The following is a 57,455-nucleotide window of genomic DNA, read 5'->3' on the forward strand; positions in this document are numbered from 1 at the left end:
GCTCCTCGTCGACGGTTGCGGATCAGGATAGCCCCGCGGCGAGCGGCACGTGAGAGCGCTCTCGCGTCGGTGGACGTCCCTTGCGTGCGGCGCCCGGTTGCCGTGAAGAACGGTGGACCCGTCCGGACGGCGGCACGCTGGGTCGCTGGTCGGCGGTCGCTCGGGGGTTCCGTTCGCTCAGGAGATGTCGGGCAGGGTCCATTCCAGGCCGGGTTCCTTCTGCACATTGAGCCGAGGGTCGCGCGCGACACCGGGCGGCAGCGACCCAGCGTGCCGCCGTCCGGACGGGTCCACCGTTCTTCACGGCAACCGGGCGCCGCACGCAAGGGACGTCCACCGACGCGAGAGCGCTCTCACGTGCCGCTCGCCGCGGGGCTATCCTGATCCGCAACCGTCGACGAGGAGCCGCGCAGTGACCGAGACCGCCCCGCGCCCCACCCTTGAGGCCGTCGCCGCGCGGGCCGGGGTCTCGCGGGCCACCGTGTCACGGGTGGTCAACGGCGGGGACGGGGTCCGGGAACCGCTCGTCGAGCGGGTTCGCAAGGCCGTGGAGGAACTCGGATACGTACCGAACCAGGCCGCCCGCAGCCTGGTGACCCGACGGCACGACGCCGTGGCCGTCGTCGTCGCCGAACCCGAGACCCGCGTCTTCGCCGACCCCTTCTTCGCGCTGCAACTCCGCGGCATCAGCAAGGAGTTGACCGCCCACGACAACCAGCTCGTGCTGCTGCTCACGGAGGGCCGGGACGACCATGCGCGCGTCGGCCGCTACCTCGCCGGCGGGCATGTCGACGGGGCGCTCGTCTTCTCGCTGCACCTCGACGACCCGCTGCCCGAGCTGATCCAGCGCGCCGGAGTGCCGACCGTGTTCGGCGGACGCCCCGGCTGGAGCGGCGACCGCCGCGGTGTGGTCTACGTCGACGTGGACAACCGCGGCGGTGCCCGCGACGCCGTACGGCACCTCGCCGGACTCGGCCGCACCCGCATCGCGCACATCGCCGGCGCCCTCGACCAGACCTCGGCGGTGGACCGGCTCGACGGATACCGGGATGTCATGGTCGACGCCGATCCCCGGCTGATCGTCGAGGGCGACTTCACGCCGGCCGGCGGGGAGCGGGCGATGCGGGAGCTTCTCGACCGCTGCCCGGACCTGGATGCGGTGTTCGCCGCCAACGACCTCAGCGCGGCCGGGGCGCTGCGGGTGCTGCGCGAGGCCGGGCGGCGGGTGCCGGACGATGTCGCCGTGGTCGGCTTCGACGACATGCTGCCGGTGACGGAGCAGACCGAACCGCCACTCACGACGATCCGTCAGGACATCGAGGAGATGGGCCGGCTGATGGCCCGGCTGCTGCTGCGCGGACTCGAACGGAACGCCGCCGACCAGGGCATCGGCGCCGCGCCGTCCAGCGTGGTGCTGCCGACCACGCTGATACGGCGGGCGTCCGCCTAGGCCCGGTTCGCGTCCCGTCAGCTCTGTACGGGTGCGCTCTTGATCACGGCGAAGCGGGCGCCGTACGGGTCGGTGAGCTTGGCGATGCGGCCGACGTCCGGCAGGTCCGTGGCGGGCATGCGGACCGCGCCGCCCAGCTCCTCGGCCTTGGCGACCGTGGCGTCCGTGTCGGTGACCTCGAAGTACGGCAGCCAGTACGCGGAGCCCTGCGCCTCGGCCGGGTCGTCGGCCTTGTCGACGACACCGCCGAACATGGCGTCCTCCCCCTGACCTCCGGGGCTGAACGTCGTGTACGTGCCGCCGTAGAAGTCGAGGGCGAAGGTCTCCATGCCGAGCGTCGCGTTGTAGAACCCCGCCGCGGCCGGCACGTCCGTCGTGTACAGCTCCAACCAGCACAGCGAGCCGGACTCCTGGACCATGTCGAGGCCCTTGTTGGTGCCGGGCTGCCACAGGCCGAAGGACGCGCCCGCCTTGTCGGCGAGGATGGCCATGCGGCCCAGGTCCATCACGTCCATCGGTTGCACCAGCACCGAGCCGTGCGCCTGCTCGGCCGACTTCGCGGTGGCGTCCGCGTCCGGGGCCTGGAAGTACACCGTCCAGGAGGGCGGGCCCTGCTCCTCGGTGGTCTGCATACCGCCGGCCACCGTCTTCCCGTCGAGCTGGAAGAGGCCGTAACCGCCGGTCTCGGGTCCGCCCGGCTGGAACCGCCAGCCGAACAGGCCGCCGTAGAAGGAACCGGCGCCCTCGATGTCGGGTGTGCCGACGTCGATCCAGTTCGGCGCGCCGGTGACGAAACGGGTGGTGAGCATCATCGCCCTCCTCGGAAGGGTCCCGCTGTCTGCACTGCCGAGTCTTGCACCGCCCACTGACAATCGCTGCCGGAATGCCGCCGTCTGCTGGGGCGCTCTCATGGTCACCGTCAGTGACGGGCCGGCTTCTCCTTGATTTCGTCCGGTTCCGCGCGCCGCCGTGCGCCGCGGCGCGGCGAGGGGGACCATCGAGTCGGCCGGAGGCCCTGCGGCGCGCGTTGATCCCGCGTTGATCGAACGTTTTTCGCCGCCCGGCACGATCCTGCGCATGCACATCGACACGATCACGATGATCACCTCGCCCGACCTGGCCTGGCAGGAGGAGGCGTTGTGCGCACAGACAGGGGCGGACTTCTTCTTCCCCGAGCCGGGCAGTTCCGTGCGCGAGGCGAAGCGGATCTGCGGCATGTGCCCGATCCGCTCCGCCTGCCTGGACTACGCCCTGGACAACGACGAACGATTCGGCGTCTGGGGTGGCCTCTCGGAGAAGGAGCGCCTGGAACTCAGGCGTACGTCACGCTGAACCGGCGGGTCGCGTACCGCGCCGGGCCGTCGATGATGCCCGCCGCACGCACGCGATGCGCGAACTCGGCGTGCGAGCCGAACCCGGCGCCCACCGAGGGCGGGCAGTCCTGGCGCACGGAGAGCGCCCATCGAGGAGGCTCCGCGCAGGGCGCCCACGAGGCCGTGCCGGACGTAGCTGTCGGGCACCTCGGGCCCCTGCTCCCCGAGGGCCCGGTCCACGGGCACGGGGTCGGTACAGCCGTCCCCGTAGGGCAGCCCACGGGCCACCGCCCGGCGCGGTCCCGCGTGCGTTCAGGCCGTCGGAAAAAGCGACGGCCGGCCCGCGCACTGGCGGACCGGCCGTCGAAGACCTTGGGGGCCGGCGGTCAGGCGCCCGCTCGAGCCGCCATGCGGGCCTTGCGCGCGGCCAGCTTCTCGTCGAACTTCAGGGCCTCCGCGTCCAGGCCGTTCATGTACAGCCCCAGCTCCTCCTGCGCCTTCAGCCCCTCGGGGCCGAGGCCGTCCATCTCCAGGACCTTCAGGAAGCGCAGGACGGGCTGGATCACGTCGTCGTGGTGGATGCGCATGTTGTAGACCTCGCCGATCGCCATCTGCGCGGCGGCCCGCTCGAAGCCGGGCATGCCGTGGCCGGGCATGCGGAAGTTCACGATCACGTCGCGCACCGCCATCATCGTCAGGTCGGGCGCGAGCTCGAAGGCGGCCTTCAGCAGGTTGCGGTAGAAGACCATGTGCAGGTTCTCGTCGGTCGCGATGCGCGCCAGCATGCGGTCGCAGACCGGGTCGCCCGACTGGTGGCCGGTGTTGCGGTGCGAGACACGGGTCGCCAGCTCCTGGAAGGAGACGTAGGCCACCGAGTGCAGCATCGAGTGGCGGTTGTCCGACTCGAAGCCCTCGCTCATGTGGGCCATCCGGAACTGCTCCAGCTTGTCCGGGTCCACCGCGCGCGAGGCGAGCAGGTAGTCACGCATCACGATGCCGTGGCGGCCCTCCTCGGCGGTCCAGCGATGCACCCAGGTGCCCCAGGCGCCGTCCCGGCCGAAGAGCGAGGCGATCTCGTGGTGGTAGCTGGGGAGGTTGTCCTCGGTGAGCAGGTTCACGACCAGGGCGATCCGGCCGAGCTCGGTGACCTTGGACTGCCCCTTCTCCCAGGCCTCGCCGTCCTCGAAGAAGCCGGGGAAGTTGCGGCCGTCGCTCCACGGCACGTACTCGTGCGGCATCCAGTCCTTGGTGACCTTCAGATGCCGGTTGAGTTCCGTCTCGACGACTTCCTCCAACGCGTACAGCAGCTTGGCGTCGGTCCAGACGGAAGGGCTGCCGAGATGAGGGGAAGTGATCGTCACGGGAACTCCAGGGGGACGCACAAGACAGGAACGGTGACCGGCGAGCGGATGCCGGAACCTACGGGATCGTAGGCTACGAACCCGTAGGTTACGAAGCCGTAGGTTAAGAGGGGTGTAAAGACCGCTGATCAGCTGCCGTTCGGCCGGGAGTTCGCGGGTTTGCGAAATGCCTCAGGAGGCGCAGGTCCCGGGGCTGAAAAGGGGATCCGTTCAGCCGGTCAGGCGTACAGATCACGCATCCTCACCGAGAGACATGTCACACATCCTTCGAGCTTCTCGAACTCGCTGATGTCGACCAGTACGGGCTCGTGGCCGAGGTCGGCGAGCAGTTCCGCCGTCTTTGGTGCGCTCGCGGCCATGAGCAGCTTGTCGCCGCCCAGCAGCACCACATGCGCCCCGGACTCCTCCGGCACCGGCAGGAAGCGTGGGAACAGCGACGGGGCGTCCAGCTGGGGGATACGGCCCAGGATCGTTCCGTCGGGCAGCGCGGTGATCGCCGACTTCAGGTGCAGCACCTTGCTCACCGGAACGGCGACGACCCGCGCGCCCAGGGGCTCGAACGCGGCGCGCAGCTGCTGGACGCCGGCCGCGTTGGTCCGCCCGCCGCGGCCGACGTAGATCGTGTCGCCGACCTTCAGGACGTCGCCGCCGTCCAGCGTGCCCGGCTCCCAGATCCAGTTCACCGAGCAGCCGAGCGAGGCGACGGCCTCCTCGACGCCCTCGGTCTCGTCCCGCCGGGACTCGGCGCCGGGCCGGGTGATCAGCGCGACGTTGCGGTACATGACGACGGTGTCCTCGACGAACACCGAGTCGGGGCAGTCGTCGGCCGGGTCCACCTCGATGGTCTCCCAGCCGTGCGTGCGCAGGGCCTCCGTGTACGTCTCCCACTGCTCGACCGCGAGATCGAGGYCGACCTTCTCCCGCTCGATGTGCGTGAGCAGCCCTTCGGCGAGGCGCGGGCTCGGGCGGCGGATGAGGGCCTTCTTGCTGGGCACGACGGGATCTCCGGGTCGATGGCTGGATTCGGTGCCCATCATGCATGGGGCACCGATCCGCCATCATGCAGGGCCGGTCCGTCCGGACAACACCCCCGCGGTCAGGCTGTAGCACTCCTGAGATGCGCCGCGGTGAAGGAGCCGCGGACTTCGGGGAGCTTCCGTGGCGTTCCCTCGAAGACCCCGCGACCACCTCCCGGCCGCGGTCCGGCCCCAGGTCGACGTCCGGCTCTCCCCCGATCCCGAAACGCCGGTGTACACGGTCAGCCGGCCTTTCGGGAGGCGGAGGGGGACGTCCTTGAGGTTGTTCTCCCTGGCTCCGGTGCGAAGCTAGGCGGGATTTCCGACAGTTTCTGGCGTGATCTCCTTCAGTTCTCCGTCCTCCACCATCAGCCAGCGCGTGATGCCGATCGACTCCAGGAACGGCAGGTCGTGGCTGGCCACGATCAGCGCCCCCTCGTACGACTCCAGGGCCGAGGTGAGCTGCTGCACGCTCGCCATGTCCAGGTTGTTCGTCGGCTCGTCCAGCATCAGCAGCTGCGGCGCGGGCTCGGCCAGCATCAGTGCGGCCAGCGCCGCACGGAAGCGCTCGCCGCCGGACAGCGTCGCCGCCTTCTGGTCGGCGCGGGCGCCCCGGAACAGGAAGCGTGCCAGCCGCGCCCGGATCCGGTTGTTGGTGGCGCCCGGCGCGAACCGGGCCACGTTCTCGGCGACCGACAGCTCGTCGTCGAGGACGTCCAGCCGTTGTGGCAAGAAGCGCAGCGGGACATGCGCCGTCGCCTCGCCCGCCACCGGCTCCAGCTCACCGGCGATCGTGCGCAGCAGCGTCGTCTTGCCCGAGCCGTTGCGCCCGATCAGCGCGATCCGCTCCGGACCGTGCAGATCGAAGCCTGTGGCCACGCGTGCGCCGTACGCCAGCTCCAGCTCGCGCAGCGTGAGCACGCCGCGGCCCGGCGGTACGGCCGTGTACGGCAGGTCGACGCGGATCTCGTCGTCGTCCCGTACGGCCACCACCGCATCGTCGAGCCGCTCCTTGGCCTCGGCGAGCTTCTCCTCGTGCATGATCCGGTGCTTGCCCGCGGACTCCTGCGCCGCCCGCTTGCGCGCACCCATGACGATCTTCGGCTCGCGCTTTTGGTCCCACATCTTCTGCCCGTACCGCTTGCGGCGGGCCAACTTGACCTGGGCATCGACCAGTTCGCGCTTCTGCTTCTTGAGGTCGGCCTCGGCGACCCGCACCATGCGCTCGGCGGCCTCCTGTTCCGTGGCGAGCGCCTCCTCGTACGCCGAGTAGTTGCCGCCGTACCAGCTGATCTCGCCGGAGCGCAGATCGGCGATCTGGTCGACGAGGTCGAGGAGTTCGCGGTCGTGGCTGACCACTACCATCACCCCCGGCCAGGATTCGACGGCCGCGTACAGCCGCCTGCGTGCGTACAGGTCGAGGTTGTTGGTGGGCTCGTCCAGCAGCAGGACGTCCGGGCGGCGCAGCAGCAGCGCGGCCAGGCGCAGCAGCACCGACTCGCCGCCGGACACCTCGCCGATCGTGCGGTCCAACTCGACGTGACCGAGCCCGAGTTCGCCCAGTGTGGCGAGGGCGCGCTCCTCCACGTCCCAGTCGTCGCCGACGGTCTCGAAGTGCTCCTCGGCCACGTCGCCCTCCTCGATGGCGTGCAGCGCGGCCCGCTTGGCGGCGATACCCAGGGCCTCGTCGACCTTGAGACGGGTGTCGAGTGTGACGTTCTGCGGGAGGTAGCCGATCTCGCCCGCGACGCGCACGGCGCCGTCGGCCGGAGCGAGGTCACCGGCGATGAGCTTCAACAGGGTTGATTTTCCGGACCCGTTGATGCCGACGAGCCCGGTCCTGCCGGGACCGAACGCGACGTCCAGGCCCTCGAAGACGGCGCCGGCGCCGGGCCAGGTGAAGGACAGGGAAGTAATGCTGATGGATGTAGGCATGGGGGCGCCTCCGCGGTTGCTCGAAACGATCAGGGGCAAACGCGTATCGAGACACCGGCGACCATCGGGCGGCGGGAAGCCCGGGGCATGAGAAAAGCCCTGTTCCGTGAGGACGGCTCGAACGCCGAGGTCGCACGCTGCGCACACACCTCAGGTGTGACGCGGTGTCTCAGACCTCAGACGAGCAACGTCCTTCTCCAATCGACGGCAACAGGACCGCTATACACCGTAGGTTGGGGCTGCGACGGTGTCAACGCAATTAAGGGCCGATGCGGGAACCGCAGCGAGAGGGCCCTACGGCTCGCCCGGCCGAGGAGGCCCGGCGGCCCGCCCCGTCAAGGGCGCCCGGCGGGAGGCCTCAGCAGGCGTCCCGCATCAGTTCCGCCAGGTCGCGGTCCAGGTCGAGCTGCAGGTGCTCCAGGCCGAGGGGCACCAGGTCGCTCGTGGCCTGGAGGAAACGGCGCAGCTCGCCCGTGCGGATGTGCACGACCGCGGTGCCCTCGGGGGCGTGGAACTCCAGGACGGTCCGGTCGAAGCCGTACGGCCGCACCCGGACGTCGCCGTCGCCCTCGGGGCCCTCGAGCCCGGCCAGGAGCAGCTCCCGGCTGAAGGTCCAGCAGACCTCGACACCCTCCAGGGTGGCCGGGGCAGGGAAGGTCATACAGACGGCGAACGGGTCGCTCCGGTCGTAGTGAAGGGTCGCGGGAATGCTCTGCATCCGCGGCGCGGCGGCGACAAGACGGGCCTCGACGGGCTGCTCGATGACAGTGGACAACGCCTTGCTCCCTTGTGATGGCTGGACGAACATCCGGGTGGACGAGACCGGGCACTCGTAGAGACGATGGAATCGGCCAATCCGTGCACCCCGAGGGCGAGTGACCTCTGTCACCGCCTTCATGCACGGGAGTGGGGCGTTCGTCCTCCTGTGACCGGATGGTCTGCTGTGGCAGGTGCGGACATCTGGACGGAGCCGGTGCGGTGCACTAGCTTCGCCCGCCATGAGACGTTCGGGGAGCACGCGACGGGTGGGGCGTACGTTTCGGACAATGGCCGCCGGGATGGCGTGCGGGGCGGCGCTGGCCGCGCTGACGGCCGTACCCGCGCAGGCGCACGAGCCGCAGGGACACGCGCCGCACTGGGAACTCAAGAACAGCGGGACGCCCGAGGTGCGCTTCCGGGGCCTGTCCGCGGTCAGCCGCAGCACGGCATGGCTGGCCGGGACCGCGGGCACCGTACTGCGTACCACCGACGGCGGCGCCACCTGGCGCAACGTCTCGCCGCCGGGCGCGGCCGAGCTGCAGTTCCGGGACATCGAGGCGTTCGACGCGCGGCGTGCCGTGGTGCTGGCCATCGGGGAGGGCGAGGCGTCGCGGCTGTACCGCACGGACGACGGCGGCGCGACCTGGACCGAGTCCTTCCGCAACACCGACGCGCGGGCCTTCTACGACTGCCTCACCTTCCTCGACCGCCGGCACGGCCTGGCGATGAGCGACCCGGTCGACGGCAGGTTCCGCATCCTGTCGACGAGCGACGGCGGCCGCTCCTGGAAAGTGCTGCCCAGCGCCGGGATGCCCGCCGCGCTGGAGGGCGAGGCCGGGTTCGCGGCGAGCGGGCAGTGCCTGGTCGGCTCCGGACCGAAGGACGTCTGGCTGGCCACCGGCGGGGCGGCACACGCGCGTGTCCTGCACTCCGCCGACCGGGGGCTGACCTGGACGGCCACCGACACGCCGATCCCGGCCGGCGACCCGGCCCGGGGTGTCTTCGCGCTCGCCTTCCGCGACCGTACCCACGGGCTCGCGGTCGGCGGCGACTATCGCCCCGAGCAGGCCTCCCCGCAGGCGGCGGCACGCACGACCGACGCCGGGCGCGGCTGGACGTCCGCCGCCACGCCGCCGCCCGCCTACCGCTCCGGCGTCGCCTGGCTCCCGCACAGCCGCACCGCCGCCCTCGCGGTCGGCCCCACGGGCACGGACCTGACGACCGACGCCGGGCGCACCTGGCGGACGGTCGACAGCGGTTCCTACGACACGGTGGACTGCACGCCCGACCTGAGCTGCTGGGCCGCGGGGGAGAAGGGGCGGGTCGCGCGGCTGGAGAGGTGACCGGCGGCATGCGGGTACTCGGACGCCGACCGCGTGAGCAGTCCGCGAGAGGAGTGACGCACATGCCGGCCGGTTCGAGCCCGAAGCGGGAACGCCAGTACGAGCACATCAGGAAGAGCGCCCGGGACCGGGGCGAGAGCGCCTCGCGCGCCGAGGAGATCGCGGCGCGGACGGTGAACAAGGAACGCGCCCGGTCCGGCGAGTCGAAGACCGCCGGCCGCACGTCCACCGAGGACATGTCCTCCGGCAGGCGAGGCGGGCTGCGGTCGGGCAAGGGCTCCCAGGGGCCCACCTACGACCAGCTGTACGCGGAGGCCAAGCGGCGCAACATCCACGGGCGTTCGGACATGGACAAGGGCCGGCTCAAGCGAGCGCTGGGGAAGTGAGGCTCACCGGGGCGCCTCGCGGTACCGCTCCAGTTCCGGCGCTGTCTTCGTGGCGACGAACTCGGTGATGCGGTAGGCGCAGACCCCGGCGCCGACGAACGGATCGGTCGCGGCGATCCCCTCGATCCGCGCCCGGTCCTCGGCGACAGCCAGGATCACGCCGCCGTCGCGGGGGTTCTTGCGCCCGGACGCGAGGAAGATCCCCTTCTCGTACTGCTCGTCGAGCCACGCCACATGGGCCTCCAGCACGGTGTCGACGTCCTCGATCGGTGCGGTGTAGGTCAGCTCCAGTACGAACATGATCGCGACCCTACCCCCGGGCCCGTACGCTCGTGCCCACCATGACGACCGTACGCATTCCCGCGGGCTGGCCCGCGACCGAGGAGGAGGCCCGCGCCGTCCAGGACGAGCTGCGGGAGCGAGTGGTGCTCGACGAGCCGGGGCCACCGCCCGGGTCCGGGCACGTGACCGGCGTGGACGTGGCCTACGACGACGAGCGGGACGTGGTCGCGGCCGCGGCGGTCGTCCTCGACGCGGCGACCCTGGAGGTCGTGGCCGAGGCCACAGCCGTAGGCCGGATCTCCTTCCCGTACGTCCCCGGCCTCCTCGCCTTCCGCGAGATCCCCACGGTGCTGGCCGCCCTCGACGCCCTGCCCTGCGCACCCGGCCTGGTCGTGTGCGACGGCTACGGGCGCGCCCATCCCCGCCGCTTCGGCCTCGCCAGCCACCTCGGCGTCCTCACCGACCTGCCCACGATCGGCGTCGCCAAGAACCCGTTCACCTTCACCTACGATGCCCCCGCCGCACCACGCGGCTCCGCCACGCCCCTCCTGGCAGCCGACGAGGAAGTCGGCCGGGCCCTACGCACCCGCGACACGATCAAGCCGGTCTTCGTCTCGGCAGGCCACCGGGTGAGCCTGGCCAACGCATGCGCCCACACCCTCGCCCTGACCCCGCAGTACCGCTTGCCGGAGACCACGCGCAGGGCGGACTCCTTGTGCCGGAAGGCGTTGAAGGAGGCGACCCGACCCAGGCCGGAGCCGGCCACTCGAGCTGCGGCGGATCCCACCAGGACGTGGGGGCGGTCCCTGTTCGAGCGGCAATCGAATGCGGTGGCCTGGGCGGGCCGAGTGCTCGCTGCGGCGGTGGTGGGCACCGAGCGAGCGCCGGAGATCGACGCCGCGCTCGAGCTGGCGGCCCACCGCGAGCGATGGAGCCGGGGCCGCGAGGTGTTCGATCAGGTCCGCGCGCGTTCCGCCACGGACCAGGACCGGCTCACGGAGGAGCAGGACGCGGTGTTCCAGCTCGCCGAACTGGTCGGCAAACTGGCGCACAACGCGGCCGGTCCGCCACCGTTCTTCGACCACCACGTGGGCTGGCGAATCGGCCCCCTCGCCGTGCGCCTCGCCACTGCGGCGCACGATCCCGTCGTACGGACCCGGATCGCCGAGGCGCTCGGGGAGTGGCCGCCGGCCGAAGCCGACGGCACGTCCTGAAGGGGCGGCCTGAGTAGCTCGACTGAGTACCCGTACGGATGTGGGCACATCACCGGGCTCGGCAGGCTGAACCCCATGACGACGCACCGCTCCCCGAAGCCCCTCGCCGACCCCAACCGTCCCGTCGAGCGTGCCGTGACGGTTGCGCTGGTTCTGGCCACCTTGGCCGGGCTGGGGTGGATCGTCGGGATGATCTACACCATCGCGGGGTGGCCGCTGTAGGGCAGGCGGTTCAGCGGGTGGCGGCCACCCGGAAGGTGATGCCCGCCGTGCGCAGGCGCTCGATCAGGGCGTCTCCCATCGCGACCGCCGTGGTGACCTGGCCGGCTGTCGGCGGCAGTTCGTCGAAGGCCAGGGAGAGGGCCGACTCGGCGAACATCTTCGCCGTCTCGCCGTAGCCGGGGTCACCTCCGGCCACCTCCGTGAAGACCCGGCGGCCGCCGCCCTCGCCCACGAAGCGGACCGAGAACCAGCTCTTCGCGCGCTTCTCGGGGCCGGGACCCTCGCCCGGCTTGAGCCGGTCGGACAACCAGCGCCGGGCGGGCGGCAGTTGGGCGGCCGTGAAGAGCCCGCTCATCGCCGCGACGCCGCCGAGCGCGACGGGAAGGTGCCGTACGGCGGCGTAGTGGCGGTAGCGGAAGTCGGGGCCGTAGCGGTCGAGGGCCCTCGCGGACCGCTTCACGATCTGCGGGTCGATCGTCGGCAAGGGCAGCGCCCACGCTCCGACCTCCCCCGCGAACCGGGGCACCCCCGTGGGCGCCTGCGCCCGGCGCCCCATCAGCCGCGGCTCGTGGCGGGCCCGGTCGCGTGCGGCGGCGATCATCTGGGGTCCGCGCGCGAACTGGTTGAGCGCCGAGGCGAACGTACCGCCCGAGAAGGTGGCGTCGGCCGTCACGAAACCGTCGATCGACAACGGCACGTCCTCCGGCAGCTGCTGGACGGTGAAATACGCGCCCAGGTCGTGCGGGATCGAGTCGAAGCCGCAGGCGTGCACCAGCCGCGCGCCCGTCTCACGCGCGCGTGCGTCGTGCCGGACGTACGTCAGGTCCACGAACTCCGGCTCACCGGAGAGGTCGAGGTAGTCGGCGCCGGTGTCCGCGCAGGCCGCCACCAGGTCCTCGCCGTACTTCACGTAAGGACCCACCGTGGACGCCACCACGCGCGCGTGCTCGGCGAGCCGGCGCATCGAGGCCGGATCGGCGACGTCCGCCTCCAGCACCCCGATCCCCTCGCCGCCCGGCAGCGACTCGCGCAGCCGCTCCAGCTTCTCCCTGCTGCGGCCGGCGATCGCCCAGCGCAGCCCCTCGGGCGCGTTCTCGGCGAGATACTCCGCGGTGAGTACCCCGACGAACCCCGTCGCTCCGAAGAGCACGATGTCGTACGGACGCTCCGTCCTGCTCAACCTGCTCATGACACCCCTCGGTCCCGCACCACGCGCCGTTGTCGGTGGCCGAGGCTAGCGTGAGGTGTGCGGAGCCCGACGACGAGCCCGGAGGTATGCGGTGGCCGTACCCAGAACCGCCCTGAAGAAGTGGGAAAAAGTACGCGAGTTCGCCCTCGGGATGCCCGGCGCCGTCGAGGAGTTCCCCTGGGGCGAGACGGTCGCGAAGGTCAACAAGAAGGTGTTCGTCTTCCTCGGCGTCGACGACGGCAGCTATCCGATGGGCGTCACCGTGAAGCTCAAGGACGAGTCGGCTCATGCCCACGCCCTGACCTGTCCGGGCGCCGAGCCCGCCGGATACGGCCTCGGGAAGGCCGGCTGGGTCAGCATCCCGCTGGAGCAGAAGGACGCCCCGACGGCGGAGCTGCTGTGCGACTGGGTCGAGGAGAGCTACCGCACGATCGCGCCGAAGCGGCTGATAGCGGAGCTCGACGCGCGCTGATTGCGCCGGGGCGGCTTCGCGGTCGGGCTTCCGGCGGGTAACTTCCTAAGCGCTTGCTCTTGTGTCTGTCGGTGCATCTTCTTAGCATCACTGGTGTTACAGCAGTAGTGTCACACCCCTGGGGGCAGGATGGCGACGACGCCAGGACAGGGCCCGCTCACCGGCGTGCGCGTGGTCGAGCTGGCCGGAATCGGGCCCGGCCCGTTCGCCGCCATGCTCCTCGCCGACCTGGGCGCCGACGTGGTGCGCGTGGACCGGCCCGGCGGCACGGGGCTGGCCATCAACACCCGGTTCGACATCACCAACCGCAACAAGCGCTCGGTGGTCGTCGACCTGAAGTCCCCCGACGGCCCCGCGCGCGTACTCGACCTCGCAGCCCGCGCCGACATCCTCATCGAGGGCTACCGCCCCGGCGTCGCCGAGCGCCTCGGCGTCGGCCCCGAGGCCTGCCACGCCCGCAACCCGAAGCTGGTCTACGGCCGCATGACGGGCTGGGGCCAGGAGGGGCCGCTGGCCCACCGCGCCGGGCACGACATCGCCTACATCGCGGTCACCGGCACCCTCGGCATGATCGGCGGCCCCGACGAACCGCCCGCCGTCCCCGCCAACCTGGTCGGCGACTACGCGGGCGGCTCGCTCTACCTCGTCGTCGGCATCCTCGCCGCCCTCCATCACGCGCGCGCGACCGGCACCGGCCAGGTCGTCGACGCCGCCATCGTCGACGGCACCTCCCACCTCTCCGCGATGATCCACGGCATGCTCGCCGCGGGCGGCTGGCAGGACCGGCGCGGCGCGAACCTCCTGGACGGCGGCTGCCCGTACTACGGCACCTACGAGACGGCAGACGGCCGGTACATGGCGGTCGGCGCCCTGGAACCCCAGTTCTACGACGAGTTCCTGCGACTCCTCGGCATCGAGGACTTCGCCTCCGCCCGCAAGGACATTTCGCGCTGGGGCGAGCTGCGAGAGGTGGTCGCGGCCCGCTTCAAGTCCCGTACGAGGGACGAGTGGACGGCCGTTTTCGAGGGCTCCGACGCCTGTGTGGCCCCCGTCCTGTCCCTGCGCGAGGCACCGCAGCACCCGCACCTCGCCGCCCGCGGCACCTTCACCGACGTGTCGGCGCCCCGGTTCGCCGCGACCCCCACCGCCGTACGCACCGGCCCGGCACAGCCCGGCGCCGACACCGCGGGCGTGGCACGCGACTGGGACGTACCCGATCTCCTGAAGGGCCTCGACACGGACGGCCCCGCGACGAAGGGCCTCGTATGAAGCGGCAGATCTTCGCCCCCGAGCACGACGCGTTCCGCGCGACCGTGCGCAGCTTCCTGGACCGGGAGGTGCTGCCCCACTACGAGCAGTGGGAGAAGGACGGCATCGTCTCCCGCGACGCCTGGCGCGCGGCCGGCAAGCAGGGCCTGCTCGGCTTCGCCGTGCCCGAGGAGTACGGAGGCGGCGGCACCGACGACTTCCGCTACAGCGCGGTCCTCGCCGAGGAGTTCACGCGCGCGGGCGCCCCGGGACTCGCCCTCGGCCTGCACAACGACATCATCGGCCCGTACCTCACCTCGCTCGCCACCGACGAGCAGAAGCGCCGCTGGCTGCCCGGCTTCTGCGACGGCTCGCTGATCACGGCCATCGCCATGACCGAACCCGGCGCCGGCTCCGACCTCCAGGGCATCCGCACCCACGCCGAGGACCGCGGCGACCACTGGGTCCTGAACGGCTCCAAGACGTTCATCTCCAACGGCATCCTCGCCGACCTGGTGATCGTGGTCGCGAAGACGACCCCCGAGGGCGGCGCGCACGGGCTGTCGCTGCTCGTCGTCGAGCGCGGCATGGACGGCTTCGAGCGCGGCCGCAACCTCGACAAGATCGGCCAGAAGGCGCAGGACACGGCCGAACTGTTCTTCCACGACGTGCGCGTGCCCAAGGAGAACCTCCTCGGCGAGCTCAACGGCGCGTTCGTCCATCTGATGACGAACCTCGCGCAGGAGCGCCTGAGCATCGCCGTCTCCGCGATCGCCGCCGCCGAACACCTGCTGGAGATCACCACCGAGTACGTCAAGGAACGCGAGGCCTTCGGCCGGGCCCTCGCCACCAAGCAGCACATCCGGTTCGAGATAGCCGAGATGGCCACGGAGTGCGCCGTCACCCGGACCTTCCTCGACCGCTGCATCGAGGATCACTCGAACGGAGAGCTCGACGCCGTCCACGCCTCCATGGCCAAGTGGTGGGCGACCGAACTCCAGAAGCGGGTCGCCGACCGCTGCCTGCAACTGCACGGCGGCTACGGCTACATGAGCGAATACCCGGTCGCCCGTGCCTTCACCGACGGCCGTATCCAGACCATCTACGGCGGGACGACCGAGATCATGAAGGAGATCATCGGCCGTTCCCTGCTGGGCTGACCCTCACCCTCGAAAGGCTTACCAGTGAGCACCGAAGCGTACGTGTACGACGCGATCCGCACCCCGCGCGGCCGCGGCAAGGCGAACGGCGCCCTGCACGGCACCAAGCCCATCGACCTGGTCGTCGGCCTCATCCACGAGATCCGCGACCGCTTCCCGGACCTCGACCCGGCCGCCATCGACGACATCGTGCTCGGCGTGGTCGGCCCGGTCGGCGACCAGGGCTCCGACATCGCCCGCATCGCCGCGATCGCCGCCGGGCTGCCGGACACGGTCGCGGGCGTCCAGGAGAACCGCTTCTGTGCGTCGGGTCTGGAGGCCGTGAACATGGCCGCCGCCAAGGTCCGTTCGGGCTTCGAGGACCTCGTCCTCGCGGGCGGCGTCGAGTCCATGTCCCGGGTGCCGATGGCCTCGGACGGCGGTGCCTGGTTCAACGACCCGATGACCAACCTCTCCGTCAACTTCGTGCCGCAGGGCATCGGCGCCGACCTCATCGCCACGATCGAGGGCTTCTCGCGCCGGGACGTCGACGAGTACGCGGCGCTCTCGCAGGAGCGGGCGGCCACGGCATGGAAGGAGGGCCGCTTCGACCGCTCCGTCGTCCCGGTCAAGGACCGCAGCGGCCTCGTCGTCCTCGACCACGACGAGCACATGCGCCCGGGCACCACCGCCGACTCCCTCGCCAAGCTGAAGGCGTCCTTCGCCGACATCGGCGACCTGGGCGGCTTCGACGCCGTGGCGCTGCAGAAGTACCACTGGGTCGAGAAGATCGACCACGTCCACCACGCGGGCAACTCCTCCGGCATCGTCGACGGCGCCTCGCTCGTCGCGATCGGTAACAAGGAGGTCGGCGAGCGCTACGGCCTCACGCCGCGCGCCCGCATCATCTCCGCCGCCGTCTCCGGCTCCGAGCCCACCATCATGCTCACCGGCCCCGCGCCCGCCACCCGCAAGGCGCTCGCCAAGGCCGGCCTGACCATCGACGACATCGACCTCGTCGAGATCAACGAGGCCTTCGCGGCGGTCGTCCTGCGCTTCGTACGGGACATGGGCCTGTCCCTGGACAAGGTCAACGTCAACGGCGGCGCCATCGCCCTCGGCCACCCCCTCGGCGCGACCGGCGCGATGATCCTCGGCTCGCTCGTCGACGAACTGGAGCGCCAGGACAAGCGGTACGGCCTCGCCACGCTGTGCGTGGGCGGCGGTATGGGCATCGCCACCATCGTCGAGCGCATCTGACCCCCTCCCGACGGATCACACGGAGCACCTCCCCATGAGCACTGAATCCACCACCATCCGCTGGGAACAGGACCGCGAAGGCGTCGTCACCCTCGTCCTCGACGACCCCAACCAGTCCGCGAACACCATGAACCAGGCGTTCCGCGACTCGCTCGCCGTGGTCGTCGACCGCCTGGAGGCCGAGAAGGACACCATCCGCGGTGTCATCGTCATCTCCGCCAAGAAGACCTTCTTCGCGGGCGGCGACCTGCGCGACCTGATCCGGGTCACCCCCGAGACCGCGCAGGACCTCTTCGAGGGCGGCATGGCCATCAAGCGCCAGCTGCGCCGCATCGAGACCCTGGGCAAGCCGGTCGTCGCCGCGATGAACGGCGCCGCCCTGGGTGGCGGTTACGAGATCGCGCTCGCCTGCCACCACCGCATCGCCCTCGACGCGCCCGGCTCCAAGATCGGCTGCCCCGAGGTCACCCTCGGCCTGCTGCCCGGCGGAGGCGGCGTCGTCCGCACCGTCCGCCTCCTCGGCATCGCCGACGCCCTGCTGAAGGTCCTCCTCCAGGGCACCCAGTACAACCCGCAGCGCGCCCTGCAGCACGGCCTGATCGACGACGTGGCCGCCACCCAGGACGAACTGCTCGCCAAGGCACGCGCGTTCATCGAGGCCCACCCGGAGTCGCAGCAGCCCTGGGACAGGCCGGGCTACCGCATCCCCGGCGGTACGCCCGCCAACCCCAAGTTCGCGGCGAACCTGCCCGCCTTCCCGGCCAGCCTGCGCAAGCAGACGGGCGGCGCCCCCTACCCGGCCCCGCGCAACATCCTCGCGGCCGCCGTCGAGGGCTCCCAGGTCGACTTCGAGACCGCTCAGGTCATCGAGGCCCGCTACTTCGTGGAGCTGGCCGCGGGCCAGACCTCCAAGAACATGATCCAGGCGTTCTTCTTCGACCTCCAGGCCGTCAACTCCGGCGCCAACCGCCCGGCGGGCATCGAGCCCCGCAAGGTCCGCAAGGTCGCCGTCCTGGGCGCCGGGATGATGGGCGCGGGCATCGCCTACTCGTGCGCCCGCGCGGGCATCGACGTGGTCCTGAAGGACGTGTCGTCCGAAGCCGCCGCCAAGGGCAAGGCCTACTCGGAGAAGCTGTGCGCCAAGGCGGTCTCCCGGGGCCGTACGACGCAGGAGAAGGCCGACGCGCTGCTCGCCCGCATCACGCCCACCGGCGACCCGCAGGACGTGGCGGGCTGCGACGTGGTCATCGAGGCCGTCTTCGAGAACCCCGAGCTCAAGCACAAGGTCTTCCAGGAGATCCAGGGGATCGTGGAGCCGGACGCGCTGCTGTGCTCCAACACCTCGACGCTGCCGATCACCGTCCTCGCCGAAGGCGTGGAGCGCCAGGCCGACTTCATCGGACTGCACTTCTTCTCGCCCGTCGACAAGATGCCGCTCGTCGAGATCATCAAGGGCGAGCGGACCGGCGAGGAGGCGCTGGCCCGCGCCTTCGACCTGGTCCGGCAGATCAACAAGACGCCGATCGTCGTCAACGACTCCCGCGGCTTCTTCACCTCCCGCGTCATCGGCCACTTCATCAACGAGGGCGTGGCGATGGTCGGCGAGGGCATCGAGCCCGCGTCGGTCGAGCAGGCGGCGGCACAGGCGGGCTACCCGGCCAAGGTCCTGTCCCTGATGGACGAGTTGACGCTCACGCTGCCCCGCAAGATCCGGAGCGAGTCCAAGCGGGCCGTCGAGGAGGCGGGCGGCACCTGGACGCCGCACCCCGCCGAGGCCGTCATCGACCGCATGGTCGACGAGTTCGACCGCCCCGGGCGCAGCGGGGGAGCCGGCTTCTACGACTACGACGAGAACGGCAAGCGGGCGGCCCTGTGGCCGGGCCTGCGCGAGCACTTCACCCGTGAGGGCGCGGAGATTCCCTTCCGGGACATGCAGGAACGGATGCTCTTCTCCGAGGCCCTGGACACCGTCCGGCTCCTGGAGGAGGGGGTGCTGACGTCGGTCGCCGACGCCAACATCGGCTCCATCCTCGGCATCGGCTTCCCCGGCTGGACCGGCGGTGTCCTGCAGTACATCAACGGCTACGACGGCGGGGTCGCCGGGTTCGTGGCACGCGCGCGTGAGCTGGCCGAGACGTACGGGGAGCGGTTCGCGCCGCCCGCCCTGCTGGTGGAGAAGGCCCAGAAGGGGGAGACCTTCGGCGACTGACACAGGGGCCCGCCCCGCCCTCGCCGTGCTGGACATCCCGCGCGGCGAGGGCGCGGATCCCCGGCTGTGACCAGGGCGTTCAAGAATCGTCCGGGGCCGAGGAGCGGCGACGTGTCAGGCGGATCCGCCTTCCTCCGACACACCGCCCAGCCACTCCCGCKGCTCCTCGCGCAGGGATCGCTGAAAGGTCGTCAACAGGGCCTGCACGATCACGGGTTGCATATAGGCGGACAACGACTTCACGTCCTGGGCGGCGCGCTGCGACACCTCCCCGCGGAAGAGCTGCGACAGCTCGTGCGCGACGGCACGCGAGTGCTCGATGAGGACCTTGCGCGCCGCGAGGATCGCCTCCTGCGACAGCGGCACGTCCAGCAGCCCGACACCGAGCCGCAGCAGCCCGAGGTCGACGCGGTAGTCGCCGTCGCCTTCCGTGCCGTCGGCCGCGACGACGCCCATCGCGGTCAGTCGCTCCACGTCGTCGTCGCCGAGCGCCCGCCCCGCCCGCCGCTCCAGCTCGGCCCGCGACACGCTCTCCACGGTCTCCGGCGCCCAGGAGGCCACGACGGACCGGTGCAGGGCGAGATCGTGGGCGTCCAGATCCGGCGGCAGCTGCTGCAGATAGCGCTCGATGGCCGCCAGCGTCATGCCCTGCTGCTGAAGCTCCTCGATCAGCGCCAGCCGGGCCAGATGCTCGCGCCCGTAGTGCCCCACCCGGCGCGGACCGATCACCGGAGGCGGCAGCAGCCCCTTGGTGCCGTAGAACCGCACCGTGCGGACCGTCATACCCGCCCGCGCGGCCAGTTCGTCGATCGTGAGGGTGGGTTCCTCGGTGCCGGTCGTCATGTGCAGCAGTATCGCTGTCTCACCACTGCTGTGACACCACTTGCGACGGACGCTGCGACCGGCGGGACGACCGACGTGACGACGACGTGACGACCTTGTGAGAAGTAACGCTCTGTGACATACGCCACCGCATGAGTCGCGCTCCGTGGGGGAAGGTGGCCCCTTGGTCTGTGCCTTTTACGGAAGGCGCAGGCCATACGTTCGTCCGGACACCCGAGCGCGACCCGCTCGGGCGCACCAGAGAGTGGTACCACCCGTGAGCAAGGACGCCGTGAACACGGCAGTGGCCGCATCCCGCACCGACGCGGCCCAGGTGCCCGCGGACGCGGGCGACGCCGGCTACAGCAAGGACCTCAAGGCCCGCCACGTCAACATGATCGCCATCGGCGGGGCCATCGGCACCGGCCTCTTCCTCGGCGCCGGCGGTCGCCTCCACAACGCGGGCCCGGCGCTGGCGATCGCCTACCTGGTCTGCGGAATCTTCGCCTTCTTCGTCGTCCGTGCCCTCGGCGAGCTCGTCCTCTACCGCCCCTCGTCGGGCTCGTTCGTGTCGTACGCGCGCGAGTTCCTCGGCGAGAAGGGCGCCTACGTCGCCGGCTGGATGTACTTCCTGAACTGGTCGACGACCGGCATCGCCGACATCACCGCGATCGCGCTCTACACGCACTACTGGAGTCTGTTCACCGACATCCCGCAGTGGGTGCTGGCCCTGATCGCGCTGGCGGTCGTGCTGGCGGTGAACCTGATCTCCGTGAAGATCTTCGGCGAGATGGAGTTCTGGTTCGCGATCATCAAGGTCGCCACGCTGGTGGCCTTCATGTTCGTCGGCATCTTCCTGCTGGCCACTCAGCACGAGGTGGGCGGTACGACGCCCGGCCTGAGCGTGATCAGCGACAACGGCGGTGTCTTCCCGCACGGCCTGATGCCCGTCGTTCTGGTCATGCAGGGCGTGATCTTCGCGTATGCCGCCCTGGAGCTGGTCGGCGTCGCCGCGGGTGAGACCGCGGAGCCGGAGAAGGTCGTCCCGCGCGCGGTGAACTCGATCATGTGGCGCGTCGGCCTCTTCTACGTCGGCTCCGTCGTCCTCCTCGCCCTCCTCCTCCCCGGCTCGGTCTACTCGGCCGACCAGAGCCCCTTCGTCACGGTCCTGTCGAAGATCGGCGTCCCGGCGGCGGGCGACGTGATGAACCTGGTGGTCCTGACGGCGGCGATGTCCTCCCTCAACTCCGGCCTCTACTCCACGGGCCGCATCCTGCGCTCGATGGCCATGGCGGGCTCGGCCCCGAAGTTCACGGCCCGCATGAACCGCAGCCAGGTCCCCTACGGCGGCATCCTGCTCACGTGCGCGGTGTGCGTGCTCGGCGTCGGCCTGAACTACCTCATGCCCAGCCAGGCCTTCGAGATCGTGCTGAACGTGGCCTCGCTCGGCATCATCTCGACCTGGGTGATCATCATGGTCTGCCATCTGGTCTTCGTCCGCCGAGCCAAGGCGGGCCTGCTGGACCGCCCCTCCTTCCGCCTCCCCGGCAGCCCGGTCACGGAGATCGCCACGGTCGCCTTCCTGCTGGCCTGCCTCGCCATGATGTGGAACGACCCCGAGGTCGGCCGCAAGACCCTCCTCCTCATCCCGGTCATCGCCCTGATGCTGATCGCCGGCTGGTACGCGATCCGCCGCCGGGTCAACCGCACGGAGGACCAGGAGCTGGCCGAGCTCACGAAGTAGTTCCTATGCCGTTGTCAGTGGCGGCCTCTACGGTGGCGTCATGTCGGAGATCTCTTGCATCCGGGGTGACGCCACCGCTGCGTCGGTGAAGGGCGTCAAGGAAGGCACCGTTCGGGGCCTCTCGTCCACGGTCCACGACCATGGGGAGGGCCGGAGTTGAGCCGCGACATCGACGTGCTCGTGCTGGGCGGCGCGGGCGTCGACACCATCGTGTACGTGCCGGAGCTGCCGTTGCCGTACGCCGACAGCTACATGATCGATTCGGGGATCCGTACCCGCGCCGGGCAGACCGGTGACTTCGTCGCCCTGGGCCTGGGCGCTCTCGGCCTGCGGGTCCACCACCTCGACATGCTCGGCGACGACCCCGAGGGCGACCTGGTCCGCGCCCTGCACCGGGAGAAGGACATCGCGCTCACGGCGATCCCGCAGCCCGCCGGGACGAAGCGTGCCGTCAACCTCGTCGGTCCCGACGGCAGACGACTGTCGCTGTACGACACCAGCCGCGCCCACGCCGACGACCGCTTCTCGGAGCCCACGGTGCGTGCCCTGGCCGGCGCGAGCCGTCACGTCCACGTCACCATCACCCAGCCCTGCGTCCATTCCCTGCCAGTGCTGCGCGAGTCGGGTGCGACGCTCTCCACCGACCTGCACGACTGGGACGGCGAGAACCCGTACCACGAGCCGTTCGCGTACGCGGCGGACGTCGTCTTCCTGTCCGCCACCGCCCTGGCCGACCCCGAGCGGACGATGCGCCGGATCGCCGATCGGGGCCGGGCCGAGGTGGTCGTGGCCACGGCAGGCGCGAAGGGCGCGTACGTACTGTCCGACGACGAGCTGACCCGCCTGCCCGCCGTGACGCCGCCCGCGCCGGTGGTGGACTCCAACGGCGCGGGCGACGCCTTCGCCGCCGCGTTCCTCTACGCCTGGCTGAACCGGGAGACACCCCGACGCAGCGCCCTGTACGGCACGATCGCCGGTGCCCACGCGTGCACGGTGCCGTCGACGGAGACGGACGCGATAGGCCTGGACGAACTACTCACGCGCACCGCCACGCCCTAGGGGCGCGGGCCTGTGTCGGTATCCGGCTCCGCCGCGTGGGCGCGACAAACCACGAAGCACCCGCAGCCGCCCGACGACATGACGTGGCACATCCAGCGGCGCGATCAGTGCTCGTGTTCGTGCACACCATTCGTCGCCGCGATCTTCTTCCAGGACTTCGGCTGCACCGGAGCCAGGGAGGCCTTGGCGATCGACGCCGCCCGCGCCGTGGCCGCCGCCGGCTTCGACGCCTGGAACAGCCACGTGTCGAACACCGCCGCCAGCGGCTTCCCGGACACCTCCTCGGCGTACCGCACGAAGTCGGCCACCGAGGCGTTGCCGTAGGCGTGCTTCTGCGGCCACCCCTTCAGGATGGCGAAGAACGCCTCGTCCCCGATCTCGTTGCGCAGCGCCTGCAGGGTCAGCGCACCCCGGTCGTACACGGCGATGTGGAACTGGTTCTCCGGCCCGGGGTCACCGGGCTCGACCGTCCAGAACGGATCGTCGGCCGCACGCGAGGCGTACACGTAGTCGGCGATCTCCTGCGCCGTCCCCTCGCCCTCGTGCTCCGACCACAGCCACTGCGCGTACCGCGCGAAGCCCTCGTTGATCCAGATGTCCTTCCAGCCCTTGACGGACACCAGGTCGCCCCACCACTGATGGGCCAGCTCATGGACGACGACGGAGGTGTTGGACCCGTTGGCGAAGTTCGCCGGGCTGTAGAACGGCCGGGTCTGTGTCTCCAGCGCGTACCTGGTGTTGGTGTTCGGCACATACCCGCCGAGCGCGTCGTACGGATACGGCCCGAAGTACTCGCTCAGCCAGTCCGCGATCTCCCCGGTCCGCTCGATGCTCGCCCGCGCGGCCCCCGCCTTGTCGCCGAGGTCCTTGCTGTAAGCATTGATGACCGGAATTCCACTCTCGGACGTCCCCGTGGTGACGTCGAACTTCCCCGCCGCGAACGTGGCCAGATAGGTGGCCTGCGGCTTGTTCGAACGCCAGCTGTAGCGGGTCCAGCCGGCCCGCGAACTCGTCGACTGGAGCGTTCCGTTGGAGAGGAACTGCGTGCCGTCCGGCACCTGCACCGACACGTCGAACGTCGCCTTGTCGCGCGGGTGGTCATTGCTCGGATACCACCACCAGGACCCCTCGGGCTCACCCGCGGCGACCCCGCCGTCCGCCGTGCGCAGCCACGCGCTGAAGCCGTACGCCTTCTTCGTCGACGGCACCCCGCGATAGCGCACGACCACGGTGACGTCCGAGCCCTTGTCCAGCGGCTTCTTCGGCGTGATCTCCAACTCGTGCTCGCCCGAGGTCGCGAACGACGCCTTCACGCCGTTCACCCGCACCTCGCTGACGTCCAGCAGGAAGTCCAGGTTGAAGCGGGACAGGTCCTGCGTGGTCTTCGCCAGCAGGGTCGCCGTACCTTCCAGCACGTCCGTGGCCGGCTGGTACTTCAGCCGGAGGTCGTAGTGGGAGACGTCGTAGCCGCCGTTGCCGTAGGCCGGGTAGTAGGGGTCGCCGATGCCCGGAGCGCCGGGGGAGTGGCTCGCCGCCGACGCCGGGATCGCCAGCATCAGGGAGGCCACTGCCAGTGCGCCCGGCGCCATGATTCTGCGGTGCACGAAAGCTCCAAGTCCTAGGGGCCGAAGTCTTTTCGGAGCCTATTGAGTACCTGTGCCCCCTGCGTGTCCATGACCACCCGTGTCACACGATCGCCATTCGGCCGACATGAGCGGATCCGCCACAAGGGTGTTTATCGGCCATCTGTGGCCTCATACGGCGTCAGCCGCCCTCTTCTGCACAGGAGTTGACCGATGTACCGTCCGCGCATGCCCAAACGCATGCGCTTCATGATCTGGAGACCGCTCGCGACGGCGGCCGCGGCCGCCCTGATGGCCGCGTTCCTCGTGCCCACGACGGCACAAGCCGGCCCGCGGGAGAGCACACCCGTCTACTCCTACGACAACGCCGTCCGCGAGGCCGTTTGGGTGGACACCGGACTCGACCTCGACCGCGACGGGAAGCACGACCGCGTCGCCGTCGACATCGTCCGGCCCCGCGAGGCGGCCGCGCAGGGCCGCAAGGTGCCCGTCATCATGGACGCCAGCCCGTACTACTCCTGCTGCGGACGCGGCAACGAGAGCCAGAAGAAGACGTACGACGCCGACGGCGAAGTCGTCCAGATGCCGCTGTTCTACGACAACTACTTCGTACCCCGCGGCTACGCCTTCGTCGGCGTCGACCTCGCCGGAACCAACCGCTCCGACGGCTGCGTGGACGTCGGCGGACGCTCCGACATCCTCTCCGCGAAGGCCGTCGTCGACTGGCTGAACGGACGCGGCAAGGCCTACACGACCCGCACCGGCGCCACCAAGGCCAAGGCGACCTGGACCAACGGCCGCACCGGCATGATCGGCAAGAGCTGGGACGGCACCATCGCCAACGGTGTGGCCGCGACCGGCGTCGAGGGCCTGAAGACCATCGTCCCGATCAGCGCCATCTCCTCCTGGTACGACTACTACTTCCAGCAGGGCGCCCCCCTGTACGACTCCGGCCCGGACTGGCTCTCCGACTACGTCGACAGCCCCGACGCCCGCGCCAAGTGCGCCGCCGTCCAGCAGATGCTCGTCGACGACGCCCCGCGCACCGGGGACTGGACGCCGCTGTGGACCGAGCGCGACTACGTCAAGGACGCGCGCAAGGTGAAGGCGAGCGTGTTCCTGATCCACGGCATGCAGGACCTCAACGTCCGTATGAAGCACGTCGGTCAGTGGTGGGACGCCCTCGCCAAGAACGGCGTCGAGCGCAAGATCTGGCTCTCCCAGACCGGCCACGTCGACCCCTTCGACTTCCGTCGCGCCGACTGGGTGAAGACCCTGCACCGCTGGTTCGACCACGAACTCCTCGGCTACGACAACGGCATCGACCGCGAGCCGACGGCCGACATCGAGCGCCACCCCGACCAGTGGGTCACCTCGCAGGCATGGCCCCCGCGCGGCACCGACACCACCACCCTGCGCCCCGCCAAGGGCACCGAGGCGGGCGTCGGCACCCTCGGCCTGAACAAGGGCAAGGGCACCGAGACCTTCACCGACGACCCGCAGCACAGCGAGACCGACTGGGCCGCGCACATCGACCGCGCCACCCCCGACAAGGCGGGCTTCGTGACGAAGCCGCTCACCCGCGACCTGCGTCTGTCCGGCTCCTCCGAGGTCACCGTCACCGCCACCCCGAGCACCTCGACGGCCCACCTGTCCGCCGTCCTCGTCGACCTCGGACCCGACACCATCCGCGACTACGCGGCGAGCGGCGAGGGCATCAGCACGCTCACCGACCGCACCTGCTGGGGCGCGAGCACCTCCGGCGACAGCGCCTGCTTCAAGGAGACCAAGGCCAAGACCGCCGACGTCGACTACACGGTCGTCAGCAGAGGTTGGGCCGACCTGGGCAACTACGCCTCCGACCGGAAGGGCGTACCGCTCACCCCGGGCAAGGCGTACACGATCACCCTCGACCTCGCGGCCACCGACCATGTCGTCCCGGCCGGCCACCGCCTCGCCCTGATCGTCGCGGGCACGGACAAGGACCTGATCGACCCTCCGTCGACCAAGCCGACGCTCACCCTCGACCTCTCCCGCACGAAGGCCCGCGTTCCGCTGGTCGGCGGCGCCCCCGCCTTCGCCCGCGCCACCGCCGGCACACCGACCGCCACGCCCGAGGCGAAGCGCCTCGACGGTGTGACGAGCGCGCCGCGCCCCGCCCACCGCATCCCGGAGGGAGGCCAGTGACCCGTATCCGAACCCTCACCGTGACCGCGGCGGCCATCGCCGCGTCCCTCGTGGCCGTACCGGCCCAGGCAGCCGACTCCCCGCCCCGCACCGGCTTCGAGGAGTCGAACGGCGCCCGCTGGACCGGCCAGCCCGAGGAACAGACCTTCCTGGCCGCCGTCGACAAGGCGAGCGACCGGGTGTCGGRGGCCCGGATCGGGACGACGAAGCAGGGCCGGCCGSTCCAGCTGGTCCGGATCGGTGAACGCCCCGCGCCGAACAAGGTGTTGCTCGTGTGCAGCCAGCACGGCGACGAACCCTCCGGCCGCGAGGCCTGCCTGTCCACCGTCCGCGACCTGGCGTACGCCAAGGACCCGCAGACCCGGCGCTTCCTGGAGCGCACCACCCTGCTGGTCGTGCCCACGGCCAACCCCGACGGCCGGGCCGCCGACACGCGCGGCAACAGCGACGGGGTGGACATCAACCGCGACCACATCGCGCTCCAGACCGCCGAGGGGCGCGCCATGGCCGCGGTCATCCGCGACCAGCGCCCGGACGTCATCTACGACCTGCACGAGTACGGCGCCACACCCCCGTACTACGACAAGGACCTGTTCGACCTGTGGCCGCGCAACCTCAACACCGACGCGCACGTCCACGACGAGGCACAGACCCTGTCGCAGTCCTACGTGCGCCCGGCCGCCGGCGACGGCGGCTACTCGACCGGCACGTACGGCATCTGGACCGACCCCGAGACGGGCGATCCGATCAAGCAGGTCGCCGGTGACGGGCAGGAGCGCATCCTGCGGAACATGTCCGGCGTCAAGCACTCGGTCGGCCTGCTCATCGAGAGCCGTGTCGACCCCCTCACCGAGGCGGAGAAGGCGGACGCGGCCCTGAACAACCGACGCCGGGTGCACTCCCAACTCAAGGCGCTCGGGGGTCTGTTCGACTTCACCGACGACCGTCGAGGACGGATCGAGGCGGCGACCGGCCTGGCCCGCCTCACGGGCTACGCCGACACCGGCCCCGTGCACGTCGGCGGCGCCGACAACGACCCGCCCGAACCGGCCGAGGTGATCCAGGACCCGCCCTGCGGCTACCGGCTCACCCCCGAGCAGTACGCGCAGGTGAAGGACGAACTCGCCCTGCACGGAGTGCGGACGCACGGCACCTACGTCCCGCTCCGCCAGTCCCTGCGCGCCCTCGTGCCGCTGCTCCTCGACGAGCGCGCCCCGTACCACCTCACGGTCGCCGAGCCCGACACCGACTGCTGAAGCGGCTGTGATCTGCGAGATCTGTGGTAGGTCCTGGGAAACGATGTGGAAACCGGCGTGCCCACCGTTTTCAGGGGAAGGTGCCGCAGATGACTGACGATCTGAAGCAGAGGAGTGGCGGCCGGGAAGGTCCTGCCGACGTTTCCGGCCGCCAAACCGACCAAGTGGTGTTCGGGGTCACCGCCGCCATCACCGTGGCGTTCGTGATCTGGGGCTGGGCGGCCACGGACTCGCTGGAGAGCGTGTCCACGAAGATGCTCAACGGCCTGATTCACAACGGCGGCTGGGCCTTCATGCTGGCCGCCTCCGGCTTCGTGGTCTTCGCGCTCTGGCTCGCGATCAGCCGCTACGGCCGTATCCACCTGGGCGCCGAGGGCGAGGAGCCCGAGTTCCGCACCGTCTCCTGGGTCGCGATGATGTTCAGCGCAGGCATGGGCATCGGTCTGATGTTCTACGGCGTCAGCGAGCCGCTCGCGCACTACACGACCCCGCCGCCGGGCACGAACCCCGCGAACTCCGGGGAACGCATGGAGACGGCGATGGCGACCACCCTCTTCCACTGGACGCTGCACCCCTGGGCGATCTACGCGGTGGTCGGACTCGCCATCGCCTACAGCACCTTCCGCAAACGCCGGCGCCAGACCATCAGCGCGGTGTTCACCCCGCTGATCGGGGAGAAGCACGCCAACGGTGCCACGGGACGGGTGATCGACATCCTCGCGATCATCGCCACGGTCTTCGGCTCCGCGGCGTCCCTGGGCCTCGGCGCGCTGCAGATCGGCTCCGGCTTCCAGGAGCTGGACTGGATGGACGACGTGAGCGAGGGCCTGCTCGTCGCCATCATCGCCGTACTGACCCTGGCCTTCGTCGCCTCGGCGGTCTCCGGCATCGAGCGGGGCATCCAGTGGCTGTCCAACATCAACATGGTGCTCGCCCTGATCCTCGCGGTGTTCGTCTTCATCGCGGGCCCGACGATCATCGTGCTCGACCTGGTGCCGACCTCGGTCTTCTCCTACCTCGGCGACCTGCCCCAGCTCGCCGGCCGCACCGAGGCCAGCGGCGGCGAGGGCGTCGCCGACTGGCTCGGCAGCTGGACCGTCTTCTACTGGGCCTGGTGGATCTCCTGGACGCCCTTCGTCGGCATGTTCATCGCCCGCATCAGCCGCGGCCGCACCATCCGGCAGTTCGTCGGCGGCGTCATCCTCGTGCCCAGCACCGTCAGCCTCGTCTGGTTCGCGATCTTCGGTGGTACGGCCATGAAGCTGAAGGAGGGCGGCGCGCTCGGCGGCGAGGAGACTCCCGAGGGCCAACTCTTCGGCCTCCTGCAGGAGTTCCCCGTCGCGACCGCCAGCAGCCTGCTCGTGATGATCCTGGTCGGTATCTTCTTCGTCTCCGGAGCCGACGCCGCGTCGATCGTGATGGGCACGCTCTCCCAGAAGGGCGCGCTCGAACCCGGCCGCTTCGTCATCGTGTTCTGGGGTGTGGTGACCGGCGCCGTCGCCGCCATCATGCTGCTCGTCGGCAGCGGGCAGGGCGACGCGCTCACGGGTCTGCAGAACCTCACGATCCTGGCCGCCGCGCCCTTCGTCCTCGTGATGATCGTCATGTGCTTCGCCCTCATGCGCGATCTGCGCCGCGACCCGGTCATCGTGCGCGGCGAGATGGGCTCCGAGGCCGTCGAACTCGCGGTGATCGCGGGTCACAAGATCTACGACGGCGAATTCGAGATCAAGGTCGGTCCGGGCCCGGGGACCGAGGCGGAGGGAGACCCGCTGGGGCACGACCACGGCTGAGTGGCGTACGCACGCACGCGTCCCGGCCACTTGTTCGGTTCTCATGCCGGGACGTAGCGGAATATGTCATGCCGCGCTCATATCGGTCTCGCTCTGGGGATACTCACAGCATGTCTGCCGAGTACGCGACCTTCGGCCTGGCACCGGCGATGCGTGCCGGTGGCGTCCTCGCCAACGGTGGCTTCCAGGTGCACCGGGACTTCGTGGACTTCATCGTCGACGGACGCCCGCTGCTGTTCCAGCTCTCCGACCTCGACGCCGTCTCCCCGCTCGCCTCCGACGTCCCGCCCGCCATCTTCACCGCACAGGTACGCGGCCTGCTGCTGGAGGCGGAACCCCCGCTTCCAGGCGGCCGGTACGTCATCTACGGCTGCCCCGAATGCGCGGACCTCGCCTGCGGCGCCGTCACCGCGGTCATCGACAAGGAGGGTGACGACTACATCTGGCGGGACTTCGCCTGGCAGACCGACGACCACGCCGACCTGGAGCTCAACGGCTACCACGGCATCGGGCCCTTCCGCTTCCAGGCCGGCGAGTACCGCGCGGCGCTGGGCTCCCTGCTCGACCAGTCCGCCGAGGCACCCCGCCGCAGGGTGCTCCTCATCGGCGCCCGGGTCGCCGTCCTCGCCAAGCTCGCCGCCGCCCTGCGCACCATCGGCATCGGCGCCGAGATCACCCATGACCTGAGCGGCGTGCCCGCCGACGAACTGCGCACCTACGGCGCCGTCGCCTTCGGCCGCGCGGTCGGCCAGGAGCAGCGCGCCGCCGTACGCCGCGCCTTCACGGACGCCTCGGTGGAGGTGGCGTACGTCGACGGCCTCGCGCCGATCGTGCCGCTGCTGGTCGCGCAGATCGAACACGCCCTGGACCGCAGCCCGGTCGAACAGCGCCGCCTGACCCGCCTGGTGGCCGCCGACGGCGAGGCGGGCATCGAGGTCACCTCCCCGTGCCGGGTACGCCTCACTGCGTACCGCCTCGACCGTCTGTACCGCACCCACACCCACGAGGTCTTCGACGGCATCCTGGAAGCGGGCCGCCACCGCATCGCGCTGGAGGCGAAGGCGGTGAAGGGGGAGTCGTTCGTGGTGGCGCGGACGTCGGGCAGCGTGCTGGTGGAGGCGATGGCGCGGTAGCGCTCCGCCGCTTTGGCCGCGCGAGGAGGGTGCGGCGATATCCGTCGCGGGCCTGCGGGTCCGTTGTGGCTGGTCGCGCAGTTCCCCGCGCCCCTTGAGGGGCGCCGAGCGTCCGGCGATCTCGTGCCCCGACATCCCGACGCCGCCACAGCGGCGCGGCTATTAGGATCGCTCCCTGTGACTGCCACCCTCGTCGTCAAGAACCTCGCCGCCGGCCACGGTGACCGTTCCCTGTTCAGCGGGCTCGACCTCGTCGTCGCGCCCGGAGACGTGATCGGCCTGGTCGGAGCCAACGGCGCGGGCAAGTCCACGCTGCTCCGACTGCTCGCCGGGCTCACCGCGCCGGAGGAGGGCGAGCTGCGGCTGTCCCCGCCGACGGCGACCGTCGGTCACCTCCCGCAGGAGCCGGAGCGGCGCCCCGGCGAGACCGTACGGCAGTTCCTGGCCCGCCGCACCGGAGTCGCCGAGGCCCAGCGGACCATGGACGAGGCGACGCAGGCCCTCGTCGACGGGGCGCCGGGCGCGGACGACGCCTACGCGACGAGCCTGGAGCGCTGGCTGGACCTGGGCGGCGCCGACCTCGACGAGCGGGCGGAGGAGGTCGCCGACTCGCTGGGCCTCGCCGTGGACCTGGACCAGCCGATGACGTCCCTGTCCGGCGGCCAGGCGGCCCGCGCGGGACTGGCCTCGCTGCTGCTGTCGCGCTACGACGTCTTCCTGCTGGACGAGCCGACGAACGACCTCGACCTGGACGGCCTGGAACGCCTCGAAGGGTTCGTCTCGGGCCTGCGCGCCGGCACGGTCGTCGTCAGCCACGACCGCGAGTTCCTCACCCGCACGGTCACCAAGGTCCTCGAACTCGACCTCGCCCAACAGCAGATCAACCTCTACGGCGGCGGCTACGAGGCCTACCTGGAGGAGCGCGAGGTGGCCCGCCGGCACGCCCGCGACGACTTCGAGGAGTACGCCGACAAGAAGGCCGCCCTCCAGGACCGGGCGCAGATGCAGCGCTCCTGGATGGACAAGGGCGTCAAGAACGCCCGGCGCAAGGCGAACAACGACAACGACAAGATCGGCCGCAAGTTCCGCAGCGAAGCCAGCGAGAAGCAGGCCGCGAAGGCCCGCCAGACCCAGCGCATGATCGAGCGCCTGGACGTCGTCGACGAGCCGCGCAAGGAGTGGGAACTACGCATGGAGATCGCCTCGGCGCCCCGCTCGGGAGCCGTGGTCGCGACCCTGCGGGACGCCGAGCTGCGACGCGGCGACTTCACCCTCGGGCCGGTGTCCCTCCAGATCGACTGGGCCGACCGGGTGGCGGTCACCGGCGCCAACGGCGCGGGCAAGTCGACACTGCTGGCCGCCCTGCTGGGCCGCGTCCCGCTGACCGCGGGCCAGTCGACGCTCGGCTCCGGCGTGCTGATCGGTGAGGTCGACCAGGCCCGCAAGCTGTTCCACGGCGAGGAGTCACTGCTGGACGCCTTCTGCGCGGCCGTCCCGGACACCGAACCCGTCGAAGTGCGCACCCTCCTGGCCAAGTTCGGCCTGAAGCGCGATCACGTCCTGCGCTCCGCCGCCACCCTCTCCCCGGGCGAACGGACCCGCGCCGCCCTCGCCCTCCTCCAGGGCAGGGGCGTCAACCTCCTGGTCCTCGACGAGCCCACCAACCACCTCGACCTGCCGGCCATCGAGCAACTGGAGTCGGCCCTGGACGCCTACGAGGGCACCCTGCTCCTGGTCACCCACGACCGGCGCATGCTCGACGCGGTCCACGTCACCCGCCGCCTGGAGGTCGCCGACGGCAAGGTGACGGAACGCTAGGACGGATCCGTCGGCCCCGGACCCCGGCCAGCGCAGCAGGGCGCAGACGAAGTTCTCCTGCACGACCCGCAGGTGGGCCAGCAGTTCGGGCTTCATGATCCGGTTGATCTGGGTGGTGGTGGAGAAGGTCAGCGACCGGCGCCCGTCCGGCGTGGCCGCGATCAGCCGCGTGTAGCCCGGTGTGTTGCCGGTGTGCCCCAGCACCACCCCGCACCGGGTCGTGTACCGGAAGATGCCGAGCCCGGCGTCGTTGCGGCCCGGCCCGGCCGGCTCGGACGCGTCCCCGGGGATCCACCGCCGCTGCTCCCGTACGACACGGTGGTCGTACAGCCGACCCCCGGCGTAGCCGCGCACGAAACGGGTCATGTCGGCGGGCGTGGACACGATGCCGCCCGAGGCCCACACGCCGGACATGCTGAGCGCCTCACTGATGTCCTCCGGCGGTGCGGGCGGGGTCACGTCGTAGCCGTGCAGATAGGGCACCGGCAGCCGGTAGCCCTGCGGCAGGCTGGTCCGGCGCAGGTCCAGCGGCCGGTACACCAGCTCGTCCAGCAGCCGCTCGTACGGCACGCGGGTGGCGGCCTCCGCCATCAGGGCGACGGCGATGTTGTCGGAGTTGGAGTACTGGTACCGGGTGCCGGCCCGGAACCGCAGCGGCCGGTCGGCGACGTAGTCGAGCAGCCGACGGGAGTCGAAGTGGTGCCGGGGGTTCGCGCCGAGCGTCTGCAGGAACGTCGGGTCCTCGGTGTGGTCGGGCAGGCCGCTGGTGTGGTTCAGCAGCTGGCGCAGCGTCACGGAACCCCAGGCCCGCGGCAGCCCGGGCAGCCGCTCGCGCAGGGTGTCGTCGAGCCGCAGGCAGCGCCGGTCCACGAGGGACAGCGCCACCGCCCCGCTGAACGCCTTGGCCGTACTGGCGACGCGCATGTGGTCGTGCGGCTCGGGCCGGCGGGCGGTGCCCAGTTCCGCGACACCGGCCCGGACGACCCGGCTGCCGCGGCCGTCCCGCAGGACGGCGATGACACCGGGTGGGCCGCCCGGCGCGCGAACCAGTTCCTCCAGCTGCCGCTGGAGCGAGTCATGGGGGTGCGGCCGGGGCTGCGTGGCGGCGCCCGCGACGGCCGGGGCCAACAGGATCAGGCGCAGGGCGACGAGGCAGGCAGCCCCCGTACGGGGGACGGCGGCGGGGCGAGGGTGGTCTGGATGTTGGGGTCGAAGCGGCGGGAGGTGCGCCGGTGCGAGTGGGAAACGGTGTTGCCGAAACCGGGCTTGGCGCCGGTCAGCATGCAGTGGGCGGACATGGGTGACGAACCTCTCCTCGAGCGCTACTGTTAATGGAATTCATTTTCAGTAAGATAGCAGCATGCCACGCAACGAACTCCGCCCGGAGCCGATCAGCCCCGCGTGCTACTGCACATGGCGCAACGGCCTGTGCCCTGGCTCAGCCGAGCCGCGTGGCCAGCCCCGGATAGTCGACGACGAAGCCGTCGTCGTCGAACCGGATGTCCCTGCGGAAGTCGCCGGAGACGAAGCGGGTCAGGCCCGGCCCCAGGTGGGTGTACGTCTGCCGTGAGGCGACCGGGGTCAGATCCGGCACCGACACCCACGCCATCAGCAACTCCCGCTCCCCGGGTCTTCGATGGAGCCCGTGCCGCAGCACCGGCATCGTGTTGGTGAGCGGGCACAGGCCGAGGTCGCAGTCGAGTGCGCCGTCGACATCGGCCTGGTGCTCACCGTTCGCCGTCCACCGGCCCGCCCCGTCGTGCCGCAGGTCGAGCGTGCGCACGCCGTCCGCCGACTCGGCCGTGACATGCAGCCGACGCGTCACGAAGGCGTCGGCCGTGTCGAGTTCGTACGAGATCCAGTACGGCTCGGGAACCGTGCCGACCGCTCTGCCGTGCGCCCGCAGGGCGTCGGCGCCGAGCTCGATCCAGGCGGTCTCGACGCCCTTGCTCCCCGACACTTCCCAGGTGATGACGTGCGATGTCGGCATGGCGTCACCCTACGGGCGAACCGGCCCGGACCCTCCGTGTCGTACCGGAGAGTCCGGACCCGCGTGCCGGCTCAGCGCTTGCCCTTCTTCGGGTCGAGCAGACCCGCGCGGCGCAGTGCGTCGGCCATGGCGCTGTTGGCCGGGGGCGGCGCCTGGCGCGAACCGCCACCGCCACCGCCGCCACCGGTGCGGCCCTGGCGCTGCTGCGGCGGACGCCCGCCCCGCTGCCGGCGCTCGCCGCCGCTCCCGCCCTGCTGGCCCTGCGCAGCCGCCTCGTCGTCGAGCCTGAGCGTCAGGGAGATCCGCTTGCGCGGGATGTCGACGTCGAGGATCTTCACCTTGACGATGTCACCGGGCTTCACCACGTCCCGCGGATCCTTGACGAAGGTCTTCGACAGCGCGGAGACATGCGCGAGACCGTCCTGGTGGACGCCGATGTCGATGAACGCCCCGAACGCCGCGACGTTCGTCACGACGCCCTCCAGGACCATCCCGGACGCCAGGTCGGAGATCTTCTCCACGCCCTCCTTGAAGGTGGCCGTCTTGAAGGCGGGACGCGGGTCGCGTCCGGGCTTCTCCAGCTCCTTGAGGATGTCCGAAACGGTCGGCAGACCGAACGTCTCGTCCACGAAGTCGGTCGGCTTCAGCGAGCGCAGCACGCCCGTGTTGCCGATGAGCGACGCCACCTCCTGACCCGACGTCTTCACCATCCGCCGCACGACCGGATACGACTCGGGGTGCACGCTGGAGGAGTCCAGCGGGTCGTCGCCGCCGCGGATGCGCAGGAAGCCCGCGCACTGCTCGTACGCCTTCGGGCCGAGCCGCGCCACGTTCTTCAGCTGCGAGCGGGACGTGAACGGGCCGTTGGAGTCCCGGTGGGTCACGATGTTCTCGGCGAGCCCGGAGGTGATGCCGGAGACGCGGGAGAGCAGTGGCGCGGAGGCGGTGTTGACGTCGACCCCGACGCCGTTCACACAGTCCTCCACCACCGCGTCCAGCGAACGCGACAGCTTCACCTCGGACAGGTCGTGCTGGTACTGGCCGACGCCGATCGACTTCGGGTCGATCTTCACCAGCTCGGCGAGCGGGTCCTGGAGCCGGCGCGCGATGGAGACCGCGCCGCGCAGCGACACATCCATGTCGGGCAGTTCCTGGGACGCGAAGGCGGAGGCCGAATACACCGAGGCGCCGGCCTCGGACACCATCACCTTGGTGAGCTTCAACTCCGGGTGCTTGGTGATGAGTTCACCGGCGAGCTTGTCGGTCTCGCGGGACGCCGTGCCGTTGCCGATCGCGATCAGCTCGACCGCGTGCTCCTTCGTCAGGTGCGCCAGCTTGGCGATCGCCTCGTCCCACTTGTTCGCCGGGACGTGCGGATAGATGACGTCCGTCGCGACGACCTTGCCGGTCGCGTCGACCACGGCGACCTTCACGCCCGTACGGAAACCGGGGTCCAGGCCCAGCGTCGAGCGGGTGCCGGCCGGGGCGGCGAGCAACAGGTCGCGCAGGTTCTTCGCGAACACGTCGACCGCCTCGTCCTCGGCGGCGGTGCGCAGCCGCAGCCTGAGGTCGATGCCGAGGTGCACCAGGAGCCGGGTCCGCCAGGCCCAGCGGACGGTGTCCGTCAGCCACTTGTCGGCCGGACGCCCGCGGTCGGCGATCGCGAACTTGTGGGCGACGATCCCTTCGTACGACGAAGGGCCCTCGGTCGGCTCCTCGGGCTCCAGGACGAGATCGAGGACCTCCTCCTTCTCGCCGCGCAGCATCGCCAGGATCCGGTGCGAGGGCAGCTCGGTGAACGGCTCGGCGAAGTCGAAGTAGTCGGCGAACTTCGCGCCCGCCTCCTCCTTGCCGTCCCGCACCTTGGCGGCCAGCCGTCCACGCACCCACATGCGCTCACGCAGCTCACCGATCAGGTCGGCGTCCTCCGAGAACCGCTCCGTGAGGATCGCCCGGGCGCCATCCAGGGCGGCCTGCGGATCGGCCACGCCCTTGTCGGCGTCCACGAACGCCGCGGCGGCGGCCAGCGGGTCGACCGCCGGATCACCGAGCAGCCCATCGGCCAGCGGCTCCAGCCCGGCCTCCCGGGCGATCTGCGCCTTCGTCCTGCGCTTGGGCTTGTACGGGAGATAGATGTCCTCCAGCCGCGCCTTCGTCTCGGCGCCGCGGATCTGGGCCTCCAGCTCCTCGGTCAGCTTGCCCTGCTCGCGCACCGAGTCGAGGATCGCCGTGCGCCGTTCCTCCAGCTCGCGCAGATAGCGCAGCCGCTCCTCGAGCGTGCGCAGCTGCGCGTCGTCGAGCATCTCGGTCGCTTCCTTGCGGTAGCGGGCGATGAAAGGCACCGTCGAACCGCCGTCGAGCAGCTCCACGGCAGCCTTCACCTGCCGCTCCCGTACGCCGAGCTCCGCGGCGATCCTGCCTTCGATGGACCCTACGAGGGGTGTCGTCACGATCCCGTCCCGCCTTCTCACTGAGGTTGCGCGGCAATTGTGGCAGGTGACACCGACAACCGGGGATCAGGGCGCCAACCCGGCCGGTCGCGCCACTCTTCAGCCCGACAGCGCCGGTCCGCATCCTTCAGGAAGGGGACGGGTAGGGGCGGCGGCGAAACCCGTCGGGCTCACCCCTTGCCGAGCAGATCCGCCGGGAACGCCCCCGCAGCCACCACCGCCCCGGCGAACCCCGCACCGAGCTCGGTCAGCCGCGCGACCCCCTCCGCCCCGAGGTGCTCGTACGGCGCCCGGTCCAGCCGGTCCGTCTCGGACTCGATCTCCGTGCGCAGGGCGACCCCCTCCGCCGTGAGCTCGCCCGCACCGTCCAACAGACCGCGCCCGCGCAGCCGCTCGCACGCCGCGTCCCAGTCCTCCTGCGTCCAGCCACGCGTGGAGAACACCCACTTCGGCGTCATGCCCTTGCCGGTCGCCGTGTGGGTCACCACCGCCTCCAAGCCGTCGAGCCCGGCGGACATCAGCACACCGAGATGCCCGTCACCGCGGTGCTCGCGCAGCAGCGTCGTGGCGTGGAAGAACGCCAGATGCGGCTCCTCGGGCACCGGCAGATCCGCGTGCGCCGAGTACAGCGGCCGGGCACTGCGCGAACATGCCTCGGTCGCCCGCAGCGCGAGCCGCGCGGCCTCCGCCATCTCCGCGGACGCCGGCGCCTCCTCGCCGAGCAGCCGCCGCAGCGCGCTGTCGACCCCACGCACGCGTGCCGCCAGCACGTCCTCGGGCGAGGCGATCGCCCAGACCGCCGGGACGTGCCGGGCGACCAGCTCGTGCTTGTAGTTGTAGAACGTCGCCGTCACCGCGCCCGCACCCACCGGACCCAGCGCGGCCGCGCGCACCGCGAAGTTGACGGCCCTGGGATGCGTGATCCCGAGAGCGGCCAGTTCCCTGCCCAGCTCGGGAGCGAAGTACGACGTCGCGTGCAGGGAGTTGAGCATGTTGTGGCAGCGGCGGCCGGCACGGGGCTCAAGGGCGGCAGTAGTCATGCCCGGCAGGTTACCAACCGCTTGGTACGTCGCCCCTGCCCGCGCGCATCATGGCAGGAAAGGTGGGGACCTCGTCATTGCGGCCATCCCGTCGCCCCCGAAGAATCGATGTCATGGCGCAGCGCACCGTTCTCTTCGTACTCTTCGACGCAGTGCAGAGCCTCGATGTCACCGGGCCGCTGGAGGTCTTCGCGGGGGCCGAGAAGCACACTCCGGGCACGTACCGCATCCGCACGGCCTCCCTGGACGGCGCTCCCGTACGCACCTCCAGCGGACTGGCCCTCGTACCGGACCAGGCCCTCGGCGACCGGATCGACGCGCACACCCTCGTAGTCCCCGGCGGCGAGGGCACCCGCACCCCGGAACCCGGCCTGGTCGGGTGGCTGCGCGAGCACGGCCACCGCGCCGAGCGCCTTGTCTCCGTCTGCACGGGCGCGGTCCTGCTCGCCGCCGCGGGCCTGCTGGACGGCCGCCGCGCCACGACCCACTGGGCGTACTGCGACAAGCTGGCCCGCGACCATCCGGCCGTCGAGGTCGACCCGGACCCCATCTATGTGCGCGACGGACATGTCGCCACCTCCGCGGGTGTGACCTCGGGCATCGACCTCGCCCTCGCCCTGGTCGAGGAGGACCTGGGCCGGGAGGTGGCCCTCGACATCGCGCGCCACTTGGTCGTCTTCCTGCGACGGCCGGGCAATCAGGCTCAGTTCAGCGCCCAGCTCGCCGCCCAGACCGCCCAGCGTGAGCCCCTCAGGGAGGTCCAGAGCTGGATCACCGAGCACCCCGACGCCGATCTGACCGTCGAGTCACTCGCCGCCCGCGCGAGCCTCTCAGCACGCCACTTCGCCCGCGCCTTCCAGACCGAGACCGGCATGACCCCCGGCCGCTACGTCGACCGGGTCCGCCTCGAACACGCCCGCCGCCTCCTGGAGGACACCACCGACGGCATCGAGGAGATCTCCCGGGCAAGCGGCTACGGCACCCCGGAAGCCATGCGCCGGGCCTTCGTCAAGGCCCTCGGGGCGGCCCCGGCCGAGTACCGCCGCCGGTTCCGCCCCGCACCGGCCCACTGAACCCGCGAACCGACCCCGACACAGGGAACCGAGACCGAAAGGGAGACCCATGCAGATCGCGATGGTCCTCTACGACCGCTTCACCGCCCTCGACATCGTCGGGCCCTACGAGGCACTGAGCCGGATCCCGGACGCGCAGGTGGACTTCGTCGCCGAGACCGCGGGGCCCGTGCGTGCCGACACCGGGTTCCTGGCCCTCACGGCCGACAAGGCCCTGACCGAGGTGCCGCACCCCGACATCGTGGTGGTGCCCGGCGGCCCGGGAACCTTCGACCAGATCGAGAACAAGACGCTCCTGGACTGGCTGAGGACCGCCGACATCACGAGCACCTGGACGACCTCCGTCTGCAGCGGCTCGCTGCTTCTGGCCGCCGCGGGCCTCCTCGAGGGTCGCCGCGCCACGACCCACTGGCTCACGCTCGACTTCCTGGCGCAGTACGGCGCCGAGCCCACGGGCGAGCGGGTCGTGCCCGACGGCAAGTACCTCACCGCGGCAGGCGTCTCCGCCGGCATCGACATGGGCCTGACCCTGGTCGGGAAGATCGCCGGCGACGAACACGCCCAGGCCGTACAGCTGCTGACCGAGTACGACCCACAGCCGCCCTACGACGCCGGCTCCCCGCAGAAGGCGCCCGCGCACCTCGTCGAGGAGTTCCGCACGAACAGCCGGTTCAGCCTGGCGTAGGCACGTTCCAGCCGAAGCGCGGCTGCCTGCGCTCCAGGAAGGCGGCGACCCCCTCCGCGGTGTCGCCGCTGCCGCGCGCCTGCTCCGCCCAGTGGGCGTCACGGTCGGTGCGTCCGTTCGCGAACTCCTTCGCCGCGGCCTGCGTCAGCTGCGAGCGCGACGCGAGGATCCGGGTGAACTCCGCCACCCGCTTGTCGAGTTCGCCCTCGGGCAGGACCTCGTCGACCAGGCCCGTGCGCAGCGCCCGCGCCGCGTCGATCAACTCGCCCGAGAACAGCAGGTACTTGGCGGCGGCCGGCCCCACCAGCGACACCAACCGCCGGGTGGAGGACGCCGGATACACGATCCCGAGCTTCGCCGGCGTCACCCCGAACAGCGACCCTTCCGCCGCGAACCGCAGATCACAAGCCGCCGCGAGCTGCGATCCGCCGCCCACACAGTGCCCCCGGATCGCGGCCAGCGTCGGCTTGGGGAAGGCGGCCAGCGCCTCCTCGGCGGCCACGGCCAGCTCCTGCGCCTCCTGCGGCGACCCCTGGAGCGTGGAGATGTCGGCGCCCGCGCAGAACGTGCCGCCCTCGCCGGTCAGCACCAGCACCCCTACGGCAGGGTCGGCGGCCAGCGTCTCCAACAGCGGCGGCAGCGCGCGCCACATCGCGGCCGTCATCGCGTTGCGCTTGGCCGGATGGTGGACGACGACGGTGGCGACCGAGTCGGCGACGCGGTGCAGCAGCTGGGGCTCCATGCGGCGGATGCTATCCGCTTGCGCCGAACGGCCGATCAGGAAGGGTCCGACGGCCGCTCGGTGTGGTCTGAACATCGCCGCCGGCGTGGTGGTGATCCGCAGGCCGGAGGCGGCGGCCGAGGCGCTGGCCATGTTCGCTGCGCTGCTGTTCCTCACGGGCGGGTTGTTCCGGCTGGTCGGCAGCCTGGTCGTGCGCGGTCCGCAGATGGGCTGGACCCTGCTGCAGGGCGCCTTCGACCTGTTCCTCGGCATCGGCATGGTCACTGAGCGTGCGGGCGAAGGGGGCTCCGGGCACGGATCGGGCAAGGGCGCCACCAAACCCGTACAACCCGAATAGTTCGCCAAGTCGGCACGAGCAGCACAGGAGCGGTCCCACAACTGACCGTGTCATACGCCAACGGTCAGAAACGCTCGATACCTGCTGACTTCTGTTCAGTTCTACGGCCCGGACCTGTGCGTTACCAACACTCGACATGTGGTGACAATCGAGCGCGAGGGTGGCGACCGGACGATGGAGAACCACGGGCGCGGGTCCGGCCCACGCCCAGCAGGCGGTGCGAACGAGCCCCTCGATCCGCGGCCGCCGAATCCACTGCCTTACGAGGGCGTCTGGCGGTTCACCGCCCCCGCCGTGGACGCCTCGGTCCCGCAGGCCCGGCACGCCGTCCGGGACCTGCTGTACCGGCAGGGTGTGCCGGTCTCGGACGACCTGGTCCAGGGTCTGCTGCTGATCGTCTCGGAGCTGGTCACGAACGCCGTCCGGCACGCGGCGCTGCTGTCGCCGATGCTCGCCGTGGAGGTCGCCGTCGGCTCCGAGTGGCTGCGGGTGTCCGTGGAGGACAACCACCCCTACCGCCCGACCGCGCTGGAGGCCGACCACGGTCAGACCGGCGGCCGGGGGCTGCTCCTGGTGCGCGAGGTGGCCAAGGAGGCGGGCGGGGTGTGCGACGTCGAGCACACGGCGAGCGGGGGCAAGGTGATCTGGGCCGCAGTGCCACTCAAGCCGGTGCAGGTCCCCTAGGGCGTGTGCTGCGGATCGCCCGGCGTCCGCAGGACACGCCCCGGATCGTTCACCAGCCGGCCGACGGACCCGTCAGCTCGCGCATGGCGGGACGGGCCGCGTCCAGCACCGTCATGAACCAGGCCGAGAAGGTGTCCTTCGCATGCCGCTCGGCCAGCTCGGCCGGTGTCACGAAGGCCGTCGTACCGACCTCCTCCGGATCCGGGCGCAGCGGGGACTGCACCATGCCGACGAAGAGGTGGTTGTACTCCTGCTCCACCAGGCCCGAGGCCGGGTCAGGGTGGTTGTAGCGCACGGTGCCCGCCTCGGCGAGCAGCGACGGGGAGACGCCGAGTTCCTCGTACGTCCGCCGGGCCGCGGCCGCGAAGGGCGCCTCGCCGGGGTAGGGGTGGCTGCAGCAGGTGTTGGACCAGACGCCGGGGGAGTGGTACTTGCTGAGCGCGCGCTGCTGGAGCAGCAGCCGGCCCTGCTCGTCGAAGAGGAACACCGAGAAGGCGCGGTGCAGTTGTCCCGGCGGCTGATGCGCGGCGAGCTTCTCCGCGGTGCCGATTGTCACACCGTTCTCGTCGACGAGTTCCAACAAAATCGCGTCAGCGGTGCCTTTCGACGGACTGTGCGTCGTGGTGGCAGGTGTGATCGGCATACCCATCCTTCACATCGGTCTTGCGCCCCAAGTGTGCCGTACGAATCCGGCACTCCCGGCAGTTGATCGTGCCCGGCGCGGCGGGTACGGAACCCCCCGCGGGCCGCTGTGAGCATGAGGACGCGACCGGCCACCGGATCGCTGCATTCCGCCCGTACTGGCGTTTTATAGGACCGTACGGATGTTTCAGTGGCAGAGTCTGGCCTCGTGCTCGGCGTGCCCGATCGGCTCCAGCTGGAAGGTGCAGTGCTCCACGTCGAAGTGGTCGCCGAGGCAGCCCTGGAGCTCGTGCAGCATCTTCTCGTGGCCGATCGCGTTCAGGGCGTCCGAGCGCACCACCACATGGGCCGAGAGCACCGGCATGCCCGATGTGATGGTCCAGGCGTGCAGGTCATGGACGTCCTCCACACCGTCCAGGGCGAGCATGTGGGCCCGCACCTGCGCCATGTCGACGTCCTTGGGGGCCGACTCCAGCAGTACGTCGAGGGTCTCGCGCAGCAGCTTGAAGGTACGCGGCACGATCATCAGGCCGATGACCAGCGAGGCGATCGGGTCGGCGGCCTGCCAGCCGGTGAGCAGGATCACCGCCGCCGAGATCAGCACCGCGAGGGACCCCAGCGCGTCCGCGGCGACCTCCAGGAACGCGCCGCGCACATTGAGGCTCTCCTTCTGGCCCCGCATCAGCAACGTGAGCGAGATCATGTTCGCGACCAGGCCGATCGCGCCGAACACGATCATCAGGCCGCCCTCGGTGTGCGCGGGCGTGAAGAACCGCTGGATCGCCTCGTACAGCACGTAGCCGCCGACGCCCAGCAGGAGCAGACAGTTGGCGAGGGCGGCGAGGATCTCCGCGCGGGCATAGCCGAAGGTGCGCGTCGTGCTCGGCGGACGGTTCGCGAAGTGGATCGCGAGCAGGGCCATGCCCAGGCCCAGCGCGTCCGTCGCCATGTGCGCCGCGTCCGCGATCAGTGCGAGCGAGTCCGCGGCCACTCCGCCGACGATCTCGACCACCATGACGGCGAGCGTGATCGACAGCGCGACACGCAGCCTCCCGCGGTACGCGGCCGCCGCCGTACCGGTCGTGGGCGCGTGCGAGTGCCCATGATCGTGCCCAGCCCCCATGAAATGCCGCCCTTCTGTGTCCGCCGGACGATCGGAATTTCCGTCCCGGGGTCACAGTGAACTACGGGTGGGGGGTATCCGGCAACGCGGCACTGAACACCGTTGTCATGTGCCCTGACCTGCGGAAACGATCCGCAGGTCAGGGTCCTGCGCATGATCCACGGCGCTGCTCAGCTGCCGTGGTGCAGCTGCCAGCCCCGCCACGCCGACTCGACCATCTCGCGTACCCCGCGCCGGGCCCTCCAGTCGAGCTTCTCGGCGGCCAGCGCGGCCGAGGCGACCGCGCGCGGCGCGTCCCCGGGGCGCCGGGCCTCGACGACGGCGGGGCGCCGGTCGCCGGTCACCTCGCCGATGACGGTGATCAGCTCGCGGACGGAGACGCCCTCGCCGCTGCCGATGTTGACCGTCAATTCACCGCATCCGTCCACCTCGGAGAGGTACCGGGCCGCCGCCAGGTGCGCCTCGGCGAGGTCGGCGACATGGATGTAGTCACGGACGCAGGTGCCGTCCGGCGTCGGATAGTCGTCGCCGAAGATCCGCGGGGCCTCGCCGCGGGTGAGCCGGTCGAAGACCATGGGGACGATGTTGAAGACGCCCGTGTCGGCCAGCTCGGGCGAGGCGGCGCCCGCGACGTTGAAGTAGCGCAGACATACGGTGGAGATGTTGTGCGCCCGGCCGGCCGCCCGCACCAGCCACTCCCCGGTGAGCTTGGTCTCGCCGTACGGGTTCACCGGCGCGCACGCGGTGTCCTCCGTGATGAGGTCCACATCCGGGTTGCCGTAGACGGCGGCGGACGAGGAGAACAGCAAGCGTTCGATCCCCGCCTCCGCGACCGCCTCAAGCAGCGTGGTGAGACCGCCCACGTTCTCCCGGTAGTAACGGGTGGGCTGCGCCACCGACTCGCCGACCTGCTTGCGCGCCGCGAGATGCACGACACCGGTCACCGCGTGCTCGGCGAACACCCGCTTGAGCAGGTCGCCGTCCAGCGATGAGCCCTCGACCAGCGGGACGTCCGCGGGGAGCCGCGCGGGAACCCCGGCCGAGAGGTCGTCCAGTACGAGCACATGTTCCCCGGCATCGGTCATGGCCCGCGCCACATGTGCCCCGATGTAGCCGGCTCCGCCTGTGATCAGCCATGTCATGGTCGCCCACCCTATGTCGCGACTTCGACCCGGTACGCAATGTCGCTGATGCCCCGGTCTGGGAGCACGAGTTTGTGGGCGGACCGGGGGATCCCCGATGATGATCGCGGCGGAGGTACGGGCAAACCACGTTGATCGCTTCGCCAAACGGCCGGTGAACGTTAGCTTCCAATCATCCGATAGCCTCTGCCGACACGCCGCCCGGTCCGCCATTCGGGCGGACGACGTCAGCCTGACGACAGGGGCCCCGGCCAGGGGCGCCGCGACCATGTACACGACCGGCGCGGACACGCCGGCACCCCAGGGAGTGAGTTCGGTTGTCGACCGCCATCCTCACCGGTCAGCCGGTCCCCGGATCGTCGATCGAGGGCGATCTGCGGTCCCTCGGCTACGACGTGCGGGTCGCCGACGACCCGGCCGACGCCGAGACGCTCCTCGCCCAGGTACCCGGTGACCAGCGCGTCGCCCTGGTCGACGCCCGCTTCGTCGGCCACCTGCACGCGCTGCGCCTCGGCCTGACCGACCCCCGCTTCCCGATCGCCGCGATCCCGGGCGCCGTGACCGCCCAGGCGGCCGGCCGTCGGGCCCTGACCCGTGTGATGGCCCGCGAGACCTCCGCCGGCGGCGGAGCGGCGGTCGCTGTCGACAGCCTCGCCGACCGCGTCGTCACCGCCCTCGACGACGACGGCACCGACGTCCACCGCCCCGAGCTCGGCAGCCTGGTCGCCGACGTACCGGCCGACCCGCAGGCCCGCAACGAGGCACGGCAGGCCGTCGCCGCCGTCGACGACGAGGCCGTACGCCTGAAGTCGGCAGTGAAGGCCCGCGACGGCTTCTTCACGACCTACTGCATCAGCCCCTACTCCCGCTACATCGCCCGCTGGTGCGCCCGCCGGGGTCTGACCCCCAACCAGGTCACCACCGCCTCCCTGATCACCGCGCTCATCGCGGCGGGCTGCGCGGCCACCGGCACCCGGGGTGGCTTCATCGCGGCCGGTCTGCTGCTGATCTTCTCGTTCGTCCTGGACTGCACCGACGGCCAGCTGGCCCGCTACTCCCTTCAGTACTCCACGCTCGGCGCCTGGCTCGACGCCACCTTCGACCGGGCCAAGGAGTACGCCTACTACGCGGGCCTCGCCCTCGGTGCGGCCCGCGGCGGCGACGACGTGTGGGCCCTCGCCCTCGGCGCGATGATCCTGCAGACCTGCCGGCACGTCGTGGACTTCTCCTTCAACGAGGCCAACCACGACGCCACCGCCAACACCAGCCCCACGGCTGCCCTCTCCGACAAGCTCGACAGCGTCGGCTGGACGGTCTGGGTGCGCCGGATGATCGTCCTGCCGATCGGCGAGCGCTGGGCGATGATCGCGATCCTCACGGCGGCCACGACCCCGCGCATCACCTTCTACGCGCTGCTCATCGGCTGCGCCTTCGCCGCCACCTACACGACGGCCGGCCGAGTGCTGCGCTCGCTGACCCGCAGGGCCCGTCGCACCGACCGGGCCGCACAGGCGCTGGCCGACCTCGCGGATTCCGGGCCGCTCGCTCAGGGCCTCGCCGAGGCGCTGAAGAACCCCGCACGCAAGCTGCCCGGCTTCGCCGCACCCGTGGTGGCCCTGCTCGGCGCCCTCGTGCTCCTCGGCCTGGCCGCGCAGCCCGGCTTCGGCGGACCGTGGGCCGTCGTCGGCGCCGTCGTGTACGCCGTCACCTCGGGCCTTGCCGTCGCCCGCCCCCTCAAGGGCGCCCTGGACTGGCTGGTCCCGCCCTTCTTCCGGGCGGCCGAGTACGGCACCGTTCTGCTGCTCGCGGCCAAAGCGGAGGTGAACGGAGCCCTTCCTGCGGCTTTCGGCCTGGTGGCCGCCGTCGCCTACCATCACTACGACACGGTGTACCGCATCCGCGGCAACGCCGGAGCGCCCCCGGCCTGGCTGGTGCGCGCCATCGGGGGGCACGAAGGACGGACGCTGCTCGTCACCGTCCTCGCCGCGGTGCTCTCCGCCTCGCAGTTCAGTGTCGCGCTCACGGTGCTCGCCGTGGCCGTGGCCCTCGTGGTGCTCGTCGAGAGCATCCGCTTCTGGGTGTCCTCCGGGGCGCCCGCCGTACACGATGAAGGAGAACCCGCATGATCGGCCTCGTGCTGGCGGCCGGCGCCGGACGGCGTCTGCGCCCCTACACCGACAGCCTTCCCAAGGCTCTCGTGCCGGTGGGGCCTGCGGGTATAGAGGGCGAACCCACGGTTCTCGACCTCACCCTCGGCAACTTCGCCGAGATCGGTCTGACCGAGGTCGCGATCATCGTCGGCTACCGCAAGGAAGCGGTGTACGAGCGCAAGGCGGCGCTGGAGGCGAAGTACGGCCTCAAGCTCACCCTCATCGACAACGACAAGGCCGAGGAGTGGAACAACGCCTACTCCTTGTGGTGCGGCCGTGACGCCCTCAAGGACGGCGTGATCCTCGCCAACGGCGACACCGTGCACCCGGTCTCCGTCGAGAAGACGCTGCTCGCCGCCCGCGGCGACGGCAAGAAGATCATCCTCGCCCTGGACACGCTGAAGAGCCTCGCCGACGAGGAGATGAAGGTCGTCGTCGACCCCGAGAAGGGCATGACGAAGATCACCAAGCTGATGGACCCCGCCGAGGCGACCGGCGAGTACATCGGTGTGACGCTGATTGAGGGCGATGCCGCCCCCGAGCTGGCCGACGCCCTCAAGGCGGTGTGGGAGACGGACCCGCAGCAGTTCTACGAGCACGGCTACCAGGAGCTCGTGAACCGCGGCTTCCGCATCGACGTGGCGCCGATCGGCGACGTCAAGTGGGTGGAGATCGACAACCACGACGATCTCGCCCGCGGACGGGAGATCGCGTGCCAGTACTGACTCGACTGATCCCCTCGCCGCTGGTCGTCGACATCCGCCCGGGTGCCCTCGACGACCTGGGCTGTGTGCTCGCCGACGAGCGCATCTCGCACTCCGGCAAGCTGGCCGTCGCCGTCAGCAACGGCTCCGGTGCCCGGTTGAAGGAGCGGCTCGCTCCCGCGCTGCCCGGCGCCACCTGGTACGAGGTCGGCGGCGGCACCCTCGACGACGCGGTCCGGCTGGCCGGTGACATAAAGTCCGGCCACTACGACGCCGTCGTCGGGCTCGGCGGCGGCAAGATCATCGACTGCGCCAAGTTCGCCGCGGCGCGCGTCGGCCTGCCGCTGGTCGCCGTACCGACGAACCTCGCGCACGACGGCCTGTGCTCGCCGGTCGCCACCCTCGACAACGACGCCGGGCGCGGCTCCTACGGTGTGCCGAACCCGATCGCCGTCGTCATCGACCTCGACGTCATCCGCGAGGCCCCGGTCCGCTTCGTCCGGGCCGGCATCGGCGACGCCGTCTCCAACATCTCGGCCATCGCCGACTGGGAGCTGGCCAACCGGGTCAAGGGCGAGAAGATCGACGGCCTCGCGGCGGCCATCGCCAGGCAGGCAGGCGAGGCGGTGCTGCGCCACCCCGGCGGCATCGGGGACACCGACTTCCTCCAGGTGCTGGCCGAGGCGCTGGTGCTCAGCGGTATCGCCATGTCGGTGTCGGGCGACTCCCGCCCGTCCTCCGGCGCGTGCCACGAGATCAACCACGCCTTCGACCTGCTGTATCCGAGGCGCGCCGCCGCCCACGGCGAGCAGTGCGGACTGGGCGCGGCCTTCGCGATGTACCTGCGCGGAGCCCACGAGGAGTCGGCCTACATGGCCGAGGTGCTGCGTCGGCACGGGCTGCCGGTACTGCCGGAGGAGATCGGCTTCACGGACGACGAGTTCGTCCGCGCCGTGGAGTTCGCCCCGCAGACCCGGCCGGGCCGCTACACGATCCTCGAACACCTCGACCTGACCACCGACCAGATCAAGGACATCTACGCCGACTATGTCAAGGCCATCGGTAGCTGAACTCCGCCCCGTCGTTCACCCCGCGGGGGTGAAGGACCGGCGCAGCGGTGAGCACTGGATGGGACGCCTCTACATGCGTGAGGTGTCCCTGCGGGTCGACCGCTACCTGGTGAACACCAGGGTCACGCCCAACCAGCTCACGTACCTGATGACCGTCTTCGGTGTGCTCGCGGCCCCGGCGCTCCTCGTGCCGGGGATCCCGGGCGCCGTGCTCGGCGTGGTCTGCGTCCAGATGTACCTGCTGCTGGACTGCGTCGACGGCGAGATCGCGCGCTGGAAGAAGCAGTACTCGCTGAACGGCGTCTACCTGGACCGCGTCGGCGCCTACCTCACCGACGCCGCCGTGCTCGTCGGCTTCGGCCTGCGCGCCGCCGACCCGTGGGGCAGCGGCCGTATCGACTGGCTGTGGGCCTTCCTCGGCACGCTGGCCGCCCTCGGCGCCATCCTGATCAAGGCCGAGACCGACCTCGTCGGTGTCGCCCGGCACCAGGCCGGCAAGCCGCCGGTCCAGGAGACCGCCTCCGAGATGCGCTCCTCCGGCATGGCGTTGGCCCGCAAGGCCGCCGCCGCCCTCAAGTTCCACCGTCTGGTCCTCGGCATCGAGGCCTCGCTGCTGATCCTGGTCCTGGCGATCGTCGACCAGATCCGCGGCGACCTGTTCTTCACCCGGCTCGGCGTCGCGGTGCTGGCCGGCATCGCGCTGGTCCAGACCCTGCTGCACCTCGTGTCCATCCTCGCTTCGAGCAGGCTGAAGTGAACGGCATGAAGGTCGGCGCGGTCATCATCACCATGGGCAACCGCCCCGACGAACTGCGCGCCCTTCTCGACTCGGTCGCCAAGCAGGACGGCGACACGGTCGAGGTCGTCGTGGTCGGCAACGGCTCCCCGGTGCCCGACGTCCCCGAGGGCGTGCGCACCATCGAGCTGCCCGAGAACCTCGGCATTCCCGGCGGCCGTAACGTCGGCATCGAGGCCTTCGGCCCCAGCGGCCGCGACGTCGACATATTGCTCTTCCTCGACGACGACGGCCTCCTCGCCCACCACGACACCGCCGAACTGTGCCGCGAGGCCTTCACGGCCGACCCGAAGCTCGGCATCGTCAGCTTCCGTATCGCCGACCCGGACAACGGCGTCACCCAGCGCCGGCACGTCCCCCGGCTGCGGGCCTCCGACCCGATGCGCTCCTCCCGGGTCACCACCTTCCTCGGCGGCGCCAATGCGGTCCGTACCCAGGTCTTCGCGGAAGTCGGCGGGCTGCCGGACGAATTCTTCTACGCGCACGAGGAAACCGACCTGGCATGGCGGGCCCTCGACGCGGGCTGGATGATCGACTACCGGTCCGACATGGTGCTGTACCACCCGACGACCGCGCCCTCGCGGCACGCGGTCTACCACCGCATGGTCGCCCGCAACCGGGGGACGTGCCGGCGCTGGGTGACGCCGTTGTCCGGGTCGGCGATACGGAAGCTGACGATGCCGAGCTTCGGGTCGGCCGTGAAGGCCTCGGCGGCGCGCTCACCGCGACCGTGCCGTCCTGCGTTGTCTCACTCACCGGTTGAAACTTTCGTCTTCGAGATGCGCAGCCTGTGCGGGCATGGTTCGGCGGATTCCGGGAAGGCTGGACCACCCCGTGCGGTCCCCGCAGGCCCATGAAGTGGCGTACGGTGTGGCGGCTGACTCGACTGGGCCGACCTCCCGTCATCTGACAAGCTCGACCCTGAGAGCGACCAGGCCGTTACCCCGGCCTCAGGTTCATGCCATGCCCGCACAGGCTGCGCATCTCGAAGACGAAAGTTTCAACCGGTGAGTGAGACAACGCAGGACGGCACGGTCGCGGTGAGCGCGCCGCCGTCACCCGACGAGGGACTGACGGCGAGCCGGCTCGCCGCCAAGTACGGGCTGGCCGTGAGCGGCGCCCGACCCTCGCTGTTCGAGTACGTCCGCCAGCTCTGGGACCGGCGGCACTTCATCCTCGCGTTCTCGCGGGCGAAGCTGACCGCCCAGTACAGCCAGGCGAAGCTCGGCCAGATCTGGCAGGTGGCCACCCCGCTGCTGAACGCGGCCGTGTACTTCTTCATCTTCGGCGTGATCCTCGAGGCCGACCGGGGCATGCCGCGCGAGGTGTACATCCCGTTCCTGGTCACGGGCGTCTTCGTGTTCACCTTCACCCAGAGCTCGGTGATGGCGGGCGTACGCGCGATCTCCGGCAACCTGGGCCTGGTGCGCGCCCTGCACTTCCCGCGCGCCGCGCTGCCCATCTCCTTCGCGCTCCAGCAGCTCCAGCAACTGCTGTACTCGATGATCGTGCTGTTCGTCGTGGCGATCGGCTTCGGCAGCTACCCGAAGCTGAGCTGGGTGCTGATCCTCCCGGTGCTCGCCCTGCAGTTCCTGTTCAACACCGGCCTCGCCCTGATCATGGCCCGCGCCGGCGCCAAGACGCCGGACCTGGCCCAGCTCATGCCGTTCGTGATGCGTACGTGGATGTACGCGTCCGGCGTGATGTTCTCCATCCCGGTCATGCTGGCGAACAAGCCGGAGTGGATCGCCACCGTCCTGCAGTGGAACCCGGCCGCGGTCTACATGGACCTGATGCGCTTCGCCCTCATCGACGGCTACGGCTCGTCCAACCTGCCCGACCACGTCTGGGCGGCCGCAGTCGGCTGGGCCGTGCTGTTCGCGGTCGGTGGTTTCGTGTACTTCTGGAAGGCGGAGGAGAGGTACGGCCGTGGCTGAGCAGAACACCGACTCGCACATCCCCACCGTCATCGCGGACGAGCTGCACATCGTCTACCGCGTCCACGGCGCCAAGACCGGCAAGGGCAGCGCCACCGCCGCCCTCAGCCGCATCGTCAAGCGCGGCGAGGAGCGCGGGGTGCGCAAGGTGCACGCCGTACGGGGCGTCTCCTTCGTCGCCTACCGCGGCGAGGCCATCGGCCTGATCGGCTCCAACGGCTCCGGCAAGTCCACCCTGCTGCGCGCCATCGCCGGCCTGCTCCCGCCGGAGAGCGGCAAGGTCTACACCGACGGCCAGCCCTCGCTGCTCGGCGTGAACGCGGCCCTGATGAACGACCTGACCGGCGAGCGCAACGTCATATTGGGCGGGCTCGCGATGGGCATGTCCCGCGAGCAGATCAAGGAGCGCTACCAGCAGATCGTCGACTTCTCCGGCATCAACGAGAAGGGCGACTTCATCACGCTCCCGATGCGCACCTACTCCTCCGGCATGGCGGCCCGCCTGCGCTTCTCCATCGCGGCGGCCAAGGACCACGACGTCCTCATGATCGACGAGGCGCTGGCCACCGGCGACCGCAAGTTCCAAAAGCGCTCCGAGGACCGCATCCGCGAGCTGCGCAAGGAAGCCGGCACCGTCTTCCTCGTCAGCCACAACAACAAGTCGATCCGCGACACCTGCAACCGCGTGCTCTGGCTGGAACGCGGCGAGCTCCGCATGGACGGCCCGACGGACGAGGTCCTCAAGGAGTACGAGAAGTTCACGGGCAAGTAGTCCACCCGGACATGGGCCGTGCGGCCCAGACGGCTTCCCACGGCCCCGCCGGAACTGCGCCGGTGGGGCCCGCGTCTGCAAAGGAAACGTCAACTCCGGCTGGCTCCAGGAATCTTGACGTCAATCGGTGTGTTGTTGTGATGCGCAGGACACCCCCACGGGCCACGCTGCGTTGTACAACGTAAGCTGTACCGGTACCGAAACGCGGCAAGTGGGGCGATAAGGCGCGACACCCCTCTCTCCGGGCTGCGGCGCGGACAGCCGGGCGGCGTGTCCGAAATAGTGTGCATTGGGTCCGCGGTGTAGAACGGGAGATGTGACGGCAATGGCTACGGAAACTCCCCAGCTCAACGCATCTGCCTGTGCCGTCCCCGCCCCGGGCAGTCCACGGTGACGGGAACCGGCGCGCGCGCTGACGATACGGCGCGCGGCACGCTCGACAAGGCCGCCACGGAGAACTTCCCCGTGGCGCCCTTCTTCCTGCCCAGGGCCTGGCGGGCAGACCTCATGGCCGTCTACGGCTTCGCCCGCCTCGTCGACGACATCGGCGACGGCGATCTCGCCCCCGGTGGCGCCGACGCCCGACTGCTCGGCGTGTCGGCCGCCGACGCCGACGACCGTATGGTCCTGCTCGACGCCTTCGAGGCCGACCTGCACCGCGTCTTCGACGGCACCCCCCGCCACCCCCTGCTGCGCCGCCTGCAGCCGACCGTCCGCCGCCGCTCGCTGACCCCCGAGCCCTTCCTCGGCCTGATCGCCGCGAACCGCCAGGACCAGCTCGTGCAGCGCTACGAGACCTACGACGATCTCCTTGCCTACTGCGAACTGTCCGCCAACCCGGTCGGCCGACTCGTCCTCGCCGTCACCGGCACCGGTACGCCCGAGCGGATCCGCCTCTCCGACGCGGTGTGCACGGCGCTCCAGATCGTCGAGCACCTCCAGGACGTCGCCGAGGACCTCGGCCGTGACCGGATCTATCTGCCCGCCGAGGACCTGAAGCGCTTCCACGTCCAGGAAACCGACCTCGGGGCGAAAACGGCGGGCGCATCGGTGCGCGCACTGGTTGCATACGAAGCCGAACGTGCCCAAACCCTCCTGAATGAAGGCACCCCTCTGGTGGGTAGCGTCCACGGCAGGCTCAAGCTGCTGCTCGCGGGTTTCGTGGCGGGGGGAAGGGCGGCGATCTGTGCGATCGCCGCCGCCGAATACGACGTACTGCCCGGCCCGCCCAAGGCCAGCAAGCTCCAGCTGCTGCGTGAGGTGGGCGTGACTCTGCGAGGAGAGGGGTGATCCGGACCGTGGAGTCTGCACCACACGCGTCCGCACCGGTACTCGCCGCCTACAGCTACTGCGAGGCCGTCACCGGACAGCAGGCACGGAACTTCGCCTACGGCATCAGGCTGCTGCCCACGCCCAAGCGCCGGGCCATGTCGGCGTTGTACGCGTTCTCGCGGCGCGTCGACGACATCGGCGACGGCGCCCTGAGCGGCGACGTCAAGGCCGCCAGGCTCGAGGGCACCCGGGAGCTGCTGACCCGGATCCGTGACCGCGCGGTCGACGAGGACGACACCGACCCCGTGGCCGTCGCCCTCGCCCATGCCGCCGACGCCTTCCCGATCCCGCTCGACGGACTGGACGAGCTGATCGACGGCGTCCTGATGGACGTGCGCGGCGAGACCTACGAGACCTGGGACGACCTGAAGGTCTACTGCCGCTGTGTGGCCGGCGCCATCGGGCGGCTGTCGCTCGGTGTCTTCGGTACCAACCCGGGTGCGCGCGGCGCCGAGCGCGCGCCCGAGTACGCGGACACGCTCGGGCTCGCGCTGCAACTCACCAACATCCTGCGTGACGTCCGCGAGGACGCCGAGGGAGGGCGTACCTATCTGCCCTCCGACGACCTCGCCAAATTCGGCTGCTCGGCCGGCTTCGGCGGGCCGACCCCACCGGAGGGCTCCGACTTCGCGGGCCTCGTCCACTTCGAAGTGCGACGGGCCCGCGCCCTTTTCGCCGAGGGCTACCGGCTGCTCCCCATGCTCGACCGGCGCAGCGGCGCGTGTGTCGCCGCCATGGCCGGCATCTACCGCCGCCTCCTGGACCGCATCGAGCGCGACCCGGAGGCCGTGCTGCGCGGCCGGGTCTCCCTGCCCGGGCGTGAGAAGGCGTACGTCGCGGTGCGCGGTCTGTCCGGTCTGGACGCCCGGCATGTCACCCGAACCGTCAGGAGGCGCGCCTGATGGACATTTCGGCCCAAGGTGATGCCATCGGAGAAAAGTGGCAGGCAACCCTCCGCGGCCCGGCGGCGTCCCTGACTGAGACGACCGGCCGTGCACCGTTCAAGCACCGGCACGGCGGTCGTGCAGGGGAGGGTGCACGATGACCGACGGCACGCGGCCGGAAGAGCCGCTCGCGGACATCCCGAAACGCTCCGGGCGGGACGCCGTCGTGATCGGCGGCGGGCTCGCCGGAATCACCACCGCGCTCGCGCTCGCCGACGCCGGAGTGCGCGTCACCCTGGTCGAGGGCAGGCCGAGGCTCGGTGGCCTGGCCTTCTCCTTCCAGCGCGGCGACCTGACCGTCGACAACGGACAGCACGTGTACCTGCGCTGCTGCACCGCCTACCGCTGGTTCCTCGACCGGATCGAGGGGACGGCGCTGGCGCCGCTGCAGGACCGTCTGGACGTGCCCGTGCTCGACGTGGCGCGGCCCGAGGGCCGACGGCTCGGCAGACTGCGGCGCGACGCGCTGCCCGTACCCCTGCACCTGGGCCGGAGCCTCGCGACCTATCCGCATCTGTCCTTCGCCGAACGCGCCAAGGTCGGGCGTGCCGCGCTCGCGCTCAAGGGGCTCGACCTCGCCGATCCGACCCTGGACACCCAGGACTTCGGCAGCTGGCTGACCGCACACGGTCAGTCGGCGCGTGCCATCGAGGCCCTGTGGGACCTGGTCGGGGTCGCCACTCTCAACGCGGTCGCGGGCGACGCCTCGCTGGGGCTCGCCGCGATGGTGTTCAAGACCGGTCTGCTGTCCGACCCGGGCGCGGCCGACATCGGATGGGCGCGCGTCCCGCTGGGCGAACTGCATGACCGGCTGGCGCGCAAGGCGCTCGACTCCTCGGGCGTCCGTACCGAAGTCCGTACACGAGTCACCTCCATCTCTACTGACGAGAACGGACGTTGGAGCGTTCAGGTTCCCGGCGAGACGCTCAAGGCCGACGCGGTCGTGCTCGCCGTGGCCCAGAGCGAGGCGTACGACCTGCTGCCCGAGGGCGCCCTCGACGCCCCCGAACAGCTGCTGGAGATCGGCACAGCCCCGATCCTCAACGTGCATGTGGTGTACGACCGGAAGGTGCTCAGCAGGCCGTTCTTCACGGCCCTCGGCAGCCCGGTCCAGTGGGTGTTCGACCGCACCGACGCCTCCGGGCTCAGGGAGGGGCAGTACCTCGCCCTGTCCCAGTCGGCCGCGCAGGACGAGATCGACGAACCCGTCGCGGCCTTGCGGGAGCGGTATCTGCCCGAACTGGAGCGGCTGTTGCCCAGGGCGCGCGGCGCCGAAGTGAAGGACTTCTTCGTGACCCGGGAGCGCACCGCGACGTTCGCTCCCACCCCCGGTGTCGGGCGGCTGCGGCCCGGCGCCCGCACCAAGGCATCCGGCCTGTACCTGGCTGGAGCGTGGACCGCCACAGGGTGGCCCGCGACCATGGAGAGTGCGGTCCGCAGCGGCGTGAGTGCGGCGGGCGCCGCGCTGAGCGCCCTGGGCCGGCCCCGCCCCAGCCACCTCTTCGACGTAGAGGAGGCGGCGTGATGCTGAACCAGCGCTCGGAGGCAGGCTCCCGCACCCCCGGTACCGCAACAAGAGGAGAGACTGTGCCCACTGTGCCCCCGGCCTCGAAGGCCGCTCGAGAGACCGCGGTGGACGTGGCCGCGCTCCTGGAGCGCGGTAGGACCCTGACCACGCCGGTCCTGCGGGCGGCCGTCGACCGCCTGGCTCCTCCCATGGACACCGTTTCCGCCTACCACTTCGGCTGGATCGACGCCGACGGCAGGCCCACGGCCGGCGACGGCGGCAAGGCCGTACGCCCCGCCCTCGCGCTACTGTCCGCCGAGGTCACCGGCGCCGCGCCCGAGGTCGGCGTCCCGGGCGCCGTCGCCGTCGAGCTGGTGCACAACTTCTCGCTGCTGCACGACGACCTCATGGACGGCGACGAGCAGCGCCGGCACCGCGACACGGTGTGGAAGGTGCACGGCCCCGCCCAGGCCATCCTCGTCGGCGACGCCATGTTCGCGCTGGCCAACGAGGTGCTGCTGGAGCTCGGCACCGTCGCGGCCGGCCGCGCCACGCGTCGTCTGGCCACCGCCACCCGCGCCCTCATCGACGGCCAGGCCCAGGACATCTCCTACGAGCACCGCGACCGCGTCAGCGTCGAGGAGTGCCTGGAGATGGAGGGCAACAAGACCGGCGCCCTGATCGCCGCCGCCAGCTCCATCGGCGCGGTGCTCGCCGACGCGGACGACCACACCGCCGACATCCTGGAGAAGTACGGCCACCACCTGGGCCTCGCCTTCCAGGCCGTCGACGACCTGCTCGGCATCTGGGGCGACCCGGTCTCTACCGGCAAGCAGACCTGGAGCGACCTGCGCCAGCGCAAGAAGTCCCTGCCGGTCGTGGCCGCGCTCGCGGCGGGCGGCTCCGCCTCCGATCGGCTCGGCGAGATCCTCGCCGCCGACGCCAAGAGCAGCGACTTCGAGAACTTCTCCGAGGAGGAGTTCGCCGCCCGCGCCGCCCTCATCGAGGAGGCGGGCGGCCGTGAGTGGACCGCCGGGGAGGCGCGTCGCCAGCACGCCGTCGCCGTCGAGGCCCTCGACGCCGTCGACATGCCCGACCGGGTGCGGGCACAGTTCACGGCGCTCGCCGACTTCGTCGTCGTACGAAAGAGATGATCACCACCGGGCGAAAAGAGATGATCAGTATCGGTCGAATAGCCCTCGCGTAGTCGCCGGTCGGTGCAGCTGGAAGGAGCGCACCGGCCGACGGCGGACCCACAGCAGACGCACTACCCAGTAGCACTGCACGAAGGGGAAGCCATGACAGCGACGACCGACGGAAGCACCGGGGCGCTGCAGCCCCGGGCAGCCGCGGCCAGCGACACCGACAGCGAGATCCCCGTGGCGGCCGGGGTGCACCAAGCCGCCGCAGGCGCGGTCCGGCGCGCCACCGACTTCCTGCTGGCGAAGCAGGACGCCCAGGGCTGGTGGAAGGGCGACCTCGAGACGAACGTCACCATGGACGCCGAGGACCTGCTGCTCCGTCAGTTCCTGGGCATCCGCGACGAGAAGACCACCCGGGCCGCCGCGCTCTTCATCCGTGGCGAGCAGCACGAGGACGGCACCTGGGGCACCTTCTACGGCGCGCCCGGCGAGCTCTCCGCCACCATCGAGGCGTACGTCGCCCTCCGCCTGGCCGGCGACGCGCCCGACGACCCGCACATGGCCAAGGCCTCCGGCTGGATCCGTGAGCAGGGCGGCATCGCCGCCGCCCGGGTCTTCACCCGGATCTGGCTGGCCCTGTTCGGCTGGTGGAAGTGGGAGGACCTGCCCGAACTCCCGCCGGAGCTCATCTACTTCCCCAAGTGGGTTCCGCTCAACATCTACGACTTCGGCTGCTGGGCCCGGCAGACCATCGTCCCGCTGACGATCGTCTCCGCCAAGCGCCCCGTTCCTCGACTGCATCCCGAGGTTCCAGCGCACGCCGCGGCCGATGGCTCTCTCCACCCGCTCCGGGTCGTGATGCCTGACCCGGCGCAGCGCGAGGACCACCTCGGCGGTGTCGTCGATGTCGGGGTAGTTGTCGTTGTGGAACTCGAACGCCCAGCCGCCCGGGGGCAGTTGGGGCCGCTTGACCGCCCAGTCGCCGGGCCGGACGATCTCC

The 57,455-nt window shown here is 70.7% G+C and carries 48 protein-coding genes and 7 pseudogenes; 35 read left to right on the forward strand and 20 right to left on the reverse strand.

Annotation, left to right across the window (positions count from 1 at the left end; genetic code table 11):
• The first annotated feature begins 412 nt into the window (after positions 1–412).
• The gene (locus EAO75_RS00515; RefSeq protein WP_147993035.1) at positions 413–1,450 is read left to right on the forward strand and encodes a LacI family DNA-binding transcriptional regulator; all 1,038 of its coding nucleotides are present in this window, start codon (positions 413–415) and stop codon (positions 1,448–1,450) included.
• Between the two features lie 17 nt (positions 1,451–1,467).
• Here EAO75_RS00515 and EAO75_RS00520 read toward each other — a convergent pair whose 3' ends face one another.
• Positions 1,468–2,259, reverse strand: coding sequence for a VOC family protein (locus tag EAO75_RS00520; protein ID WP_147993162.1), 792 nt, complete (start codon positions 2,257–2,259; stop codon positions 1,468–1,470).
• Positions 2,260–2,527: 268 nt separating this feature from the next.
• On the opposite strand from EAO75_RS00520, the gene EAO75_RS00525 reads away from it, so the two are divergent.
• On the forward strand, positions 2,528–2,782 hold the full coding sequence (locus EAO75_RS00525; protein ID WP_187284242.1) for a WhiB family transcriptional regulator: 255 nt from the start codon (positions 2,528–2,530) through the stop codon (positions 2,780–2,782).
• Here EAO75_RS00525 and EAO75_RS45515 read toward each other — a convergent pair.
• The 5 genes from EAO75_RS45515 to EAO75_RS00545 form a co-directional block, all read right to left on the reverse strand.
• Positions 2,763–2,900 carry a hypothetical protein gene (locus EAO75_RS45515; protein ID WP_187284243.1) on the reverse strand — a complete coding sequence of 46 codons (138 nt, stop codon included), beginning with the start codon at positions 2,898–2,900 and terminating at the stop codon, positions 2,763–2,765. The genes EAO75_RS00525 and EAO75_RS45515 overlap by 20 nt on opposite strands.
• 249 nt (positions 2,901–3,149) lie before the next feature.
• Positions 3,150–4,124 (reverse strand): acyl-ACP desaturase, encoded by a 975-nt coding sequence (locus EAO75_RS00530; RefSeq protein WP_147993037.1) that lies wholly within the window; start codon positions 4,122–4,124, stop codon positions 3,150–3,152.
• A 218-nt stretch (positions 4,125–4,342) separates the two neighbouring features.
• Entirely contained in the window at positions 4,343–5,119 is a 777-nt protein-coding gene (ddaH, locus tag EAO75_RS00535) for a dimethylargininase (protein WP_147993038.1), read from the reverse strand.
• Positions 5,120–5,449: 330 nt separating this feature from the next.
• On the reverse strand, positions 5,450–7,075 hold the full coding sequence (locus EAO75_RS00540) for an ABC-F family ATP-binding cassette domain-containing protein (protein ID WP_147993039.1): 1,626 nt from the start codon (positions 7,073–7,075) through the stop codon (positions 5,450–5,452).
• 358 nt (positions 7,076–7,433) lie between these two features.
• Positions 7,434–7,850: an SsgA family sporulation/cell division regulator gene (locus tag EAO75_RS00545; RefSeq protein WP_147993040.1), complete on the reverse strand. Its 417-nt coding sequence runs from the start codon at positions 7,848–7,850 to the stop codon at positions 7,434–7,436.
• 271 nt (positions 7,851–8,121) lie between these two features.
• Between EAO75_RS00545 and EAO75_RS00550 the strand changes: the two genes are divergently transcribed.
• Both EAO75_RS00550 and EAO75_RS00555 read left to right on the forward strand, forming a co-directional pair.
• Positions 8,122–9,177, forward strand: a complete 1,056-nt coding sequence (locus EAO75_RS00550) for a WD40/YVTN/BNR-like repeat-containing protein (RefSeq protein WP_147993041.1) — start codon at positions 8,122–8,124, stop codon at positions 9,175–9,177.
• 62 nt (positions 9,178–9,239) lie between these two features.
• Positions 9,240–9,563 (forward strand): plasmid stabilization protein, encoded by a 324-nt coding sequence (locus EAO75_RS00555; RefSeq protein WP_147993042.1) that lies wholly within the window; start codon positions 9,240–9,242, stop codon positions 9,561–9,563.
• A gap of 3 nt (positions 9,564–9,566) precedes the next feature.
• On the opposite strand, the gene EAO75_RS00560 is transcribed toward EAO75_RS00555, so the two are convergent.
• Positions 9,567–9,863: a YciI family protein gene (locus EAO75_RS00560; protein ID WP_147993043.1), complete on the reverse strand. Its 297-nt coding sequence runs from the start codon at positions 9,861–9,863 to the stop codon at positions 9,567–9,569.
• Between the two features lie 41 nt (positions 9,864–9,904).
• Between EAO75_RS00560 and EAO75_RS00565 the strand changes: the two are divergent.
• Positions 9,905–10,588: pseudogene (locus EAO75_RS00565) on the forward strand (endonuclease V); the annotation flags it as partial.
• 546 nt (positions 10,589–11,134) lie between these two features.
• Complete coding sequence (gene mmpA / locus EAO75_RS45520; RefSeq protein WP_187284244.1) at positions 11,135–11,281, forward strand: morphogenic membrane protein MmpA; 147 nt, start codon at positions 11,135–11,137, stop codon at positions 11,279–11,281.
• A gap of 10 nt (positions 11,282–11,291) precedes the next feature.
• Here mmpA and EAO75_RS00570 read toward each other — a convergent pair whose 3' ends face one another.
• On the reverse strand, positions 11,292–12,470 hold the full coding sequence (locus tag EAO75_RS00570; RefSeq protein WP_147993044.1) for a saccharopine dehydrogenase family protein: 1,179 nt from the start codon (positions 12,468–12,470) through the stop codon (positions 11,292–11,294).
• 91 nt (positions 12,471–12,561) lie between these two features.
• On the opposite strand from EAO75_RS00570, the gene EAO75_RS00575 reads away from it, so the two are divergent.
• The 5 genes from EAO75_RS00575 to EAO75_RS00595 all read left to right on the forward strand — a co-directional run bounded on the left by EAO75_RS00575 (position 12,562) and on the right by EAO75_RS00595 (position 18,798).
• Positions 12,562–12,942, forward strand: a complete 381-nt coding sequence (locus EAO75_RS00575) for an MmcQ/YjbR family DNA-binding protein (protein WP_147993045.1) — start codon at positions 12,562–12,564, stop codon at positions 12,940–12,942.
• 129 nt (positions 12,943–13,071) lie between these two features.
• Entirely contained in the window at positions 13,072–14,211 is a 1,140-nt protein-coding gene (locus EAO75_RS00580) for a CaiB/BaiF CoA transferase family protein (protein ID WP_147993046.1), read from the forward strand.
• Positions 14,208–15,350 carry an acyl-CoA dehydrogenase family protein gene (locus tag EAO75_RS00585; protein ID WP_147993047.1) on the forward strand — a complete coding sequence of 381 codons (1,143 nt, stop codon included), beginning with the start codon at positions 14,208–14,210 and terminating at the stop codon, positions 15,348–15,350. The genes EAO75_RS00580 and EAO75_RS00585 overlap by 4 nt, the downstream gene beginning before the upstream one ends.
• A 24-nt stretch (positions 15,351–15,374) precedes the next feature.
• Positions 15,375–16,589, forward strand: coding sequence for an acetyl-CoA C-acetyltransferase (locus EAO75_RS00590; protein ID WP_147993048.1), 1,215 nt, complete (start codon positions 15,375–15,377; stop codon positions 16,587–16,589).
• 34 nt (positions 16,590–16,623) lie between these two features.
• On the forward strand, positions 16,624–18,798 hold the full coding sequence (locus EAO75_RS00595) for a 3-hydroxyacyl-CoA dehydrogenase NAD-binding domain-containing protein (protein WP_147993049.1): 2,175 nt from the start codon (positions 16,624–16,626) through the stop codon (positions 18,796–18,798).
• A gap of 114 nt (positions 18,799–18,912) precedes the next feature.
• Here EAO75_RS00595 and EAO75_RS00600 read toward each other — a convergent pair whose 3' ends face one another.
• On the reverse strand, positions 18,913–19,641 hold the full coding sequence (locus tag EAO75_RS00600) for a MerR family transcriptional regulator (RefSeq protein WP_147993050.1): 729 nt from the start codon (positions 19,639–19,641) through the stop codon (positions 18,913–18,915).
• A gap of 256 nt (positions 19,642–19,897) precedes the next feature.
• Between EAO75_RS00600 and EAO75_RS00610 the strand changes: the two genes are divergently transcribed.
• Together EAO75_RS00610 and EAO75_RS00615 are read left to right on the forward strand one after the other, a co-directional pair.
• Positions 19,898–21,364 (forward strand): amino acid permease, encoded by a 1,467-nt coding sequence (locus EAO75_RS00610; protein ID WP_147993052.1) that lies wholly within the window; start codon positions 19,898–19,900, stop codon positions 21,362–21,364.
• A 156-nt stretch (positions 21,365–21,520) separates the two neighbouring features.
• Positions 21,521–22,423 (forward strand): PfkB family carbohydrate kinase, encoded by a 903-nt coding sequence (locus EAO75_RS00615; protein ID WP_147993053.1) that lies wholly within the window; start codon positions 21,521–21,523, stop codon positions 22,421–22,423.
• A gap of 104 nt (positions 22,424–22,527) precedes the next feature.
• Here EAO75_RS00615 and EAO75_RS00620 read toward each other — a convergent pair whose 3' ends face one another.
• A complete protein-coding gene (locus EAO75_RS00620) occupies positions 22,528–24,027 on the reverse strand; it encodes a M1 family metallopeptidase (protein WP_187284245.1) in 1,500 nt (499 codons plus the stop codon).
• Positions 24,028–24,234: 207 nt separating this feature from the next.
• Between EAO75_RS00620 and EAO75_RS00625 the strand changes: the two genes are divergently transcribed.
• The 5 genes from EAO75_RS00625 (at position 24,235) to EAO75_RS00645 (ending at position 32,193) form a co-directional block, all read left to right on the forward strand.
• On the forward strand, positions 24,235–26,193 hold the full coding sequence (locus EAO75_RS00625; RefSeq protein WP_147993054.1) for a Xaa-Pro dipeptidyl-peptidase: 1,959 nt from the start codon (positions 24,235–24,237) through the stop codon (positions 26,191–26,193).
• Complete coding sequence (locus tag EAO75_RS00630) at positions 26,190–27,449, forward strand: M14 family metallocarboxypeptidase (RefSeq protein WP_147993055.1); 1,260 nt, start codon at positions 26,190–26,192, stop codon at positions 27,447–27,449. The genes EAO75_RS00625 and EAO75_RS00630 overlap by 4 nt, the downstream gene beginning before the upstream one ends.
• 89 nt (positions 27,450–27,538) lie before the next feature.
• A complete protein-coding gene (locus EAO75_RS00635; protein WP_147993056.1) occupies positions 27,539–29,242 on the forward strand; it encodes a BCCT family transporter in 1,704 nt (567 codons plus the stop codon).
• A gap of 110 nt (positions 29,243–29,352) precedes the next feature.
• The gene (locus tag EAO75_RS00640) at positions 29,353–30,375 is read left to right on the forward strand and encodes an oxidoreductase (protein WP_147993057.1); all 1,023 of its coding nucleotides are present in this window, start codon (positions 29,353–29,355) and stop codon (positions 30,373–30,375) included.
• Between the two features lie 177 nt (positions 30,376–30,552).
• A complete protein-coding gene (locus EAO75_RS00645; RefSeq protein ID WP_147993058.1) occupies positions 30,553–32,193 on the forward strand; it encodes an ABC-F family ATP-binding cassette domain-containing protein in 1,641 nt (546 codons plus the stop codon).
• A gap of 30 nt (positions 32,194–32,223) precedes the next feature.
• Here the strand turns inward: EAO75_RS00645 and EAO75_RS00650 are convergent.
• The 5 genes and pseudogenes from EAO75_RS00650 to EAO75_RS00665 form a co-directional block, all read right to left on the reverse strand.
• Positions 32,224–33,336: pseudogene (locus tag EAO75_RS00650) on the reverse strand (serine hydrolase domain-containing protein); the annotation flags it as partial.
• Positions 33,337–33,389: 53 nt separating this feature from the next.
• Positions 33,390–33,491 (reverse strand): annotated as a pseudogene (gene rpmB / locus EAO75_RS46920) (50S ribosomal protein L28); the annotation flags it as partial.
• 140 nt (positions 33,492–33,631) lie between these two features.
• Positions 33,632–34,183 (reverse strand): putative glycolipid-binding domain-containing protein, encoded by a 552-nt coding sequence (locus EAO75_RS00655; protein WP_147993059.1) that lies wholly within the window; start codon positions 34,181–34,183, stop codon positions 33,632–33,634.
• A 71-nt stretch (positions 34,184–34,254) separates the two neighbouring features.
• Entirely contained in the window at positions 34,255–36,633 is a 2,379-nt protein-coding gene (locus EAO75_RS00660) for a Tex family protein (RefSeq protein ID WP_147993060.1), read from the reverse strand.
• Positions 36,634–36,803: 170 nt separating this feature from the next.
• Positions 36,804–37,673, reverse strand: a complete 870-nt coding sequence (locus tag EAO75_RS00665) for an SCO6745 family protein (RefSeq protein ID WP_147993061.1) — start codon at positions 37,671–37,673, stop codon at positions 36,804–36,806.
• Positions 37,674–37,786: 113 nt separating this feature from the next.
• Between EAO75_RS00665 and EAO75_RS00670 the strand changes: the two genes are divergently transcribed.
• On the forward strand, positions 37,787–38,746 hold the full coding sequence (locus EAO75_RS00670; protein WP_147993062.1) for a GlxA family transcriptional regulator: 960 nt from the start codon (positions 37,787–37,789) through the stop codon (positions 38,744–38,746).
• Between the two features lie 49 nt (positions 38,747–38,795).
• The gene (locus EAO75_RS00675; RefSeq protein WP_147993063.1) at positions 38,796–39,431 is read left to right on the forward strand and encodes a DJ-1/PfpI family protein; all 636 of its coding nucleotides are present in this window, start codon (positions 38,796–38,798) and stop codon (positions 39,429–39,431) included.
• Here EAO75_RS00675 and EAO75_RS00680 read toward each other — a convergent pair.
• Complete coding sequence (locus tag EAO75_RS00680) at positions 39,418–40,173, reverse strand: enoyl-CoA hydratase/isomerase family protein (protein WP_147993064.1); 756 nt, start codon at positions 40,171–40,173, stop codon at positions 39,418–39,420. The two genes, EAO75_RS00675 and EAO75_RS00680, sit on opposite strands and share 14 nt — an antisense overlap.
• A gap of 67 nt (positions 40,174–40,240) precedes the next feature.
• Between EAO75_RS00680 and EAO75_RS00685 the strand changes: the two are divergent.
• Positions 40,241–40,426 (forward strand): annotated as a pseudogene (locus EAO75_RS00685) (DUF308 domain-containing protein); the annotation flags it as partial.
• A gap of 258 nt (positions 40,427–40,684) precedes the next feature.
• Positions 40,685–41,194: an ATP-binding protein gene (locus EAO75_RS00690; RefSeq protein ID WP_147993164.1), complete on the forward strand. Its 510-nt coding sequence runs from the start codon at positions 40,685–40,687 to the stop codon at positions 41,192–41,194.
• Between the two features lie 49 nt (positions 41,195–41,243).
• On the opposite strand, the gene idi is transcribed toward EAO75_RS00690, so the two are convergent.
• The 3 genes from idi to galE all read right to left on the reverse strand — a co-directional run bounded on the left by idi (position 41,244) and on the right by galE (position 44,101).
• Positions 41,244–41,837, reverse strand: coding sequence for an isopentenyl-diphosphate Delta-isomerase (idi, locus tag EAO75_RS00695; protein WP_147993065.1), 594 nt, complete (start codon positions 41,835–41,837; stop codon positions 41,244–41,246).
• Between the two features lie 186 nt (positions 41,838–42,023).
• A complete protein-coding gene (locus tag EAO75_RS00700; protein WP_147993066.1) occupies positions 42,024–42,959 on the reverse strand; it encodes a cation diffusion facilitator family transporter in 936 nt (311 codons plus the stop codon).
• 170 nt (positions 42,960–43,129) lie between these two features.
• Positions 43,130–44,101, reverse strand: coding sequence for a UDP-glucose 4-epimerase GalE (gene galE / locus EAO75_RS00705; RefSeq protein ID WP_147993067.1), 972 nt, complete (start codon positions 44,099–44,101; stop codon positions 43,130–43,132).
• A gap of 317 nt (positions 44,102–44,418) precedes the next feature.
• Here galE and EAO75_RS00710 point away from each other — a divergent pair, with 317 nt between their 5' ends.
• From EAO75_RS00710 to EAO75_RS00775, 13 genes and pseudogenes are all read left to right on the forward strand, one after another.
• Complete coding sequence (locus tag EAO75_RS00710; RefSeq protein WP_147993068.1) at positions 44,419–46,227, forward strand: DUF5941 domain-containing protein; 1,809 nt, start codon at positions 44,419–44,421, stop codon at positions 46,225–46,227.
• Entirely contained in the window at positions 46,224–46,976 is a 753-nt protein-coding gene (locus tag EAO75_RS00715; protein WP_147993069.1) for a sugar phosphate nucleotidyltransferase, read from the forward strand. Before EAO75_RS00710 ends, EAO75_RS00715 begins: the two co-directional genes overlap by 4 nt.
• Positions 46,964–48,025 carry an iron-containing alcohol dehydrogenase family protein gene (locus EAO75_RS00720; RefSeq protein WP_147993070.1) on the forward strand — a complete coding sequence of 354 codons (1,062 nt, stop codon included), beginning with the start codon at positions 46,964–46,966 and terminating at the stop codon, positions 48,023–48,025. The genes EAO75_RS00715 and EAO75_RS00720 overlap by 13 nt, the downstream gene beginning before the upstream one ends.
• On the forward strand, positions 48,003–48,782 hold the full coding sequence (locus EAO75_RS00725; RefSeq protein WP_147993071.1) for a CDP-alcohol phosphatidyltransferase family protein: 780 nt from the start codon (positions 48,003–48,005) through the stop codon (positions 48,780–48,782). Before EAO75_RS00720 ends, EAO75_RS00725 begins: the two co-directional genes overlap by 23 nt.
• 5 nt (positions 48,783–48,787) lie before the next feature.
• Positions 48,788–49,731: pseudogene (locus tag EAO75_RS00730) on the forward strand (glycosyltransferase family 2 protein).
• A gap of 97 nt (positions 49,732–49,828) precedes the next feature.
• Positions 49,829–50,758: an ABC transporter permease gene (locus EAO75_RS00745; RefSeq protein WP_147993072.1), complete on the forward strand. Its 930-nt coding sequence runs from the start codon at positions 49,829–49,831 to the stop codon at positions 50,756–50,758.
• Entirely contained in the window at positions 50,751–51,530 is a 780-nt protein-coding gene (locus EAO75_RS00750) for an ABC transporter ATP-binding protein (protein ID WP_147993073.1), read from the forward strand. The genes EAO75_RS00745 and EAO75_RS00750 overlap by 8 nt, the downstream gene beginning before the upstream one ends.
• Before the next feature lie 390 nt (positions 51,531–51,920).
• A complete protein-coding gene (gene hpnC / locus EAO75_RS00755; RefSeq protein WP_147993074.1) occupies positions 51,921–52,820 on the forward strand; it encodes a squalene synthase HpnC in 900 nt (299 codons plus the stop codon).
• A complete protein-coding gene (gene hpnD, locus EAO75_RS00760) occupies positions 52,817–53,764 on the forward strand; it encodes a presqualene diphosphate synthase HpnD (RefSeq protein ID WP_147993075.1) in 948 nt (315 codons plus the stop codon). The genes hpnC and hpnD overlap by 4 nt, the downstream gene beginning before the upstream one ends.
• Positions 53,764–53,907 carry a DUF6380 family protein gene (locus EAO75_RS46420; RefSeq protein ID WP_222723909.1) on the forward strand — a complete coding sequence of 48 codons (144 nt, stop codon included), beginning with the start codon at positions 53,764–53,766 and terminating at the stop codon, positions 53,905–53,907. Before hpnD ends, EAO75_RS46420 begins: the two co-directional genes overlap by 1 nt.
• Positions 53,904–55,331, forward strand: a complete 1,428-nt coding sequence (gene hpnE / locus EAO75_RS00765) for a hydroxysqualene dehydroxylase HpnE (protein WP_147993076.1) — start codon at positions 53,904–53,906, stop codon at positions 55,329–55,331. The genes EAO75_RS46420 and hpnE overlap by 4 nt, the downstream gene beginning before the upstream one ends.
• A gap of 62 nt (positions 55,332–55,393) precedes the next feature.
• Positions 55,394–56,467: a polyprenyl synthetase family protein gene (locus EAO75_RS00770; protein WP_187284246.1), complete on the forward strand. Its 1,074-nt coding sequence runs from the start codon at positions 55,394–55,396 to the stop codon at positions 56,465–56,467.
• A gap of 144 nt (positions 56,468–56,611) precedes the next feature.
• Positions 56,612–57,244 (forward strand): annotated as a pseudogene (locus tag EAO75_RS00775) (squalene--hopene cyclase); the annotation flags it as partial.
• A gap of 27 nt (positions 57,245–57,271) precedes the next feature.
• On the opposite strand, the pseudogene EAO75_RS48160 reads toward EAO75_RS00775, so the two are convergent.
• Positions 57,272–57,451: pseudogene (locus EAO75_RS48160) on the reverse strand (hypothetical protein); the annotation flags it as partial.
• Positions 57,452–57,455 lie beyond the last annotated feature (4 nt).

This window comes from Streptomyces sp. UW30, assembly GCF_008042075.1.
In the GTDB taxonomy this organism is placed as follows: Bacteria; Actinomycetota; Actinomycetes; order Streptomycetales; family Streptomycetaceae; genus Streptomyces.

What these genes read in the sequence shown, in the direction of transcription:
- EAO75_RS46420 (WP_222723909.1), top strand. Translation starts at nt 53,764, where the DNA reads ATGGACATTTCGGCCCAAGGTGATGCCATCGGAGAAAAGTGGCAGGCA.
- EAO75_RS00555 (WP_147993042.1), top strand. Translation starts at nt 9,240, where the DNA reads ATGCCGGCCGGTTCGAGCCCGAAGCGGGAACGCCAGTACGAGCACATC.
- EAO75_RS00585 (WP_147993047.1), top strand. Translation starts at nt 14,208, where the DNA reads ATGAAGCGGCAGATCTTCGCCCCCGAGCACGACGCGTTCCGCGCGACC.
- EAO75_RS00540 (WP_147993039.1), bottom strand. Translation starts at nt 7,075, where the DNA reads ATGCCTACATCCATCAGCATTACTTCCCTGTCCTTCACCTGGCCCGGC.
- idi (WP_147993065.1), bottom strand. Translation starts at nt 41,837, where the DNA reads ATGCCGATCACACCTGCCACCACGACGCACAGTCCGTCGAAAGGCACC.
- EAO75_RS00690 (WP_147993164.1), top strand. Translation starts at nt 40,685, where the DNA reads ATGGAGAACCACGGGCGCGGGTCCGGCCCACGCCCAGCAGGCGGTGCG.
- EAO75_RS00570 (WP_147993044.1), bottom strand. Translation starts at nt 12,470, where the DNA reads ATGAGCAGGTTGAGCAGGACGGAGCGTCCGTACGACATCGTGCTCTTC.
- EAO75_RS00640 (WP_147993057.1), top strand. Translation starts at nt 29,353, where the DNA reads ATGTCTGCCGAGTACGCGACCTTCGGCCTGGCACCGGCGATGCGTGCC.
- EAO75_RS00580 (WP_147993046.1), top strand. Translation starts at nt 13,072, where the DNA reads ATGGCGACGACGCCAGGACAGGGCCCGCTCACCGGCGTGCGCGTGGTC.
- EAO75_RS00655 (WP_147993059.1), bottom strand. Translation starts at nt 34,183, where the DNA reads ATGCCGACATCGCACGTCATCACCTGGGAAGTGTCGGGGAGCAAGGGC.
- EAO75_RS00725 (WP_147993071.1), top strand. Translation starts at nt 48,003, where the DNA reads ATGTCAAGGCCATCGGTAGCTGAACTCCGCCCCGTCGTTCACCCCGCG.
- EAO75_RS00665 (WP_147993061.1), bottom strand. Translation starts at nt 37,673, where the DNA reads ATGACTACTGCCGCCCTTGAGCCCCGTGCCGGCCGCCGCTGCCACAAC.
- EAO75_RS00635 (WP_147993056.1), top strand. Translation starts at nt 27,539, where the DNA reads ATGACTGACGATCTGAAGCAGAGGAGTGGCGGCCGGGAAGGTCCTGCC.
- EAO75_RS00625 (WP_147993054.1), top strand. Translation starts at nt 24,235, where the DNA reads ATGCCCAAACGCATGCGCTTCATGATCTGGAGACCGCTCGCGACGGCG.
- EAO75_RS00715 (WP_147993069.1), top strand. Translation starts at nt 46,224, where the DNA reads ATGATCGGCCTCGTGCTGGCGGCCGGCGCCGGACGGCGTCTGCGCCCC.
- EAO75_RS00520 (WP_147993162.1), bottom strand. Translation starts at nt 2,259, where the DNA reads ATGCTCACCACCCGTTTCGTCACCGGCGCGCCGAACTGGATCGACGTC.
- EAO75_RS00525 (WP_187284242.1), top strand. Translation starts at nt 2,528, where the DNA reads ATGCACATCGACACGATCACGATGATCACCTCGCCCGACCTGGCCTGG.
- EAO75_RS00550 (WP_147993041.1), top strand. Translation starts at nt 8,122, where the DNA reads ATGGCCGCCGGGATGGCGTGCGGGGCGGCGCTGGCCGCGCTGACGGCC.
- mmpA (WP_187284244.1), top strand. Translation starts at nt 11,135, where the DNA reads ATGACGACGCACCGCTCCCCGAAGCCCCTCGCCGACCCCAACCGTCCC.
- hpnE (WP_147993076.1), top strand. Translation starts at nt 53,904, where the DNA reads ATGACCGACGGCACGCGGCCGGAAGAGCCGCTCGCGGACATCCCGAAA.
- EAO75_RS00560 (WP_147993043.1), bottom strand. Translation starts at nt 9,863, where the DNA reads ATGTTCGTACTGGAGCTGACCTACACCGCACCGATCGAGGACGTCGAC.
- EAO75_RS00670 (WP_147993062.1), top strand. Translation starts at nt 37,787, where the DNA reads ATGGCGCAGCGCACCGTTCTCTTCGTACTCTTCGACGCAGTGCAGAGC.
- galE (WP_147993067.1), bottom strand. Translation starts at nt 44,101, where the DNA reads ATGACATGGCTGATCACAGGCGGAGCCGGCTACATCGGGGCACATGTG.
- EAO75_RS00595 (WP_147993049.1), top strand. Translation starts at nt 16,624, where the DNA reads ATGAGCACTGAATCCACCACCATCCGCTGGGAACAGGACCGCGAAGGC.
- EAO75_RS00700 (WP_147993066.1), bottom strand. Translation starts at nt 42,959, where the DNA reads ATGGGGGCTGGGCACGATCATGGGCACTCGCACGCGCCCACGACCGGT.
- EAO75_RS00680 (WP_147993064.1), bottom strand. Translation starts at nt 40,173, where the DNA reads ATGGAGCCCCAGCTGCTGCACCGCGTCGCCGACTCGGTCGCCACCGTC.
- EAO75_RS00675 (WP_147993063.1), top strand. Translation starts at nt 38,796, where the DNA reads ATGCAGATCGCGATGGTCCTCTACGACCGCTTCACCGCCCTCGACATC.